Source organism: Pseudorhodoferax sp. Leaf274 (genome assembly GCF_001422445.1).
Taxonomy (GTDB): Bacteria; Pseudomonadota; Gammaproteobacteria; order Burkholderiales; family Burkholderiaceae_C; genus Pseudorhodoferax.
In genome coordinates this window covers 169,792-225,356 of record NZ_LMNA01000004.1, presented here as the reverse complement: position 1 = coordinate 225,356, position 55,565 = coordinate 169,792, and the positions used below count along the sequence as shown (strand labels likewise).

Here is a 55,565-nt window from a genome sequence, read left to right as displayed (position 1 = left end):
TGGCCTACGACAAGCTGGTGGTCTCGCCCGGCGTGGAGCTGCAGTTCGGCAGCATCGAGGGCCTGCAGGCCGCACATGCGTCCGGCCAGGTGCTGCAGGCCTGGAAGGCCGGCCCGGAGACCGTGGCGCTGCGGCGCCAGCTCGAGGCCATGCCCGACGGCGGCGTCTACGCCATCACCATCCCCGAGGCGCCTTACCGCTGCCCGCCCGGGCCGTACGAGCGGGCCAGCCAGGTGGCCTGGTACTTCAAGAACTTCAAGCCGCGCAGCAAGGTGCTGATCCTGGACGCGAACCCGGACGTCACCTCCAAGGGCCCGCTGTTCAAGAAGGTCTGGGCCGAGCAATACCCGGGGCTGGTCGAGTACCGGGGCCAGCACAAGACCGTGGCGGTCGACGGCAAGGCCGGCCTGGTCAAGTTCGAGGTGCACGAGGATGTCAAGGCCCAGGTCATCAACGCCCTGCCGTCCATGCGCGCGGGCGCCATCGCGGTGCAGGCCGGCCTCAACAACATGGCCAACAACCGCTGGTGCGGCGTGAACTACCAGAGCTTCGAATCGACCGCCGCGCGCGACGTGTTCGTGATCGGCGACTCCATCCAGATCGCGCCGGCCATGCCCAAGAGCGGCCACATGGCCAACAGCCATGGCAAGGTGGCTGCCGCGGCCATCGTCGCGCAGCTGTCCGGCTGGGACGTGAACCCCGCGCCCATGCTGACCAACACCTGCTACAGCTTCGTCGACGACCGCAACGTGGTCCACGTGGCCAGCGTGCATGCCTACGACCAGGCCGACAAGACCTTCAAGACCGTGGCCGGCTCCGGTGGCGTCAGCAGCGGCCCGACCGAGCTCGAAGGCGTCTACGCGATGAACTGGGCGCAGAACATCTGGGCCGACGTGCTGGGATGAGCGTTTGAACACGACGCAGGCCCCGCCGCTGTGGCGGCAGTTGCAGGCTGCCGCCGGCGCGCTGCAGGCCGTGCGCGCCGGCCAGAGTGCGACCACGGCCCTGGCGGCGGTCGCACAGCCCTTGCGGCCGGCCGCCCAGGCGTTGCTGTTCCATGGCTTGCGCCAGCTCGGGCGGGCCGAGGCCCTGCGCAGCCTGCTGGCCAAGCGCCCGCCGGCTCCGGCCGTGGATGCGCTGCTGTGCCTGGCGCTGGCGCTGGTGTGGGACGAGGCGAACGCGCCGTACACGCCGTTCACGCTCGTCGACCAGGCCGTGGAAGCGGCGCGGCGCGGCGGCGCGCGCGCGCAGTCCGGCTTTTTGAACGCCTGCCTGCGCCGTTTCCTGCGCGAGCGCGACGCGCTGGTCGCGGCCAGCGCGCGCGACCCGGTGGCGCAGTGGAACCACCCGCGCTGGTGGATCGCCCGGCTGCAGCGCGACTGGCCCGACGACTGGCAGGCGCTGCTGCAGGCCGCCGACCACGCCGCGCCGCTGACGCTGCGCGTGAACCGGCGCCGCAGCACGGTGGCCGCGCTGCGGGCGCGCTTCGAGGCGCAGGGCATCGCGGCCGGGCCCATCGGCCTGGACGGCCTGCTGCTGCCGCGCGCGCGGCCGGTGCCCGATCTGCCCGGCTACGCCGAAGGCGCCTGGTCGGTGCAGGACGCTGCGGCCCAACTGGCCGCGCCGCTGCTGCTGGACGGCCTGGCCCGGCCGGCGGGCCGCCCGCTGCGCCTGCTCGACGCCTGTGCCGCGCCCGGCGGCAAGACCGCCCACCTGCTGGAGTGCGCCGACGCCGAACTCACCGCGCTGGACGTGGACCCGGCCCGCTGCACCCGCATCCACGAGAACCTGGCGCGCCTGGGCCTGGCGGCGGACGTGCGCGCCGCGGACGCCGCCGATGTCGCCGCCTGGTGGGACGGGCGGCCCTTCGACGCCATCCTGCTGGACGCACCCTGCAGCGCATCGGGCATCGTGCGGCGCCACCCCGACGTGCGCTGGCTGCGCCGCGAGAGCGACATCGCCCAGCTCGTGGTCCAGCAGGACCGGTTGCTGCGGGCGCTCTGGCCGCTCGTGGCCCCGGGGGGCCGGCTGCTGTTCGCCACCTGTTCGGTGTTTCCGGCCGAAGGGCGCGAGCGCGTCGAAACGTTTCTTGCGCACCACAGTGAGGCGCGATTGCTGCCAGCGCCCGGCCATTTAATCCCCCGCAGCGCCGCGACCATGCCGGCCGTCCCGGACAATCGTCCGCGTGACAACGACGGTTTTTTTTACAGTTTGCTGGAGAAAGGCCCGCGCTAGCTTCTGGCTGGCGCTGCTGCTGCTGACCTGCGCCTGGGTGCAGGCCGATGCGCCGGCAGCGGGTTCGGCGGCGATCACCCAGCTCATGGTGCAGCGCGTGGATGGCGAGCTGGAACTGACCGCCGAGGTGCAGTTCGAGTTGTCCTCCCAGGTCGAGGACGCGCTGCACAAGGGCATTCCCATGTTCTTCGTGGCCGAGGCGGAGATCGTGCGCGAGCGCTGGTACTGGACCGACAAGACGGTGGCCAGCGCCACCCGCCACATGCGCCTGGCCTACCAGCCGCTCACGCGGCGCTGGCGCCTGAACGTGGGGCCCCGGCCCATCGAGACCTCGGGCCTGGGCGTCACGCTGGCACAGACCTTCGACTCGCTGCCCGAGGCGCTGGCCAGTGTGCAGCGCTTCGGCCGCTGGCAGGTCGCGCGCGCCGCCGACATTCCCACCGACACCCCGCACCTGCTGCGCTTTCGCTTCGGGCTGGATGTGTCGCAACTGCCGCGGCCATTCCAGATCGGCGCGGTCGGCCAGTCCGAATGGAGCATCGCGGCCAGCGCCAGCGTCAAGCTGCCGGCGGAAGGCGCCCGGTGAGCGCCGAGGCGTCGCAGGCCTCCGGCGGCCTGGACCCGCGCCGGGCCCGCGCCATGCGCTGGGCCGTGGGCATCGGCGCCGCCGTGATCCTGGGCCTGGGCCTGGTGCTGCTGTTCCTGCTGACCCAGGCCACCAACAACCGCGAGCTGTACGAACGCAACTACGCCCGCCTGTTCGTGCTCAACGTGGTGGTCGCCAGCGTGCTGGGCACCGTGATCTTCTGGGCCATGGTGCGGCTGGCCGTGCGCGTGCGGCGCGGGCGTTTCGGCAGCCGGCTGCTGGTCAAGCTGGCCGCCATCTTCGCCGTGGTCGGCCTGGTGCCGGGGCTGGTGATCTATGTCGTGTCCTACCAGTTCGTGTCGCGCTCCATCGAGAGCTGGTTCGACGTGAAGGTGGAGGGCGCGCTGGACGCTGGCGTGAACCTGGGCCGCACCACGCTGGAGGTGCTGGCCAACGACCTGGGCAACAAGACCCGCATCGCCAGCGGCCAGCTGGCCGAGGTGCCGGACGCCGCCGCCGGGCTGGCGCTGGAGCGCATCCGCGACCAGCTGGCGGCCAGCGACGTGGTGCTGTGGAGCGCCTCTGGCCAGTTGATCGCCAGTGCCGGCCAATCCAGTGTGCTGCTGACGCCCGAGCGCGTCACGGCCCAGCAGCTGCGCAGCGCGCGCAACCAGCGCGTGGTCGCAATGGTCGAAGGGCTGGACGACCCGGTGCCCGGCATCGCCGCGCAAGGCCGCGTCAAGGCCCTGGCGCTGGTGCCCAGTGCCAGCGTCGGGCTGCTGGCCGAGCCGCGCTTCCTGCAGGCCAGCCAGCGCCTGCCCCAGGTGCTGGTGGACAACGCGCTGGCCGTGCAGGAAGCCAACCGCGAATACCAGGAGCGCGCGCTGGCGCGCACCGGCCTGCAGCGCATGTACATCGGCACGCTGACGCTGAGCCTGTTCCTGGCCGTCTTCGGCGCCGTGCTGCTCGCGGTGCTGCTGGGCAACCAGCTGGCCCGCCCGCTGCTGCTGCTGGCCCATGGCGTGCGCCAGGTGGCCTCCGGCGACCTCACGCCCAAGGCCGTGCTGCAAAGCCGCGACGAGCTGGCCGGACTGACGCGCTCGTTCGCCGACATGACGCAGCAGTTGTCCGACGCACGCCAGGCCGCCGACCACAGCATGGAGCAGCTCGACCACGCCCGGGCCAACCTGCAGACCATCCTGGACAACCTGACCTCGGGCGTCATCGTGCTCGACGCGCATGGCCGCGTGCTGTCGTCCAACCCCGGCGCCACGCGCATCCTGCGCGCGCCGCTGGCCGCCTTCGAAGGCCAGCCGCTGGCCGCGGTGGGCGGCCTGGACGTCCTGGCGCACAGCGTGAAGACCCAGTTCGAGCGGCTCGACGAAGGACGCGACCACCATGGGCTGGACCACTGGCAGCAGCCCTTCGAACTGCATGCCGCGCAGTCGGCGTTCTCGCAGGATGCGGTGGTGTTGCTGGCGCGGGGCGCGCAGCTGCCCGACCAGACGCGGCTGCTCGTGTTCGACGACATCTCCGAGATCGTCTCGGCCCAGCGCGCCCAGGCCTGGGGCGAGGTGGCGCGCCGGCTGGCGCACGAGATCAAGAACCCGCTGACGCCGATCCAGCTCTCGGCCGAGCGGCTGCAGATGAAGCTCGAACCCAAGCTGGACGGCGAGGCCGAGCGCGCGCTGCTGGCCAAGTCCGTGCGCACCATCGTCGAGCAGGTCGACGCCATGAAGCGGCTGGTCAACGAGTTCCGCGACTATGCGCGGCTGCCCGCGGCCGAACTCAAGCCGCTGGACCTCAACGCGCTCGTGCACAACGTCATGCAGCTGTACCCGCAGGAGGGCGCGGCCGTTCCCGTGCTGCTGGACCTCGACGCGCGCTGCCCGCCCATCCGCGGCGATGCCGAGCAACTGCGCCAGGTCATCCACAACCTGCTGCAGAACGCGCAGGACGCCACCGAGGCCTGCGGTCGCACGGCCACGCTGGAAGACGGCGGCGCCGTGCGCCTGCGCACGCAGTGGCTCGAGCAGGCGCAGCGCGTACGCCTGTCCGTGCGCGACCAGGGCACCGGCTTTCCCGAAGCGATGCTCAAGCGCGCGTTCGAACCCTATGTCACGACCAAGCCGCGCGGCACCGGACTGGGGCTCGCGGTCGTCAAGAAGATCGCCGACGAACACCGTGCGCGCATCGACCTTGCAAACCGCGTGGTCGATGGTGCCGTGATCGGTGCGCAAGTGTCGTTATCATTCGCCGTCGATGGCGCGGCCTAGCTGCCCCTTGACGGCAAACGGCAACTGCGCTTCATCCCAAAAAATGGCAAACATACTGGTGGTCGACGACGAACTGGGGATTCGGGACCTGCTGTCCGAAATCCTCAACGACGAAGGCCACAACATCGAGCTGGCCGAGAACGCGGCCCAGGCCCGCGCCGCTCGCGCACGTGCACGCCCCGACCTGGTGCTGCTGGACATCTGGATGCCCGACACCGATGGTGTCTCGCTGCTCAAGGAGTGGTCCAGCGCCGGCACACTGACGATGCCGGTCATCATGATGAGTGGCCACGCCACCATCGATACCGCGGTCGAGGCCACCAAGATCGGCGCGCACTCCTTCCTGGAAAAGCCGATCACGCTGCAAAAGCTGCTCAAGGCCGTGGAGCAGGCGCTGGCCCGCAACGCCTTGCGCAAGCCGGCACTGGCGGGCGCCGTCCTCGGCGTGGCCGAGGCCAAGGTCGAGTCCGCCGATGCAGCACCCATGGCGGGCGCGCTGGGTGCTGCCCCCGTGGCGCCCGTGGTCGATACCGGCCCGCAGGCACGCCAGAGTTTCGAGCTCGACAAGCCGTTGCGCGAGGCGCGCGACGGCTTCGAGAAGGCCTACTTCGAGTTCCACCTCGCGCAAGAGGGGGGCTCGATGACGCGCGTCGCCGAAAAGACCGGCCTGGAGCGCACGCACCTGTACCGCAAGCTCAAACAACTGGGTGTCGATCTTTCTCGCGGCAAACGCGCCGCGATTTGATATATACTCGTGGGCTTCCCGGCCCGGTAGCTCAGTTGGTAGAGCAGCGGATTGAAAATCCGCGTGTCGTTGGTTCGATTCCGACCCAGGCCACCAGTTAAGTCAGCAAAAAGCCCACCCTGATCGGTGGGCTTTTTGCTTTGTGGCGGTGCGTGTCGCACTGCCAACGGCGGCCCACCCTGGGCACGACTGCGCCGGCTTGCGCACGCCGTCCGGTGGAGGTGAAAACACCGCAGTGATGCGGCATGGCCCCTCGCGCAGGCCCGCCAGCGTCACCCAAGCGCCCGGTGCACCCAGGCAGTCCGGTGTCGTGCAAACTCGCCTCGATGAGCTTTTCCCCAGCCGACATCGCGTACTTCATCGAAGTGGCCCGCCAGGGGCACGTGGGGCGCGCGGCCGAGGCCGTCGGTGTGACGCAGCCCGCTGTCTCGAAAGCGATCCGGCGCCTGGAGGCAACCGTCGGCGTGCACCTGCTGGAGCGCGGCGCGCACGGAGCGCGCCTCACCGCGGCCGGCCAGCTCTTCCTGGAGGCAGCCCGTCGCTTCGACACCGGCCACGCCGAGCTGGTGCGCTCTGCTGCCGACCTGCAGGCGCAGCACTCAGGGCTGCTGCGCGTCGGCCTGACGAACGCGGCCAGCGACGGCCCCGTCGTGCGGGTGCTCGCGGAGATGGTGCGGCACCGGCCGGGCTTGCGCCTGACGGTGGTCATCGGCAAGTCCGATGCGCTCAACGACGCGGTGGCGAAGGCCGAGCTGGACGTGGCCGTCGTGCCGTCCTATCCGGGCATCTCCTTCAGCTGCGACCAGCGCGCCCTGACCGACGAGGTGGTGCGCGTCGCGGCGCGTGCCGACCACCCGCTCGCACGGCATGCCGCGCTGACGCTGGCGCACCTGGCCGACTGCGCCTGGGTCATGCCGAGCCGCCAGAGCGCCGCGCGCCGCCTGGTCACGCAGGTCTTCGAGCAGGCCCGCGTGCCGGAGCCGCGCGTCACGCTGGAGGTCGACTACATGTCCGATGCCGCATTGGGGCTGATGGCCAGCACCGATCTGCTGGGCCTGGTGCCCGCTTCGGTGCTGCGCACCTGGCACGGCCGTGTCGAGGCGCTGGCCTTGCCGGCGCTCGAGTTCCGCCGCACCCTGGTGCTGCTGACCCGGCCGGGGGCCGCGTGGTCGCCGTTGATGGCCACGTTCCGCGATCAACTCGTCGGCGACCGCGTGCAGGCCTCCGCAACGGCCGCTCGCCAACCACCGCGCTGACCACCGCGCTCCACGACACCTTGCACGGCGTGTCCATTCCCAAGTGTTATCGGACTTTCCATCGTCGGGAATGAAGCCTGGCACCGGTCTGGCTAGATTGCAGCGACCTACTGCTTCAGCGAGACCCGACCGTGAATCCACCCAACATCGTCCTCATCGTCGCCGACAACCTCGGCTGGGGTGAACTGGGCTGCTACGGTGGCGGCGCGCTGCGTGGCGCCCCCACGCCGCGCATCGACGCCCTGGCGCGCCAGGGCCTGCTGCTGCAGAACTTCAACGTCGAGAGCGACTGCGTGCCGACCCGGTCCGCGCTGATGAGCGGGCGGCATCCCATCCGCACCGGCTGCCTGCAGTCCGTGCCGCCTGGACTGCCGCAGGGCCTCACGCGGTGGGAGGTCACGCTGGCCGAACTGCTGTCGGCGCAGGGCTATGCCACGGCGCACTTCGGCAAATGGCACCTGGGCGATATCGAGGGGCGCTACCCGTCGGACCGTGGCTTCGACGAGTGGTACGGCATCCCGCGCACCACGGACGAAAGCCAGTTCACCTCGACCATCGGCTTCGACCCCTCGGTTGCCGACATCCCGCACATCATGCGCGGCCGCCGCGGCGAGCCGTCGGAGACCGTGAAGGTCTACGACCTCGACAGCCGCCGCGGCATCGATGCCGATCTGGTCGCGCACGCGCAGGCCTTCATGCAGCGCCACCATGCGGCGCGCAAGCCCTTCTTCCTGTACCTGCCGCTGGTGCACCTGCACTTTCCGACGCTGCCGCATCCCGACTTCGCAGGGCGCACCGGCGCGGGCGACTTCGCCGATGCGATGGTCGAGATGGACCACCGGGTCGGCCAGGTCGTCGACGAGGTCGACCGGCTCGGCATCGCCGGCGACACGCTCTTCATCTTCTGCAGCGACAACGGCCCGGAGTTCCGCGCCCCGTACCGTGGCACCGCCGGCCCGTGGCGCGGCACCTACCACACGGCGATGGAGGGCTCTCTGCGCGTGCCCTTCATTGCGCGCTGGCCCGGCCGGATCGAAGCGGGCCGCACGAGCAACGAGCTGGTGCACGTGACCGACCTCTTCACCACGCTGGCGGCGCTCGCCGGTGCACCGCTGCCGGCCGACCGTCCCATCGACGGCGTGGACCAGCGCGACTTTCTCTTCGGACATCAGCAGAAGTCGGCACGCGAGGGCTTTCTTTTCTACATCAAGAACGACTTGCGCGCGGTGAAGTGGCGCGACTGGAAGCTGCACTTCTACTGGGAGCCGGAGGTGAACGAGGGCAAGGGCAAGCTCGAGTCGCCCTACCTCTTCAACCTCACGCGTGACCCCAAGGAAGAGACCGACGTGCTGGTCTTCAACACCTGGGTGCTCGGCCCCGTCCTGCGCATGGTGCAGGCCTTCAACCAGAGCTGCCAGCAGTTTCCGAACACGCCGCCGGGCAAGCCGGACTGAGCGCCAGCGTCCAACCATCCATCGTCGTCAGGAGTCTCGATGCCCACACCCTTCCTTCACCGTCGCGCACTGCTGGCCGCGGCCTCCGCGCTGTGCCTGCCGGCCGCCGTGCTCGCCGCTGGCGATCCCGGCGCCTGGCCCAACGCGAAGCCCATCACCTGGATCGTCGGCTTTCCGCCCGGCGGTACCGTCGACGTCCTCACGCGCGTCGCCGCGCGCAAGCTCGGCGAGAAGACCGGCCAACCGGTCGTGGTGGAGAACCGGCCCGGCGCCTCGGGCGCCATCGCGCTGCAGGCTGCGGCCAAGGCCGCGCCGGACGGCTACACCCTCGTCACCGTGCCCGGCCCCGTGCTCTACGCCACACAGCCGCCCGAAGTCGGCAACGAACTGGTGGCGGTCGGCATGCTGGCGCAGGGGCCGATGGTGCTGGTGAGCGGCCTGCCGAACGCGCCCGCGCAGATGTCCGACCTCATCCACGCGATCAAGAAGGACCCGGCCGCCTGGAGCTATGCGAGCTCCGGCAGCGGCACGTCGCAGCACCTGGCCGGCGAACTCTTCAACGTGCGTGCGGGAACCGCCATGGCGCATGTCCCGTACAAGGGCGGCGGCCAGGCGGTGGTCGACGTGGTCGCCGCGCACATCCCGCTCGGCATGCTCGGCGTGACGCCGGTGCTGCAGCAGATCAGGTCCGGCAAGCTCAAGGCCTACGCGGTCACGACCAGCTACCGCATCGAGAGCCTGCCCGACGTGCCCACGATGCAGGAGGCCGGGCTGAAGAACTACGAGGCCGCGCAGTGGTACGCCGTCGCGGCGCCGAGGGGCGTGCCGGCGGCGGCGGTCCAGCAGCTCAACGCGTGGGTCAACGAGATCGCCGCGTCCGCGGACCTTCAGCCCGCGCTCGTGGCCAGCGGCTCCGTCGCCGGCAAGGGCAGCGCCAGGGACGCGCAGCAGTTCATCGCGTCCGACAACCGCAAGTGGAAGGAGCTCGCGGAGTCCTCGAAGCTCGACATCCGCTGAGGCTCTCAATGCAACAGCAGCGGCACGCCATCGATCTCAGCCGCTGCTGAACCGCACTTAGGCCGCCGCCGGCGCCCCGGCACGCCGGCCATGGTCGGTGCGCACAGCGCCGCGCGCACGTGCATCAACGCGCCCACCGCTTCTCGAAGTCCCAGACCTCCTGGAACCCGATCAGCCGGCAGAAATCGGTGAAGTCGAACATCGGCAGCGCGGGGCTCTGGCTGATGCCCGTCTGCTTGAGCTGGCGCAGGGCCTGCTCCATCGCGGCGGCCGCCACCAGGCTGGTCATCGACGGGTAGATGGCGAACGCGTAGCCCAGCGCCTCGAGCCGCTCCGCCGGCACGATGGGCGTCTTGCCGCCGTCGGCCATGTTGGCCACCATGGGTTTGTCGAACGCGGCGCAGGCCTCGCGCATCTCGTCCTCGGACTGCGGGGCCTCGAAGAACAGCACGTCGGCGCCGGCCTTGTCGTAGGCCTCCAGCCGGCGCAGCGCGGCGTCCACGCCCTCGGCCGCCCGCGCGTCGGTGCGCGCGATGATGAGGAAGTTCTCCCGGTCCTCGCGCGTCGCGGCGGCCACGCGGATCTTCTCCACCATGTCCTCCACCGGCACGCAACGCTTGAACGGCGTGTGGCCGCACTTCTTGGGAAATTCCTGGTCCTCGATCTGGATCGCGGTAACACCCGCGCGCTCGTAGCCCTTCACCGTGTGCGCCACGTTCAGCAGGCCGCCGTAACCGGTGTCGGCATCGGCGATCACGGCGGCGTCGCTGGTCTGCACCAGCGTGGCCATGCGGTCCAGCATCTGGGTGTAGCCGGCGATGCCCGCGTCCGGCAGGCCCAGGCTGGAGGCGGTCAGCCAGTAGCCCGTGCCGTACACGATGGGGAAGCCGACCTTGTTGGCCACCGCGGTGGCGATCATGTCTTGCATGCCGGGGACGACGAAGAAGTCGCCCCGGTCCAGCATTTGACGGAGGATGGGGTTGGCCATGGTGCCCTGTTGCAGTCAGAAGTGGTGGGAGAAGTGGAGGGAGAAGTGGACGCGGTCAGTCCGCGGCGGCGTCGGCATACAGCCAGGGCTGGCGCAGGCGTTGCTGCACCTCGAACTCGGCAATGCGCGCGCCGGCGTCCTGCTGGATGCGTGCGATCTCGTCCAGCCCCTGCAGCAGCGATTGGCGGGACCGTTCGGGGATCGAGAACGCGACCGCGCCGCCATCGGGCAGCGTGACCGTGCAGGCCGTGAGGTCCACCGTCAGCACCTCGCCCGCCTCGGCGGCGGCCAGCACGCGCGCATGCTCGGCACCGGCAAGGCGGATCGGCAGCAGGCCGTTGTGCAGGCAGTTGGCGTGGAAGATCTCGCCGAAGCCGGGCGCGATGATGCAGCGCAGGCCCAGGTCGGCCAGTGCCCACGGCGCCTGTTCGCGGCTGGAGCCGCAGCCGAAGTTCGGCCCCGCCACCAGGATCGCGGCGCCGCGCCAGCGGGGCCGGTGCAGCACGAAGTCGGGCCGCTCGCGGCCTTGTTCGTCGAAACGCTTCTCGTAGAAGGCGTACGGGCCCAGGCCCGCCTTCTGCGTCAGCACCAGGAAGCGGCCGGGAAAGATGATGTCGGTGTCGATGTCGGCATCGGGCATCGGCGCGGCGACCGATTGCAGGCGGGTGAAGGGGGTCATCGGCAGGCGCTCCTCAGCAAGCTGGCAGCAGGCGCGGGTCGGCCAGGTGGCCGGCGATGGCGCTGGCCGCCGCCATGGCGGGGCTCATCAGGTGGGTGCGGGCGCCTACGCCCTGGCGGCCCTCGAAGTTGCGGTTGCTGGTGCTGGCGCAGCGCTCGCCGGGCAGCAGGCGGTCGTCGTTCATCGCCACGCACAGCGAGCAGGCGGGCGCGCGCCACTCGAAGCCGGCGGCCGTGAACAGCCGGTCCAGCCCCTCGGCCTCGGCCTGGCGCGCCACCTGGGCCGAGCCCGGCACCACGAGGGCCTTCACGTGTGCAGCCTTGCTGCGGCCCTGCAGCTGTGCGGCCGCGTCACGCAGGTCCTCGATGCGGCTGTTCGTGCACGAGCCGATGAACACATGGTCGATCGGCACGTCCTGCAGCGCCGTGCCTGCGGCCAGGCCCATGTACTCCAGCGCCCGCGCGATCTTGCGTGCCTGCGGCGCGCTGGCCGCCGCCGCCGGGTCGGGCACGCGGCCGTCGATCGGCAGCACCTGGTCAGGGCTGGTGCCCCAGGTCACCTGTGGCGCCAGCGTGGACGCGTCGATGTCGAGCGTCCGGTCGAACACCGCGTCCGCGTCGCTGTGCAGGGTGCGCCAGTGGTCCAGCGCGCGCTCCCACAGGTTGCCGCGCGGCGCCATGGGCCGGCCTTCCAGCCAGGCATAGGTGCAGTCGTCGGGGGCCACCAGGCCGCTGCGCGCGCCGGCCTCGATGGCCATGTTGCAGACCGTCATGCGCTCGGCCATCGACATGCGCGCGATGGTGTCGCCGCAGAACTCCAGCGTGTGGCCCACGGCGCCCGATGCGCCGAGCCGGCCGATGGCGGCCAGCACCACGTCCTTGGCCTTGACGCCGGGCGGCAGCAGGCCCTGCACCCGCACGCGCAGGTTGCGCGCGCGGCGCTGGCGCAGCGTCTGCGTGGCCAGCACGCATTCGACCTCGCTGGCGCCGATGCCGAAGGCCAGCGCGCCGAACGCGCCGTGGGTGGAGGTGTGCGAATCGCCACAGACCAGCGTGATGCCCGGCAGCGTGAAGCCCTGCTCGGGGCCGATCACATGCACGATGCCGTGGCGCCGGTCGCTGAGCGGGATGTAGCGCAGGCCCGTGTCCGTGGTGTTGCGCTCGAGCAGCGCCACCTGCGCGCGCGCCAGCGGGTCGGCAATGGGCCGGTCGCGGTGGCGCGTGGGCACGGCGTGGTCGGCCACGGCCAGCTGGGTCTCGGCGCGGTGCACGGGCAGGCCGCGCGCCCGCAGGCCTTCGAATCCCTGCGGGCTGCTGACCTCGTGCAGCATCTGGCGGTCGATGTAGAGCAGCGCGGTGGTGTCGCCGTTCTCGTCGCGCTCCTCGCTGACCACGTGCGCGGTCCAGAGCTTGTCGTAGAGGGTCTGGTTCATGGAAAGGAAGTGGCGGCTTCTGGGCATGGGGCCGCAGTGTGCAAGCCGCCCGCCGGCGCAGCCGCATGCGGTGCCGGCTCTGTTCGCCAGATGGGCACGCGCGCAGGCCGCGCTGCCGGCGTGACGCGCCGCCACCTAAATTGCGGCCATGCCTGCGGCGCGCCGCGCCGCTGTTGTCCACCGCCCCACCACTGCCAGGCCTGCCATGACGATCTCCCTCGACGACGACTACCAACGCGCGGGCTTCGGCGGCCGCCTGCCGTTCGGGCAGCGGCCCGCGCTGCTGGTCGTCGACGTGGTGCAGGCTTACGTGCAGCCCGACAGTCCGCTGTATGCCCAGGGCTTCGTCGATGCTCTGGCGCCCAACGTGCGGCTGATCGCAGCCGCGCGCGCCGCCGGCGTGCCGGTGGTCTTCACCAACGTGGTCTATGGCGCCGAGGGGCGCGACGGCGGCCTGTTCTACCGCAAGGTGCCGGCGCTGCGCTGCTTCCTCAAAGGCTCGTCGCTCGGGGCGTTCCCGGCCGGCGTCGAACCACGCGACGGCGAGGTGGTGGTCAGCAAGCAGTACGCCTCGTCGTTCTGCGGCACCTCGCTGGCGGCCACGCTCGTGGCCATGGGCATCGACACGCTGCTGGTCACCGGCTACTCCACCTCGGGCTGCGTGCGCGCCACAGCGCTCGACGCACTGCAGCACGGCTTCGCGCCTTTCGTGGTGCGCGAGGCCTGCGGCGAGCGCGATCCGCGCCCGCAGGAGGCCAACCTGTTCGACCTGCAGGCCAAGTACGCCGAGGTCATCGATGAAGCCCGCGCCATGGCGCTGCTGGCCGGCCAGCGCTGAGCAACACCTTACCCACCGAGGCCGCCCCATGGACTTCATCGCGCTCACGCTCGCCTTGTTTCCGGAGATCCCGGCGCAGGACGCCCCGCCGCCGCCCGACCAGGCCGCCATGGCGGTGCCGCAGGTGGCCGACCCGGCCGTGCTGGATGCCGTGCCGTCGGCCTGGTGGGGCTTTGCGGATTGCTCGCGCTGAAGCGCGCCGCTTTTCCCCCAACGCAGACGCGCCATGCCCTTCCTCCGCCGCTCCTTCCTTAGCCGTTTCAACCCTCTCGCGTGGGCGGTGCTCGCTGCGCTGCCGGTCCCCGCGCTGGCCGACCCCGCAGCCGCGCCGGCGGCCCGCTACGTGGCGATGGGCAGTTCCTTCGCCGCCGGCCCCGGCCTGCTGCCGCATGCGGCCGATGCGCCGGCGCGCTGCGGCCGGTCGACGCGCAACTATGCGCAGCAGCTGGCTGCCCTGCGTGGCCTGCCGCTGGCCGACGTGAGTTGCAGTGCGGCCACCACGCGGGCCGTCCTCCAACCGTGGAACGAGCTGCCGGCGCAGATCGATGCGCTCGGCCCGGCCACGCGCCTGGTCACCGTCACCATCGGCGGCAACGACGTGGGCTACGTCGGCCATCTGCTGCACGCCTCATGCAGCGCACTGGCGGCGCAGGGGCGCGTGCCCGCCGGCCGGTGCCGGCCCGTCGAGGCGTCGACGGACGCCGACTTCGCCGCGCTCGACGGTGCCATGCGCGCGATCGCCGCCGCGGTCCGTGCGCGGGCTCCGCAGGCGCAGCTCGTGTTCATCGACTACCTGACGCTGCTGCCGCCGGCGCACACCTGCGCGGCCACGCCGCTGTCGGCGGCCGAAGCCGAGCGGGCGCGCACCGTCGCCGCGCGGCTGCTGGCGCTCACGGCCGATGTGGCGCAGGGCACCGGCGCGTTGCTGCTGGGCGCCGCCAGCCTGTCCGTCGGCCACGATGCCTGCGCCGCGGAGCCCTGGGTGCAGGGTTATCCGGCGGCCGACAAGGGTGCGCCGTACCACCCCAACCTGGCGGGCATGTCGGCGCTGGCCCAGGCGCTGGACCGGCTGTTGCCGCGCTGAACGGCGCGGCCCTGGCCGGCGCCGGCTCAGCGCGCGGCGCAGTGCAGCTCGTCCAGCAAGGCGTTGAAGCGCGCGCTGTCGTCGAGGAAAGGCGCGTGGCCGGATGCGGCGAACTCGACCACCCTGGCCTGCGGCACCACGGCGCGCAGCTGCTGCGCCACCGGCGCGGGCACGATCGGGTCGCGCCCGCCCAGCGCCAGGGTCAGCGGCAGCTTGACCAGCAGCGGCAGCAGGTCGCCGTTGTGGCCTGCGCCGCGCGTGGCAGTGCCGCGGTCCAGGTAGGGGCCGACGCGCAGCGACGCCGCGGTGAGCTGTGCCTGCAGCCGCGCGTCCACGCCGGGCCCGAACACGGCGGCGGCCGAGCGCTCGGCCGCAGCGATGTTCTGTGCCAGATCGCTGCTGGCCGGCGGGCGCGGTGGCGCGCCGGGGGCGAGCGGCGGCGGTGGCAGCAGGCCGGCCGGCGAACCCACGAGGACCAGCCCGGCCAGCGGCACGTCGGCATGGTGGCGCAGGAAGTCCATCGCCACGTTGCCGCCGAAGGACCAGGCCACCACCAGCGGCCTGACGAGCCCGCTGGCCTGGATCACGGCCGCCATGTCGTCGGCCCAGGGGCGGCTGGTGTCATAGGCGCTGGCCTGCCAGGGCTGCCCTGAATTCCCGTGGCCGCGCAGGTCATAGGCGACCAGGTGGCAGCGCTGCGCCAGGTCCGAGCTGAACTGCGCCGACCAGCTCAGGTAGCTCTGCCTGTAGCCGTGCAGGAACAGCACGGCAGGCCGGCCCGGCTGGCCCTTCTGCACCGTGTTCAGCGGCACACCCCCCGCGCCTTGCACCTCGCTGAAGCGCGCGCCATCGAACGGGGATGGCCCGACCGGCGCGGACGCGGTCTGCGCCAGCAGCGCGGGCGGCAACAGGGCGAGGCTGGCGGCGAGCAGCAGGGGTTTCATGGAACTGTCCTGGAGTGGTGGAGGTGCAGCCGCGTGCCGCGTCACTTCGTGCGTGGCGCGGCGGGCTTCTGGTCGTGGGCGTAGCGCTCCAGGCTGGACAGGCTCGGGCCTTCCACCTTCTCGGGCGCCACCAGGTACTTGGGGTAGCGCTCCTTCACGCGCGCGACCACGTCCTGCGGATGGAAGTCCATGGTCTCGCGCGCCGCCATGGTGCCGGTGTAGATGATGTGGCCCGGGGCCTGGTCCATCAGCATCCAGGGCAGCCAGGGCGTGACCCGGTTCCACACGCCGTGGTAGGGGATGTTGCCGCGTGTCGCGTCTTCCAGGTCGCTGCGGCGGATGATGTAGCGGAACATCTCGGACACGCGCGTCATCGGCCCGGGCGACTCGCGCGGCCACTGCGCCGGCTGCATGCCGCTGGGGTAGTAGAGGTGGATGTCCGACTCCAGGCCCACGGTGTCGGCGTCCAGCATGCTCCAGTTGCGCAGGTAGGGCCGGGGCGCGCGGGTTTCCTTGTTCAGCCCGCCGTAGCTCGGCGGCTGCGGGAAGTGGTCGGCAATGATGTAGTTGTAGGGGTCGTTGGCCACATCGACCACCTTCACGCGCTCGCCGGTGTAGGGGTTGTCCCATTCGTCCATGAGCTTGCCGGTCTCCAGGCTGCGGTAGAACACCAGCTCGCGGCACAGCCGCTGGTAGTTGCCGTCGGCCATGCGCACCACGCGGATGGTGCTGAACACCTCGAAGCGCATCAGCGGGCGCACCTTTTCGCCGTCGCGCACGCCGGCCACCACGCCGGAGACGGCGCCGTAGACGAACTTGGCCGGGTCGGCGTTGGCCTCCAGGCGCGCGGAGACCTCGCGGTTCCAGACCGGGTCGTTGAAGGCCAATGGCCGGCGCGCCGGCGTGGCGGCTGTGGTGGCGGTCGTGCTGGCGCAGCCGGCACCGGCGCCGGCCAGTGCCGCGGTGGCGGCCATGCGCAGCGCGCCGCGGCGGTTCAAGTCTTTGGATTGCATGTCGGGTTCCAGGGATGCGAGAGAAGGAAGGAAAGAGGTTCAGACCACCGCGCAGACGGTCTTGAGTTCGAGGAAGTTCTCCACCGCCGCCTGGCCGCTTTCGCGCCCCCAGCCGGACTGCTGCACGCCGCCGATCGGCAGGCTGGCGTCGAACATCAGGTGGCAGTTGATCCACACCGTGCCCGACTTGAGCAGTGCGGCCGCGCGGTGCGCGGTGGACAGGTCGCTGGTCCAGACGCTGGCGGCCAGGCCGTAGATGGAGTCGTTGGCCAGCGCGAGCGCTTCCTCCAGCGAATCGACCGGCGTGGCCACGACCACCGGGCCGAAGATCTCCTCGCGCACGCAGGCCATGTCGGGCCGCACCTGCACCAGCACGGTGGGCTCGATGAAGGTGCCGTGCGGGCCCAGCGGCCCCTCGGGGTTGCCGCCGGCCAGTGCCTCCGCGCCATCGGCCAGCGCCTGCTGCACGTAGCGGTGCACGCGCTGTGCCTGCTTGGGGCTCACCAACGGACCGATCTTGGTGGCCGGGTCCAGCCCGTGGCCCAGCTTCAGGCCACGCGCGATCTCGGCCACGCCGTGCACCACACGGTCGAACACCTCGCGGTGCACGTACAGACGCGAGCCGGCCACGCAGACCTGGCCGCTGTTGAAGAATATGGCGTTGGCCGCGCCCTCGATGGCAGCGTCGATGTCGGCGTCGGGCATCACGACCACGGGGGACTTGCCGCCCAGCTCCAGCGTCACCTTCTTGAGGTTGCCGCCAGCGGCCGCCAGCACGGCGCGGCCGACGGCGGTGGAGCCGGTGAACGAGATCTTGTCGACATCCGGATGCGCGGCCAGCGCGGCGCCTACCACGTCACCGCGGCCGGTCACGATGTTCAATACGCCTGGCGGCAGGCCGGCCTCGCACAGCAGTTCGCCCAGGCGCAGGGCGGTCAGCGATGTGTCCTCGGCGGGCTTGAGCACCACGCAGCAGCCAGCCGCCAGCGCGGGCGCCAGCTTCATCGCGGTGAGCACCAGCGGGGAGTTCCAAGGCACGATGGCTGCCACCACGCCGACCGGCTGCTTCATGGTGTAGGCAAAGAGCTGCTTGCCCGCAGGCTGGTAGTTGATGGACGTGGGCAGCGTCTGACCTTCGATGCGCTGGGCCTGGCCCGCGAAGAAGCGGAACTGCTCGGCCGCGCCCGGGATCTCGGCATAGCGGCCCACCCAGTACGGCTTGCCCTGGTCCAGCGTCTCCAGTTCGGCCAGCTCGTCGATGTGCTGCTCAATCAACTCGGCCGCGCGCCACAGCACCTTGGCGCGCGCGCTGGGCGTGAGGCCAGCCCAGGCTCCGCTGCCGAAAGCGGCGCGTGCGACGGCCACGGCGCGGTCGGCATCGGTGGCGTCACCGTCGGGAAAGCGGCCCAGCACCTCGCCGGTGGCCGGGTTCACGGCCTGCATCCATTGGCCGGAGGCCGAAGGCACCCAGCGGTCGCCCAGCAGCATGGGATGGTCGCCGCGGGCGAGGAACGCCTGCGCGGCCGGTTGGCTGGGCGCCAGGGCGGAAATGTCGAGGGGCACGGGAAAGACTCCTGTAGCGTTCAGGCCTTGGGCGCAATGTGTTCGTGGTGGTGTTCGGCGTACCAGGTCGCGATCTCCTCGCGCGTGGTGAACCACACCCCGGGCAGCGTCTTGGCGAACGCCAGGAACTCGCGCAGCGCGCTGATGCGGTAGGCCCGCCCGCTCACGTGCGGGTGCAGGCCCACGTTCATGATGCGGCCGGTCCTGGCGCCCTCGTCGTGCAGCACGCGCAGCTCTTCGATCAGCACGTCGCGGTACTCGGCCGTGGTGTGCCCGCGCCGCGTCAGCAGCGTGAAGTCGTTGATCTCGTTGGAGTAGGGCGTGGAGACGATGGGGCCCGCCGGCGTCTGCACCAGGTAGGGCTGGTCGTCGTTCATGAGGTCGCAATAGAACTTCAGGCCCTTGGCGGCCAGGATGTCCGCCGTGTTCAGCGTGCCGCGCAGCGAGGACGACAGCCAGCCCTGCGCCTTGCGCCCGCAGACCTCCTCGTACACCTGCAGCGTGCGCTCGATCACGGCGCGCTCGGCCGCCGCATCGCCGGCGAACTTGGTCAGCAGTTCGCCCTGCTCGTAGTTGTGCGCGATCACCTCGCAGCCGCGCGCAAGCGCCGCATCGACCATGGCGCGCCGGCGCAGCCCGGTCACCGCGTTCATGGTCACGGCAGGCTTCACGCCCATCTCGTCGAACAGGTCGTACAGCCGCCACACGCCCACGCGTTGGCCGTACTCGCGCCAGCTGTAGTTCGGGAAGTCGGGCACGTTGCCGGGCAGCGTGTCGGGCAGGATGGCCGGGCCGCCGGCGTAGTAGGGCTGGTCGGTGTCCTTGATCAGGTCCCAGGTCTCCAGGTTGATCGTGAGGAACAGCGCGACGCGCTTGCCGCCGGGCCAGCGCAGCGGCTGGCGTTCGGGCAGGGGGACGTAGTCATAGTGCATGGGAACTCCTGGAGGTGGGGGCGCGCCGGTGCTCAGGGCTGCGCGCGGCACGCAGCGCCGGTGGGCAACTGGTCGAGAAAGGCTTGCGCATCGGCCGCGCTCTTCGCGGCCTGGTCGACGATCAGCAGGTGGCCGGCATCGGGGTAGACCACGCGCCTGGCGCTGCAGGCGTTCTTGACGGCTGCCACGAAGGCATCGGCGGTGGCCGGGTCCAGTGCCTTGTTGCCGCCGCCCCAGAGCACCAGCGTGGGGGCGCGCACATGGGCCAGGATGCGCACCGGGTCGCCGCGCTCGTACAGCCTGCGCCCGGCCTGCGCTTCTTCCAGGCGGCCGACCATGTTCGTGAACGCCAGCTTGCGCTCCACCATGGCCGGCGTGATCAAGGCCTGGTCGACCAGCACGTGCCGCAGGTTGACCTCGATGTCGGAGGCCAGGATCACCGGGTCCGAGAAGATGTTGGCGGCGGACGGCGCGGCCGGCGTTGGCGGAGCGGCCGGGGCCGGCGCCTGCGGGCCCGGCAGGGATCCGGTGGCGATCTGCGTGGGGCGCCTGCCGTACTCGATGCCGGCCGAGTTGGCCAGGATCAGCGCCGTCACGCGCTCGGTGCGCGTGGCCGCGTAGCGGAAGGCCAGCATCCCGCCATAGGAGGTGCCGGCCAGCGCGAAGCGCCCGGCGCCCACCTGGTCCATGAAGCCGTCGATCAGCGACAGCATGCGGTCCGGCGAGTAGTTGCCGCTCTTGAGCGGGCCGGTGAGCCCGAACGAGGGCAGGTCCAGCCGCAGCACGCGGTAGCGCCTGGAGAGCACGGCCGCCCAGCCGTCCCAGTCGGCCAGGTCGCCCAGCGTGCCATGCACCAGCAGCACAGCCGGGCCGCTGCCCTCGTCCTTGTAGTGCAGGTTGACGCCGTCCACGTCGATGAAGCGCGACTGCGCGTCGGCGAAGCGGGCGATGACGGATTCGCGGCTCAGCGTGCGGGTGGTCTCGGCAGCCTGGCCCGGCAGGCTGGCGCCGGCCAGCGCCAGGCACAGGGCGGCCGTTCGGATGCAGTGGCTCAGGCGCATGTGGGCTCCTGTTCGTCCAGCGGCGTCGTCGCCGCATCGAAGTCGAACTCCATGAAGTCGTCGCGTGGCACCGGTGCGTCCGGGGCGGCGGTCACCAGGTGGTTGTGGATGCGCAGGCCGTGGGCGTCGGCACGCGTGGCCGTGTTGCTGGCGCGCGCATGGCGCAGCTTCTCGTAGCGCGCCAGGGCGTCCACCACGTCGGGACCGTGCACCAGCGCGCGCGCCATCAGCACGCCGTCTTCGATGGCCATGGCCGCGCCCTGGCCCAGGAAGGGCAGCATCGGATGCGCCGCGTCGCCCACCAGGCTGACGCGGCCCTGCTGCCAGCGCGGCAGCGCCGCACGGCCGAACAGGCCCCACTTGAACGCGCCGGCGCGGCACAGGCCTTCGATCATGTCGTCGGCCTCGGCGTGCCAGCCGGCAAAGTGCGCGCGCAATTCGTCCGCGTCGGCCGGCAGCGACCAACCCTCCTCGGCCCACCCGTCCACCGCCGCGAAGGCCACGACGTTGACGGCGCTCTGGCCCCGCACGCGGTAGCGCAGCATGGTGCGGCGCGGGCCGAGGAACACGGCCGTGTCCGGCGACAGGTCGGGGTTGCGCAGCGAGTCGGTCGGCACCACGCCGCGCCAGGCCACGTAGCCCGTGAACTGCGGCGCACCGTCGTCGTACAGCGCGGCGCGCACGGCCGAGCGCACACCGTCGGCGCCGACTAGGCAGGCACCCGTGAAGTGGCCGGCAGTTGTTTGCACCGTCACGCTGCCTGCGTCCTGCTGCAGGCCCTGCACGCGGGCGCCGAGCTGCAGCGCGTCGGGGTCCAGGCGCTGCAGTGCATCGACCAGCACCGTGTGCAGGTCCGCGCGCAGCAGCTGCAGGTAGGGGCTGCCCCAGCGCTGCTCCATCTCGCGGCCCATCGCATAGCCGGTCAGCTCCTCGCCGGTGCGGTAGTGCTTCATGGCGGCGCGCTGCGGCCAGTTGGCGGCGGCGCGCAGGGCCTCGCCCACGCCCAGGCTGTCCAGGGCGCGCGTGGCGTTGGGCGCGAGCGAGACCGCCGCCCCCACTTCGCGCAGTTCTGCGGCCTGCTCCAGCACGCGCACCGCAACGCCCGCGCGCAGCAGGCCGATGGCGGTGCACAGGCCGGCGATGCCGGCGCCGGCGATGAGCACCGGTTCCTTGGGGATGCTGCTCATGCCTGCGCCGTCTCGTCGATCACGCCGTCGTAGCGCTGCTTGCTGTCCTGCTGCTTCAGCTCGTGCGCGTCCTTGCGCACCAGGTGGTACAGCCGCTCGAAGAGCTGCTGGCGCCGCAGTTCGCGCGCGTCCAGCGCGGCCTGGTCCAGCACCAGCTGCTCGATGTCCTGCGCCAGGTCGATGCCGCGCCGGGCCGCCACGCGTTCGATGGCGTCGACGCGGTCGCGCAGCACGCTGAGCTCCTGCGCCAGCACGATGACCATGGACACCGCGTCGTCCATGCCGGCCGTGGCGTAGAAGCGGGGCCGCTTGCCGCGGGCGAAGCGTGCGGGGGCCGGCGTCTTCGGGGTGCTCATGCCTGCACCGCCTTGCGTGCCACCAGCACTTCCCACCCGCCGCCGGGGGCGAATTCGCCCGCCGTGAACTCGCGTTCGGCGACCGAGCTGGTCGCGTCCTGCGTGTAGCCTGCCGCACCCGCGGCGGTCGACTCGAGGATGGCCATGGGCGCCGTGGCAAAGGCCACGCTGTCGGCCGGAAAGCCCGCGTCGATGGCCAGCTGCACCTGGTCGATCTCGCGCATCGCGCCCCAGAAGGGCTCGTTGTTGTACCAGGTCTCGTTGTCCAGGATGAACTGTGTGAAGGGGCTCATGAGGTCGAAGGGGGGCAGGTCGGCATGGATCGCGTAGCCGCCCGGCGACAGCAGCCGGTGGCATTCGCGCACGATGCGCGGCATGGCCTTGCCGCTGGTCTCGTGCAGCAGGATGTGGCTGACGATGAGGTCGAAGTGGCCGTCCGCGAAGTCGGTCTGTTCGGCGTTCATCTGCGCGAAGTTGACCTCCACGCCCAGCGCCGCGGCGCGCGCGTGGGCGTAGCGGATGCAGGGCCCGCCCACGTCGATGCCCCAGACCTCGGCATCGGGGAACAGCGTCTTGTAGGGCAGCGTGGAGTGGCCCACCGTGCAGCCCATGTCCAGGATGCGGCGCGGCTTGAAGCCCGGCAGCTGGCGCTGCACGTAGTTGCAGACCGAGCGGCCCATGTCGTCGTTGAGCGGCCCGGCGAAGCCCATGCCGTACAGGTAGGCGCCGCGGTCGTACAGCGCGGCCACGCTCACGTCGCCGGGCGCCACCTCGCTGGCGTAGCCGCCGGGCATGCAGTGGATGTCCAGCGCCGTCACATAGCGCGGCGGCACGAAGTCCGGGTCCATGCGCAGTTCGGCGCGCGTCGTGGCCGACCAGTGGCGCGCGCCCTCGATCAGCGCGGGCAGCTGGCGCTCGACCGGGTCGATCACCGCGTTCCACATCAGTTCCTGCGCGATGCGGTTCAAGGCGGCGTAGTGCTGGAAGTAGGGGTCGGGCTCCATCACCTGGCGGATCTCGCGGCGGTCCGTGGGGGCGCGGCCGTGCTCCGCCTCGAAGGCCCGGGCGGCGCGCTGGGTGAACACCGGCGCGAGCCCCGGCAGCAGGCCCTGTTGCACGAACTGCTTCAGGCTCTTGGCGAACTCCTGGCGCGCGGCCTCGTCGTGGTTGGATACGGGCAGCATCGGATGCGATGCCTGCTGGAAGGTGTTGAGCACTCGTACTCCTGGTTCTGGTCGAAATGACTTTAGGGGGGCGGGCCCGCGGCGGCGGTGGTGGATTGCGGTGCTGGTCGCCTGCCGAACAGCGCGCCCCTCAGCCGGGGCCCACGTCCTCCAGCACGCGCATGGCGGCGGCCTCGGCCGACTCGCAGGCGGCCTCCAGGCCCGCGTGCAGCTTGGCGCAGTGCTCGCCCGCGAAGTACAGCGCGCCCACGGGCCTGGCCAGCAGCGCCTCGTAGCGGCCGATGTCGCCCGGCGCGAAGCTGGCCACGTGGCCGCGCGCGAAGGGTTGCGTGGTCCAGTTGTGCACGTGCGTGACGCGCACCGCGCCGGCCGTGGCGGGGCGCAGCCGGGCCAGCTCGCGCAGCACGAACTCGCCCACGGCGGCATGCGGCAGCCGGTCCAGCGCATCGGTGGCCTCGCCGTTGATGAACGCGACGAACTGGTGGTGGACGCTGCCCTCGGCACGCAGCGGCAGCACGCGCTCGATCGGGCCGTCGGACCACAGTTCGGGCGCCATGCCGTCGCGCTCCCAGAACGGCGCGTTCGCCTCCATGAACACCTGCAGCAGCTGCCCGTAGCGGATGGCGCGCCAGGCCTGGCGTTGCTGCGCCGGCACCTGCACGCCGCCCGTGCCCTCCACCCGCACCCCGCGCAGCACCGACAGCGGAATGGTGCTGATGCAGGCGCGCGCGCGGTGCGTGCTGCCGTCCTGGCAATGCACCGCCACGCCGTGCGGCCCGGTCTCGATCCGGTGCACGATGCGCCGCAGCTGCACCGGGCGCTGCAGCGAGGCGGCCATCGCGTCGGTCAGCGCGCTGGTGCCGCCGCGGACCTTGCTGGTGCGGCCCGCCTTGGCCTCCCAGCGGTAGTAGTTGGTCTTGCGCAGCGTGTCCAGCGCGTTGGCCTCGTCCAGGTTGCGCGCGGTGACGTTGACGTTGAACAGGCGCAGGGCTTCGTCGGACGCGCCCTGCTGCTGCAGGTACGTGCGCAGCGACATGTTGTCCAGCGCTGCGAATTCGGGCTTGAGCCAGTCCGTCAGCTCCACCAGCGGCGACCGGGCGCCGATGTAGCGGCCGTACAGCTGCAGCGGCAGCAGCGCGCGCTCGTTCGGCGCCAGCCGGTTCAGCGGCGAGGTGGCCCAGGGCCGGTTGGCGGCGGGCTGGCCGTAGACGCTCAGGGCCGCGGCGCTGCCGCCCATGAGGGAGGGGCCGCCGGTGCCGGGTTCGTACAGCTCCACGCCCAGTTCGGCCGCGTTGCCGCGCACCCGGCCATAGCCGAAACCCACCTCGGCCGCGCCGAATTCGGGGCGGCCCGGCACGTCCGCGCCGGTCCAGCAGCGCCCGCCCACGCGTGCGCTGGCTTCCAGCACCGTCACCTGCAGGCCCGCGCCCTGCAGCATGCGGGCCGCGTGCAGGCCGGCGATGCCGGCGCCCAGCACCAGCACGTCGGCCGGGGCCGGTGTCGCCAGCGCGGCGGCGGAGCGCCCGGCAAGGGCTGCGGCGCCCAGTGCCAGCGCGGCCCGCCGCGTCCATCCATGTTCTGCCATCACTGCTCCCTTGCCCGCGTGGGGCGGCTGCCATCCATGGCGCCGAGCAGCGCCAGTCCGGCCGCAGTGAACCACCGCGCGGCGGTGCACGCATGTCGGCCTGGCGCCGTGTTCGCGCAGCGGTCAGGTGGTGGCGGGGGTCCTCGCGGTGCGAACACCGGCGCCGGCGCAGTGGCCCGCGATCGCGGCCGCGGTTAGCGTGCGGTCCAGTTGCAGGCCGGTGCCGGCCTGCGTTCCCCAACCCCGCACCGTGCCGCCCGCCGGGCACCGAGCCGATGAATGCACTTGCCCAATGCGAGCTGGAGCTCGCCTCGTCCGTCCCCTGCGGCGGCGACCTGGTCCCGCAGCTGCGCGCTGCCGTGGGCGCCGATGGCGTGGTCACCGATGCCGCGCAACTGGCGGTGCTGGCGCACGACGTCTACCGCCAGGGCGGCCGTCCGCAGGCCGCCGTGCGCCCGCGCAGCGTCGCCGCGCTGCAGCAGGCGGTGCGCGCCTGCGCTGCCGCCGGCGTGGCGATGGTGCCGCGCGGCGGTGGCGCGTCCTACACCGACGGCTACCTGCTGCAGGCCGGTGGCCATGTGCTGTTCGACCTGGGCGGGCTGGACAGCATCGAGGTCGACGTCCCGAACGCGGTGGTCACCGTCGGCGCCGGCGTCACCTGGGCCGCGCTGCGCACGCGGCTGGCCGAGCACGGCCTGCGCACGCCGTTCTGGGGCCCGTTCTCCGGCCTGGTGGCCAGCATCGGCGGCAGCGTGAGCCAGAACGCGCTGAGCCATGGCAGCGCCAGCCACGGCATCTCGGCGCAGTCGGTGCTGTCGGTCGACGTGGTGCTGGCCTCGGGCGAGCTGCTGCGCACCGGCATCAGCACGGCCACGCGCCACTACGGCCCCGACCTCACCGGCCTGTTCACGGGCGACTGCGGCGCGCTGGGCATGAAGGCGGCCATCCGGCTGCCGCTGGTCGCGGCGCGCAGCCAGTTCGAGGCGCTGTCGTTCGCGTTCCCGGATTTCGCCAGCTTCCACGCCTGCCTGCGCCTGGCGGCGCTGGAGGGCCTGGAGGACGAGAGCTTCGGCCTGGACAGGGCGCTGTCGCAGGGCCAGATCGGCAAGCAGGAGGGCCTGGGCTCCAGGCTGCGCATCGCGGCCAAGGTGTTCGGCGCGGCGCCGAGCGCGCTGGCCGGCGTGCGCCAGCTGCTGCGCATGCTGGCGGCCGGCGACAGGGTGCTGGCCAGCGGTGCCTACATGGCGCACTTCATCGTCGAGGGCGCGAGCGCGGCCGAGGCCCGTGCCAAGGCGCAGCGGCTGCGCACGCTGGCACTGGCGCGCGGCCAGGAGATCGCCAACAGCGTGCCCGGCTTCGTGCGGGCGATGCCGTTCGCGCCGCTGACCAACATCCTCGGGCCGAACGGCGAACGCTGGGTGCCGGTGCATGGCATCCTGCCGCACGCCAGCGTGCCGGCCTTCCATGCCGCGCTGCTGGCCCTGCAGGCGCAACGCCGCGCCGAGATGGAGCGCCTGGGCGTGTGGCTCGGCACGATGTTTGCAACCGTGTCCTCCACCGGGTTGCTGTACGAGATCGCGTTGTACTGGCCCGAAGCGCCGGCCACGTACCACGAGGCCGTGCTCGGTGCAGAGCACCTGCGGCAGGTTTCGGCGCACCTGCCGAACGCGCCGGCTTCGGCCCTGGCCGCCGACCTCAAGCAGGCGCTGGTCGGTCTGTTCGCAGCCCATGGCGCAGCCCATTTCCAGATCGGCCGCGCCTACCCCTTCGCCGAACGGCTGGACCCGCAGGCCCTCGTGTTGCTGCGCGCGCTCAAGGCCCAGCTCGATCCGCACCATCTCATGAACCCGGGCGCCTTGGGCCTGCAGGCGTGAGGCCTGTCTTTCCGCTTGCGCACCACTTCCGAGCACCACACCGAGACCTCCCATGCAGCAACCCTCTTTGGCCACCAGCCGTCCCGCCGAGCGCACAACCGAGGTGCATGCGGTGCACGACGGCATCGGTGAATTCCGCCGGGCAGGCGCCTGGCGCGTGGTGCTCGCCGCCTGGCTGGGCGTGGCCCTGGGGCTGACCGCGCTGCCGTTCTACACGCTGGGCATCTTCGCCAAGCCGCTGGCGGCCGAGTTCGGCTGGTCGCGCTCCGTGATCCAGAGCGGCTTCACGTTCTCGATGCTGGGCGTGATGTGCAGTGCCTGGGCGGCGGGCTGGCTGATCGACCGCTTCGGCGTGCGCCCGGTCGCGCTGGCCAGCCAGGCCGGCCTGGCGCTGGGCTTCCTGGGCCTGGCCGCGCAGACCGGCTCGACCACGCTGTGGCAGGCCAACTGGTTCCTCTTCGCGGTGCTGGGCGTGGCCACCACGCCGCTGGCCTGGTCGCGCGGCATCGCCTCCTGGTTCGTGCAGCGCCGTGGCCTGGCGCTGGGCGTGGCGCTCAGTGGCACCGGGGTGACGGCGCTGGTCGCGCCGCCGCTGCTCAACGGCGTGGTCGCTGCCCACGGCTGGCGCATGGGCTACGTGGCGATGGCGCTGTCCATCTTGCTGGTGGCGATGCCGGCGGTCTGGCTGCTGTTCCGCGAAAAGCCGGGTGCAGCGGCCCGGCCGGGCGCGTCGCCCCAGGGCGAAGGCCTGACGCTGGCCGAGGCCCTGCGCACGCGCCACTTCTGGCTGCTGCTGCTCGGTTTCTGGGCCATCTGCCTGGCGGTGGCCGGGCTCATTCCCAACCTGGTGCCGCTGCTGACCGATGGCGGCATGCCCGTGGCCGAGGCCGTGGGCTATGCCAGCCTGCTGGGCCTGAACGTGATGCTGGGCCGCCTGCTGGCCGGCTGGCTGCTGGACCGCTTCTGGGGCCCGGCCGTGGCGCTGGCGTTGCTGATGCCGCCGACCGTGGCCTGCGTGTTGCTGGCCTACGGGCAGTACCCGGGCCTGGCAGTGGCGCTGATCGGCCTGGCCGGCGGTGCCGAGTTCGACCTCATCGCCTACCTGTGCCTGCGTTACTTCGGCACGCGCAACTACGGGCAGATCTACGCCTGGCAGTGGACCGGCTTCTCGCTGGCTTCCGGCATCGGCCCGATGGCGTTCGGGCTCGTCTATGATTTCAAGGGCAGCTACCACGATGCGCTGCTGGCCTCGGCCATGCTGCTCGTGATCGGCCCCTTGCTGCTGCTGGGCCTGGGGCGTTACCCCAGTGCCTTCAAGGCATCGCACTGAACGCTCCGGCGTCCGGACACCGCAGGGGCCGCGGTGCCGCCGAACGAACGACGGACCCATGGCAGACCGCGACGAGATCAAGTCACTCAAGAAGGCGCTGCGCGCCATCACCTTCCTGAACCAGCACGGCGACAGCACCGTGTCGCAGGTGGCGCAAGGCATCGCGGTGCCGCGCGCCACGGCCTACCGGCTGCTGCACACGCTGGCCGGCGAAGGCTATGTGGACAAGCTGCCGGGCAGCGACATCTACCGCCTCACCAGCCTGGTGCGCGGGCTGGCGGCGGGCTTTCGCGACGAAGACCTGCTCATCGAGATCGCCCGGCCGCTGCTGGCCGAAGCCCAGCGCGAGCTGGGCTGGTCGATCGCGCTGAGCACCCCGCGCGGCACCGAGATGGTGGTGCGGCTCAACACCGACCACGACTCGCCGCTGGCGCTGATCCGTTACGGCGTGGGCGCCTCGCTGCCCATCCTGCTGTCCACCTGCGGCTACTGCTACCTGGCCCATTGCGGCCCGGCGGAGCGCGAGTCCATCGTCAACGAGGGCCTGGCATCGGCCAACCCGGACAACCCCGTGCGCTTCGACCGCGAGCAGGTGCGCGACCTGGTGGCGCGCGTGCACGACGACGGGTTCTGCCACCTGGAGTTCGACCACTACCGCGAGGGCAACCTGGGCGTGCCGCTGCTGCTGGCGGGCCGGCCCGTGGGCGGCATCGTGATGCGCTACATCAAGTCCACCATGCGCAACACCGACCGGCTGCGCGCTTCGTACGCGCCACGGCTGCAGCGCCTGGCGCACGAGATCGCCGCGCGGCACCCGGCGCAGATCGCCTACGAGCAGCGCGCCGCCGGGGAGCCGGTGCCCGCGGCGTTCTGAGCCCGCGGCGCGGCGCGCCACGGCCGCTGCGAACGCGGCGTTCGCAACCGCTCAATGCATCGCGAGTTCGGCGGTGCGTGCGGGCACGGGCTGCACCATGTAGGCCGGCGGCGCCAGCGCGTCGTCGGACAGCCGTTGCGCCGCGTCCTTCAGGTCGTCGGCGTAGCGGCGCACCGCTTCGGCCATCGGCAGTGCCGAGGCGAAGAACACCAGCGACAGCGCGCCCACCACCTCGCCATGGTCGAACAGCGGCACCGCGATCGACGAGGTCTTGCCGGGCACCTGCGCGTGCGGGTTGCGTTCCCAGGTGGCGTAGCCGTTGTCGCGGATGTTCTGCACCAGCTTCTCGGACTTGAACATGTCCAGCAGCGGCGAGCGCCGCTCGTACGCCTCCAGGCCCTCCAGCAGCGCGATGCGCTTGTGCGAGGGCGCATGCGCCAGGAAGGCGTGGCCCGACGCGGACTCCAGCAGCGGCAGGCAGAAGCCCGGCGCGTAGTTCCAGAAGGTCAGCGAGCTCAGCGAGTGCGTGGAATCGCGCACCACCATGCTGCGGCCCACGTGCGTGGTCAGCGAGATGGGCCAGGAATGCTTGCGCGTGAGCTCCACCATGCGCGGGCGCAACGCGTCGACCAGGCTGCCCTGGTCGGCATAGCCCTGGGCCAGCGACTGCACCAGCGCGGTGACGCGGTAGCGCTTGCAGCTGGCCTCGCAGACCACCAGGCCTTCGTGCATCAGCGTCTGGATGATGCGGAACGTCGTCGGGTAGGGCAGGTCCACGGCCTTGGAGATCTCCATCACGGTGAGCCAGTCGCCACGGTTGATGGCCTGCAGGACGGCGATGCTGCGGCTGACGGAACGGATGGGAACGCTTCTTTCCATGGTGGGCACCTCGAGAAACAAACAAAACACTTGCTGAAATCTGCCGTGGCATCGGTTTGGGGCGGGCCGCGGATCGTGCGGATGGTCGAGCAAGCGGTATGCCGAAAGCCTGCGGAAAACCCTGCGCCCGCGGGACTGCCCGCATTGCGGGCAGGCGCTGCGTGTGAGCGGCCACGCCCCTGGCCGGTGGCCGTGTTCACCAGTCGAGGTCGCGCGCAAATGCTTTTGCGGCAGACCGGGCGCGCTGCGAAAAATGGCCGCAACCGCCATCCAGACCCGTGTGCAGCGCGAGCGCCACCGGACCCGGGAGGCCCTTGATCAGCAAACGGGCGTCGCTACCACCATGCACCAGACATCCATCCCGCACCGACCGAACTCCACACCGCTGAAGCAGGGGGCCGCATGAACTTCACGCAGGAAAAGCAGGGCGCCTCGCGCTTCACCGGGATCGGCATCGTCGTGCTGATCCACCTGCTGATCGGCTGGGCCCTGGCCAGCGGCCTGGCGCGCAAGGCCGTCGAGGCCGTGGCCGGCCCCATCGACGTGAAGGTGGTGGAGGAGCAGGTCAAGCCGCCGCCGCCGCCCGAGCGCATCGTGCCGCCGCCACCCGACATGAAGGCCCCGCCGCCGCCATTCGTGCCGCCGCCCGAAGTGCAGGTCGCCGCGCCGCCGCCGCCCAATGCCATCCAGGCACCGGTGAGCGAGACGCCGCCCGCCGTGCGCGAGGTGGTGGCCGCCGCGCCCCCGGCACCGACGCCTGCGCCGGCACCGGCCCCGGTGCCCCCGCCACCCGTACCTGCACCGGCCAGGATCACCGCCGCCATGGTCTGCACGAAGATGGGCACGCCCGCCGTGCCCGACATCGAATGGACCGGCGACGCCACCTTCCGCGTGCTGGCCACGGTGAAGTCCGGCCGCGTCAGCGCCGTCGAGGTCAGGAGCGCGCAGATGCGTGGCGCCAGCGACCGCAAGGCCCAGCGCGAGCTCATCGCGGCCATCACGCAGACGCTGCAGCGCACCTACGAGTGCCCGGGCGAGCACGTGTTCGAACAGGAGTTCAAGTTCCGCATCGAATAAACGCAGCCCCACCCGTTCCCATCGATCCCCCACCGCCACCGGTCCCTCCATCCCCACCTGCGCAGGAGTTGATTCCATGACCTCTCGTCTCCCCGGCCTGTTGGCCGCCATCGCCCTCGTTGCCGCCTTCGCGGCCTCCCCGTTGTCGGCCCATGCCCAGGCGGCCGACACCACCGCAGCGCCCGCCGCCGCGGTGCAGGCCGCCGAGGCGCCCGCCGATGCAGCCGCGCCTGCCGCCGCCGCGCCTGCCGACAACCCCTACGGCCTGAAGGCCATGATCAGCCACGGCGATGCCGTCTCCAAGGGCGTGCTTGCGCTGCTGCTGATCATGTCCATGGGCAGCTGGTACATCCTCATGACCAAGCTGTGGGACACGCGCAAGCTGGCCGCCGAGGCCGACCGCGTGCGCGGCAGCTTCTTCAAGAACCCCACGCTGGCCGATGGCGTGAAGGGGCTGCAGGACGGCAGCGCATTCCGCTTCGTCGCGCAGTCCGCCATCGAGGCCTCCGAGCACCACGAGGGCACGCTGACCGAGCACATCGACCGCAGCAGCTGGGTCACGATGCAGGTCGACCGCGCCGTGGGCCAGGTCAACCGCCGCGTGCAGGGCGGCCTGGGCTTCCTGGCCACCGTGGGCTCCACCTCGCCCTTCATCGGCCTGTTCGGCACGGTGTGGGGCATCCTGCAGGCGCTGACCGCCATCGGCGTGGCCGGCCAGGCGTCCATCGACAAGGTCGCCGGCCCGGTGGGCGAGGCGCTGATCATGACGGCCATCGGCCTGGGCGTGGCGGTGCCGGCGGTGCTGGGCTACAACTGGCTGGTCAACCGCAACAAGTCCGTGATGGACGAGGTGCGCACCTTCGCAGCCGACCTGCACGGCGTGCTGATGGGCGCGGCCATCCGCGCGCCCAAGGCCTGAGCGGCCGCGTTCTGGAGCACCCACCATGGGCATGAACGTCGGTTCCTCCGCTGAAGACGATGTGGTCTCCACCATCAACACCACGCCCCTGGTGGACGTGATGCTGGTGCTGCTGATCATCTTCCTCATCACCATCCCCGTGGCCACGCAGACGATGACGGTGTCCTTGCCCAAGGAGACCAACGTCGTGCGCCAGACCAAGCCCGAGAACATCGAGCTGTCGGTCACCCAGGGCGGCGAGGTGTACTGGAACACCACGCTGGTGCCCGACACCGAGGCGCTGGTGGCGCGGCTCAAGACCGAGTCGGTCAAGAACCCGCAGCCCGAGGTGCACATCCGCGGCGACAGCAAGGCGCGCTACGAATCGGTCGGCCGCGTGATGGTGGCCAGCCAGCGCGCCGGCATCGCCAAGATCAGTTTCGTCACCGAGCCTCCGGCGCGCGGTGGCTGAGCCAGGGAGCACGACATGGGAATGAACGTAGGCAGCGCATCCGGGAGCAGCGAGCCCGAGGTGATGCTCGATGTCAACACGACGCCGCTGATCGACGTGATGCTGGTGCTGCTGGTGATGCTGATCATCACCATCCCGATCCAGCTGCACTCGGTGAACCTGGACATGCCTTCCGGCAAGCCGCCACCGCCCACCAAGGAGCCGGTGGTGCACGAGCTGTTCATCGACTTCGACGGCGTCATGAGCTGGGACCGGGTGGCACTGCCCAACCACGCCGCCGTCGAGGCCAAGCTGGCCGAAGTGGCCGCGCAGGGCGACCAGGACGAGGTGCACATCAAGCCCAACAAGCTGGTCGAGTACAGCCACGTGGCCTCCGTCATGGCGGCCGCCCAGCGGCTGGGCGTCAAGAAGATGGGCATGGTCGGCAACGAACAGTTCATCGACTAGGAGAACGCACATGAAGCGCAAGACCCTTGCCGCGCTGGCCATCGGTGCCGCGGCCCTCGTCCTGGGCAATGCACCACAGGGCGGCCCCGGACTGTCGGCGGCCGTCGCACAGGCGGTGTCGCTGAGGCCCGCCGTCGGCAAACCGCTGCAGGAGGCCGCCGCCCTGATCAAGGCCGGCAAGCATCGCGAGGCGCTGGCCAAGCTGCGCGAGGCCGACGCCGTGGCTGGCCGCACGGCAGCCGAGAACAACGTGATCGAGGGCACGCGCTTCTCGGCCGCGATGGGCGCCGGAGATGCCGACGCGATGGCGCGCGCCTTCGAGGTGCTCAGGCCGACCCTTTCCGGTGCACAGCAGCTGCAGTACGCCGAGGCCGTGGCCGGCACCTACCTGCGCGCCAACCAGCCGGCCAAGGCGCTGGAATGGGCCAACCAGTACTTCGCGGCCGGCGGCACCAGCGCCGCCATGAAGACCGTGCAGCAGCAGGCGCAGTTCAAGTCCGGCGACATGGCCGCGGTGCTGAAGGACGCGCTGGCCGCCGTGCAGGCCGACGAGAAGGCCGGCCGCGTGCCCGCGCAGGACAGGCTCAACCTGCTGCTCTACGCCGCGCAGAAGCAGAAGGACGCGGCCAGCGAGGCCTTCGCCATCGAACGCCTGCTGATCCACCACCCGCGCCCCGAGCTGTGGACCCAGGTGCTGGCCGAGCTGCCGCGGCGCAAGGGCTTCTCGCCGCGCCTGGGCCTGGACGTCTACCGCCTGAAGATGGCCACCGGCAACCTGCGCGGCGCGCCCGACTACATGGAGATGGCCCAGCTTGCCGCGCAGGCCGGCTACCCCGAAGAGGGCCGCATGGTGGTCGAGAAGGGCCTGGCCGCCAACGTGCTCGGCCAGGGCAACGAAGGCCCGCGCCACAAGCGCCTGCTGGACCTGATGGTGCAGCGCGTGGCCGAGGCCAGGGCTGGCCAGGCGGCAGCGGTGCAGGCCGCACGCGACGCCAAGGACGGCGATGCGCTGGTGGCGCTCGGCCTGGTGCAGGTGCTGCGCGGCGCCAGCGCCGACGGCCTGCAGCTGGTGCAGGCGGGCATGTCCAAGGGCCAGTTCAAGCGGCCCGACGACACGCGGCTGCTGCAGGGCCTGGCCTGGTTCACGGCCGGCGACCTGGACAAGGCCAACGCGGCCTGGCGCAGCGTGCGCGGCACCGATGGCGCGGCCGACCTGGCGCGCCTGTGGACCGTCCACGCGCGCAGCGTGAAGAAGTAAGCGCGCCGGGCGGGCGCGTACGCCCGTCCGCCTGCACATTCGTTTCCCCCCATCGTCCGCGAGCGGACGCCTTGCTGGAGCTTTCTCAATGGCCTATCGCCTGGGTGTGGACGTCGGTGGCACGTTCACCGACCTCTTGTTGTTCAACGATGCAAACGGCCAATGCTGGCGCCACAAGACGCCGTCGACGCCGCACGATTCCTCCGAGGGGATCATCACCGGCGTGAAGGCCGTCTGCGAGAAGGCCAACATCGCCGCCAGCCAGATCGACGTGTTCCTGCACGGCACCACGGTGGCCACCAACGCGGTGCTCGAAGGCAAGGGCGCACGCGTGGGCCTGGTGGTGACCGAGGGCTACCGGCAGATGATGCAGGTGGCGCGCTCGCTCGTGCCCGGCGGCCTGGCCGCCTGGATCGTCTGGCCCAAGCCCGAGCCGCTGGCCAGGCTGGAAGACACGGTGGAGGTCAAGGGCCGGCTGGACGCCAGCGGCCGCGAGCTGCGCCCCCTGGACGATGCCGACATCCGCGCCCAGCTGCAGGCCTTGAGGTCGCGCGGGATCGAGGCGCTGACCATCTCGCTCATGAACGCCTATGTGAACGGCGCGCACGAGCGCCGCGTGGCCGAGCTGGCGGCCGAGCTCATGCCGGACGTGCCGGTCTCGCTCTCGCACGTCGTGCTGCCCGAGATGCAGGAGTACGAGCGCACGCTGACCACCGTGGCCAATGCCTCGGTGCGCCCCATCGTGAGCCGCTACGTGCGCAACCTGCGCACGCGGTTGCGCGAACTGGGCATGCAGGGCCGCCTCTCGCTGCTGCGTTCGGACGGCGGGCTGATGTCGTCCGAGGCCTCGGAGGAAAAGCCCGTGTCGCTGCTGATGTCGGGCCCTGCCGGCGGCGTGACCGGCGCGCTGTGGGTGGCGAAGAACGCAGGCCTCAAGAACATCCTCACGCTGGACGTGGGCGGCACCTCGACCGACGTGGCGCTGATCGAGAACGGCGAGCCGCGCCTGGTGCGCACCACCGACGTGGGCCACCTCACGGTGCGCGTGTCGGCACTGGACGTGAAGACGGTGGGCGCAGGCGGCGGCTCCATCGCCAAGATCCCTGAGCTCACCAAGGCATTGCGCGTGGGCCCCGAATCGGCCGGCGCCGTGCCCGGCCCCGTGGCCTACAGCCGCGGCGGCACGGTGGCCACCGTGACCGATGCCAACGTGGTGCTGGGCTACCTGCCCGAGAACCTTTTGGGCGGCGCGTTCAAGCTCGACCGCGAAGGCGCGCGTGCGGCCGTGCAGAAGATCGCCGACGACCTGGGCGTGGACCTCTACGACGCGGCGCGCGGCATCATCGACATCGTCAACGAGAACATGTTCGGCGCGCTGCGCATGATTTCGGTGCAGCAGGGCTACGACCCGCGCGACTTCGCGCTGATGGGCTTCGGCGGTGCCGGCCCGCTGCATGTGAACGCCGTGGCCAGGCTCATGAACGCGTGGCCGGCGGTCTCGCCGGTGTCGCCGGGCGTGCTGTGCGCGCTGGGCGACGCCACCACGCGCATGCGCACCGAGACGGCGCGCTCGTTCTCGCAGCTGGTCTCGCGCAGCAGCGATGCGCAGGTGCTCGAGGTGCTGCAGACCATGCGCGACCAGGTGCAGCAATCCCTGCTGGACGAGGGCGTTCCGCTGGCGGACATCGAACTGCGCTTCGAGGCCGACATGCGCTATGCCGGCCAGGCCTTCGAGGTGCCGCTGCCGGTGGCGCTGGACGACTTCGTCGCGGGCACCGGCCTGGCCGGTCTGAACGCTACCTTCCACGACGCACACCAGCGCCTGTTCACGTTCAGCATGGACACCGAGACCGAACTCGTGAACCTGCGCGCCGTGGCGCTGGGCAAGTCGCTGGACCTGCCCGCGCTGGAACTGCCGCGCGGCGACGGCAACCCCATCGCGGCCAAGCTGCGCGACCACCAGATGTGGGCCACGGGCGGCTTCGTGCCGGGCGTGATCTACGAGCGCGCCAAGCTGCGCGCCGGCGACGTGATCCCCGGCCCGGCCGTGGTCTGCGAGATGGACTCGACCACCGTCATCCTGGCCGCGCACGTCGGCACCGTGGACACCTTCGGCAACATCCTGATCAACCCGGCCCAGCCCGCCTGAACACCGGGGGAGAGAACACACCATGCCCGCACGCATCATCGAGACCGCCACCACGCCCCTGGGCAGCGCAACGGTCGATCCCATCACGCTCGACATCCTGGAGAACGCGCTGCGCAATGCGCGCGTGGAGATGGACGCCACCCTGTTCCGCACCGCGCTGTCGCCCGGCATCCGCGAGCAGGGCGACGCCTTTCCGCTGATCGCCGACCGCCATGGCCGCATGGTCGTGGGCCAGTTCGGCTCGTTCATCGACGGCTTCCTGCGCAACTACGACGGCGACATCGAGGACGGCGATGTCATCTTCCTGAACGACCCCTACTCGTGCGAAGGCGCGATCAGCCACCTGAACGACCAGCTGGTGATCCTGCCGGTGTTTCGCAAGGGCCGGTTGATGGCCTGGGCCGCGATGTTCGGCCACATGACCGACGTGGGCGGCAAGGTGCCCGGCTCGCTGCCCACCGATGCCACCAGCATCTTCGAGGAAGGCTTCCGCCTGCCGCCGGTCAAGCTCTACCGCAAGGGCGTGCTGCAGGAAGACATCGTGCGCATCAACGTCAACCAGTCGCGCATGCCCGAATGGTGCAAGGCCGACCTGCACGCGCTGGTGGCCTCGTGCCGCGTGGCGGCGCGTCGCGTGGACGAGATGTGCGAGCGCTTCGGCGACGAGGTGTTCGATGCGGCCACGGCCGAACTGCTGGCGCGCAACCACCGTGCCATGAAGCACCTGATCGGCACGCAGATCGGCGAGACGCCGGTGTCGTTCGAGGACTACCTGTGCGACGACGGCCGCGGCTTCGGCCCGTTCAAGATCAAGTGCACGATGTGGCGCGAGGGCGAGCGCGTGGTCCTGGACTTCGCCGGCACCGACCCGCAGTCCAGCTCGTCGATCAACTACCTGCTCAACGAGAACATGTTCAAGATGTTCTTCGGCATCTACATGATCATGGTGTTCGACCCGCAGATCCTGTTCAACGACGGCTTCTACGACCTCGTGGACGTGCGCATCCCCGAGGGCTCGCTGCTCAAGCCCAAGTTCCCGGCCGCGCTGAGCTGCCGCACCCATGCGCTGGGCCGCATCTTCGACGTGCTGGGCGCGCTGCTGGGCCAGAAGACGCCGGAGTTCCTGTGCGCGGCCGGCTTCTCGTCCAGCCCGCACTTGATGTTCTCGGGCCACCGCGCGCGCGAGGACGGCCAGGGCCAGGGCGACTGGTTCCAGCTGTTCCAGATCGGCTTCGGCGGCATCCCGGGCCGCCCGTTCGGCGACGGCGCCGACGGCCACTCGCTGTGGCCCGGCTTCACCAACGTGCCCAACGAGTTCCTGGAGCGCTACTTCCCGATGGTGATCGAGCGCTACGAGACCGTGCCCGATTCGGGCGGCGCCGGCAAGTTCCGCGGCGGCAACGGCATCCTCATGACCTACCGCTTCACCGAAGCCGGCCACATCTCGATCCACGACGACCGCTGGTTCATCCCGCCGTGGGGCGTGAACGGCGGCCAGCCGGCCCAGCGCTCGTGGAAGACGCTGGAGCGCGTGGACGGCAGCCAGCAGTCGCTGCCGGCCAAGTGCGACGCCATCGCGGTGCAGGCCGGCGACCAGCTGCACTTCGTGACCTGGGGCGCGGGCGGCTGGGGCGACCCGCTGGAGCGCGATGCCGAACTCGTGGCGCTGGAGGTGCGGCGCGGCCTGGTCACGGCCCAGGGCGCGCGCAGCTACGGCGTGTGCATCGGCGCCGAAGGCACGGTGGACGCCGCCGCCACCGCCGCGCTGCGTGCTGACCTGCGCGCCAGCCGCGCACCGCTGGCCGTGTTCGACCGCGGCCGCGAGATCGCCGTGCTGCGCGAGCGCTGCCTGGAGGAGACCGGCCTGCCGGCACCGCGCCAGCCCGTGTGGCCGGGACGCGCGAGCGCAGCGGCATGACGGCCGACCGCAGCGCCGGCACCGGCGTCCCGGACGCGGTGCTGCGGACCACGCGCCGCGGGTTCATCGCACTGGCCGGCGCCGGGCTGGTGCTGGGGCTGCCGCCGGCGGAGGCCGCCGCCGTGGGTGCGGATGCGGGCGAGGGCCTGGCCCAGCCCTTCGTGCGCATCGCACCCAGCGGCGAGGTCACCGTCCTCGTCAAGCACCTGGAGATGGGCCAGGGCATCGCCAACGGCCTGGCCACGATCCTCGCCGAGGAGCTGGACGCCGACTGGAGCCGCGTGCGCACCGAGCCCGCGCCGTTCGACCCGCCGCGCTACAAGCACACGCTGTTCGGCTGGCAGACCACGGGCGGCTCGACCTCGGTGTCCAACAGCTGGCAGCAGCTGCGCGAGGCCGGCGCCGTGGCGCGCGCCATGCTGCTGCAGGCGGCCGCCGAGCGCTGGGGCGTGCCGGTGCAGGCGCTGACCGCGCACCGTGGGCGCGTGCTGCACGGCGCCAGCGGGCGGGCGGCCGGCTATGGCGAACTGGCCGACGCGGCTGCGCGCCTGCCGGTGCCGGCCGGCGTGCCGCTCAAGCCGCGCGCGGCCTACGCGCTGGTCGGCCGCGAACGGCCGCGCACCGGTGCCGCGGAACTGGCGCGCGGCGCCGTGCCCTACGGCATCGACGTGCAGCGCCCCGGGCAGCTGGTGGCCGTGCTGCTGCGCCCGCCGCGCTTCGGCGCCAGCGTGCGCAGCGTGGACGCCAGCGCCGCCCTGGCCGCGCCCGGCGTGCGCGCCGTGCACAGGCTGCCGCAGGGCGTGGCGGTGGTGGCCGACGGCACCTGGCAGGCGCTGCAGGCGCGCGATCGGCTGCAGGTGGCGTGGGACGATGCGCAGGCCGAGCAGCGCTCCACCGCCGAACTGCAGGCCGAGTTCCGGCGCCTGGCCACGGCCGGTGCGCCCGGCGTGGACGCCCTGGTGCGCGGCGACGCCGCCCAGGCCCTGGCGGCTGCCGCCACCGTGCTGTCGGCCGATTTCGAGCTGCCCTACCTGGCGCACCAGCCGATGGAGCCCATGGCCGCCGTGGGCCAGTGGCAGGACGGCCGCTGCGACATCTGGGCCGGCTGCCAGAACCCCAGCGCCGACCACGCCGCCCTGGTGCGCATCCTGGGCCTGCCGCCCGCCAGCGTGGTGCTGCACCTGCTGCCCTCGGGCGGCAGCTTCGGCCGGCGCGCAACCTTCTCGGCCGACTGGATCGGCGAGCTGGCAGCGCTGCTGCGCGCGCAACAGGCCCGGGGCGACACGCGCCCCGTCAAGCTGATGTGGACGCGCACCGACGAAATCCAGAGCGGCTACTACCGCCCGATGAACCTGCACCGCCTGCGCGCCGGCCTCGACGCCCAGGGCCGGCTGGTGGCGGTGGAGCAGACCATCGTGGCGCAGTCCTTCTCGCCCAGCATGGCGCGGCCGGGCTCGCCGATGCGGCCCGATCCCTTCGTCACCGAAGGCCACCTGGCCGAGCGCTACACGGTGCCGCACGTGCGCCTGCGCTGGGTGCGGCCCGACGTGGGCGTGTCCGTGCACACCTACCGCGCGCTGGGCTACAACCACACCACCTTCAGCAAGGAAGTGCTGATGGACGAGCTGGCCGCCGCGGCCGGCCAGGACGCGCTGGCCTTCCGGCTGGCGCACCTGGACGGGCAGCCGCGCCTGGCCGCTGCGCTGCGTCTGGCCGCCGCGCATGCAGGCTGGGGCCGGCCCTTGCCCGCCGGCCGCGCCCTGGGCCTGGCGGTGCAGGAGGCCTACCGCACGGTGGTGGCCCAGGTCGCGCAGGTGCGCATCGAGGGCACCCGGATCGTGGTGGAGCGCGTGGTCTGCGCGGTGGATTGCGGGCTGGTCATCAACCCCGGCACGCTGCGCGCCCAGATGGAGGGCGGCATCGCGTTCGGCCTCAGTGCCGTGCTGCACAGCGAGGTGACGCTGGACGCCGGCCGCGTGCAGCAGGGCAACTTCCACGATGCGCCGGTGCTGCGCCTGCCCGAGATGCCGCAGGTGGAGGTGCTCAGCATCGCCAGCGACGCCGCGCCCACCGGCATCGGCGAGCCGGGAAGCGTGCCCATCCTCGCGGCCGTGGCCAACGCCGTGGCGCGGCTGACCGGCAAGCCGGTGCGCAGCCTGCCGATCCGGCTGGCTGCCTGATCTCCCGCCGCGCCATACCGCCTCCTGCTCCGGGAGGGGGTGGCGCGCGCCCATTTCCTTCGGAACTATCGACGATGACCATTCCCGCCTTCGAGATCGGCAGCCAGCAAGGCCTGGCCAGCCTGCGCCCCGTGATGCGGCCGCAATCCCGGCCTGGCCGCGGCCAGGCCCTGGTGCGCATGCGCGCCGCCTGCCTGAACCACCGCGACCTGCTGGTGCTGCACGGCCGCTACGGCCCGCTGCGCGCGGCCGGGCGGGTGCCGCTGTCCGACGGCGTGGGCGAGGTGCTCGCGCTCGGCGAAGGCTGCACCGGCCCGGCCGTCGGCACGCGCGTCGTCTGCCCGCACTTCGTGGGTTGGCTGGACGGCGACTTCGATCCCGCCGTGTTCGGCGCCGACCTGGGCACCTCGCTGGACGGCTGGCTGGCCGGCCAGGTGGAAGTGCCGGCCGCTGCGCTGGTGCCCGTGCCCGATGCGCTGTCCGACGCGCAGGCCGCGCCCCTGTGCGCGGCCGGCCTCACGGCCTGGCATGCGCTGGTGGAGTTCGGCCGCGTGCGGGCCGGCGACCTGGTGCTCACGCTGGGCACGGGCGGCGTGTCCATGTTCGCGCTGCAGCTGGCCAGGCTGCACGGCGCGCGCGTGGCCATCACCTCCTCCAGCGATGCCAAGCTGGCGCAGGCCCGCGCGCTGGGTGCCGAGATCACGGTGAACTACACCACCCACCCCGACTGGGCCGCCGCGCTGCTGCGCGCCAGCGGCGGCCAGGGCGCCGACATCGTGCTGGAGACGGGCGGCCTGGCCACGCTGGGCGCCTCGCTCGACGCGGCGGCGCCGAACGCGCGCATCGCCCTCATCGGCGCGCTGGGCGGCTACGGCGCCACGCAGCTGCCGAACGTCACCACGCTGGTGCTCAAGAACATCGTGCTCAAGGGCATCGCGTCGGGCAGCCGCGCGATGCTGCAGCGGCTCGTGCGCGCGGCGGCCACGGGCGGGCTCGTGCCCGTGATCGACCGCAGCTTCGCGTTCGACGAGGCGCCCGCGGCCTATGCCCACCTGCAGTCCGCAGCGCACCTGGGCAAGGTGTTGGTCCGCGGCATCTGAGCCGCTGGATCCGGGGCGGCTCCCGGGGTGCGGCGGCGCGGCGATTCACAGGCCGAACAGCCGCCATCCCCGGCCGGCGCGGCGCTGGCGCAGCGCGGATCATCCGGGCCGATGGCGGCGGCCCGCTCACGGTGAACTGGCCGGCCACGCATGTCGAGGCGCCCTGCGTCCTCATCCTTGAACTGAGAGCAATCGAATGGAAATCAGCGAACTGGCCGTGCTGCGATGGGTGCACATCGTCTGCATGGTGTACTGGCTCGGCGGCGAGTGGGGCATCTTCAACACCTCCGTCAACATCGTGAACCGCAGGCTGCCGATGGAAGAGCGGCGCCGCCACATGGAGACGGCCTACCGCATCGACATCCTGGCGCGCTCGGGCATCATCCTGCTGCTGCCGCTGGGCATGCACATGGGGCACTTCTGGGGCACGCAGCCCTTCGGCGGCGGCTGGCTCGTGGCCATGTGGGTGCTGGCCGCGCTGTGGCTGGGCCTGTGCCTGTCGGCCTTCTTTTGCCGCGAGAGCGACCTGGGCATCCGCCTGACCAAGATCGACGAGCGCGTGCGGTTCGTGCTGATCCCGCTGCTGGTGGTCTGCGCCGTCGGCTCGCTGCTGGGCCATGGCCCGTTCATGGCCGAGCCGGGCCAGCGCTGGTTCTCCGCCAAGATCCTGATGTACTCGGGCACGCTGGTGATCGGCCTGTACCTGCGCTTCGTGATGCGCGAGTGGACCATGATGTTCCGCGAGCTGGCCAAGGGCCCGAACCCCAAGGTGGAGGCCACGCTCGAGCGCTCGCTGCGCCTGAGCCGCTTCACGGCCTACTGCTACTGGGCGATCATCCTGAGCATCGCGTTCCTGGGGGCGGTCAAGCCGTTCTGAGGGGGCGACGGCCCGGCCGACCAGGCGCAGCGCTCGCTGCGCCTTTTTCGTTGTGCGGCCTGTTCAGAACACGACGACCTGGCGCACCGCCTCGCCACGGTGCAACCGGTCGAAGCCTTCGTTGATCTGCTCCAGCGGCAGCGTGCCGCTCAGCAACCGGTCCACCGGCAGGCGGCCCTGCAGGTACAGCGCGATGTAGCGCGGCACGTCGCGCGAGGGCACGCAGGTGCCGATGTAGCTGCCCTTGAGCGTGCGCTCCTCGGCCACCAGGTTGACCACCGGCAGCGCGAACCGGGCGGCGGGGCCGGGCAGGCCGGCCGTGACGGTGTTGCCGCCGCGGCGCGTGACCTGGTAGGCCAGTTCCAGCGCACGGATGGCGCCGGCGAACTCGAAGGCATGCTCCACGCCGCCGCCGCTCATCGCGCGCACCAGGGCCTCGGCGTCCGGCTGCGCCGCGTTGACGGTGTGCGTGGCGCCCAGCGCGCGCGCCTGCTCCAGCTTGGCGTCCGACAGGTCGACCGCGATGATCTGCCGCGCGCCGGCCGCGTGCGCGCCCAGGATGGCGGCCAGGCCCACGCCGCCCAGGCCGACCACGGCCACACTCTCGCCGGCGCGCACCTGCGCCGTGTTGACGACGGCGCCCACGCCGGTCAGCACCGCGCAGCCGAACAGCGCGGCATGTTCCAGCGGCACGCGCGGGTCGATCTTGACGAGGGAGTTGCGGTCGACGGTGGCGTACTCGGCGAACACCGAGCAGCCCAGGTGGTGGTGCAGCGGCTGGCCGTCCAGCGCCAGCCGGCGGCCACCGCCGAGCAGTGTGCCGGCGCCGTTGGCCGCCGCGCCGGGCTCGCACAGCGCGGGCCGGCCTTCGGCGCAGGGCGCGCAGTGCCCGCAGCTCGGCACGAACACCACGACCACGTGGTCGCCCGGTGCCAGATCGTGCACGCCTTCGCCCACCTGCTGCACCACGCCGGCGGCCTCGTGGCCCAGCGCCATCGGCAGGGGCCGCGGCCGGTCGCCGTTGACGACCGACAGGTCGGAATGGCACAGGCCGGCGGCCGCGATGCGGACCAGCACCTCGCCGCGCTGCGGGCCGGCGAGTTCGACCGTCTCGATGCGCAGCGGGCGGCTGTCGGCGTAGGGGGGCTGCGCGCCCATGGCGCGCAGCACGGCGGCTTTGGTCTTCATCGCGTGTCTTTCATGGAGGGCTGGAAAAGGAGTGGCACGCGCGGGCGCACCGCGCCGCGCGCACGGCGCAGCGACGCAGGGCCTGCGGCATGGCGCCGCGGTGCGGGCGGGGGGTCAGGCCAGCGTGGCGGCCGCGTCGGCCACGGCAGCGCGGATGCGCCCATAGCTGCCGCAACGGCACAGGTTGCCGGCCATCGCCGCGTCGATCTCGACGCCGCTCGGCAGGTGCCCTTGCGGCAAGCCCTTGAGGAAGGCCGTGGCGGTCATGATCTGGCCGGCCTGGCAGTAGCCGCACTGGGCCACGTCGTGCCGCACCCAGGCGGCATGGATGGCCGAGCCCACCGGGTCCTGGCCGCCGGTGACGGCCTCCACGGTCGTGAGCTCGTGGCCCGCCACGGTGGCCAGCGAGGTCACGCAGCCGCGCGTCGGCTGGCCGTCCAGGTGCACGGTGCAGGCACCGCACAGGCCGGCACCACAGCCGAACTTGGTTCCGGTCAGGCCCAGCTTGTCGCGCAGGACCCAGAGGATGGGCGTGGCCGGGTCGGCGTCGACCTGCTTCTCCTGCCCGTTGACATGCAAGCGCACCATGGCGTGTTCCTCGGCGTCAGCGCGGTGCGAAGCTGCGGTAGCGGCCCAGCGCCAGCATGGAGCAGGCGCTCACGACCAGGGCGATGCCCGAGGCCGTGAGCATCTGGGCGTACGAGCCGGTGCGGTCGAAGCTCCAGCCGAACACGGCCGGCCCGAGGCCGGCGCCCAGCGCGAAGCAGCAGTACAGCAGCGAATAGACCTGGGTGTAGGCCCGCATGCCGAAGTAGCGCGCCACCAGGAAGGCCAGCAGGTCGTATTCCACGCCCACCGCGAAGCCGATGAGGCCGATGGACAGCAGCGCGCCGGCGTAGCTGAGCTGCCCCGAGGCGAGGATCCAGCAGGCGATGCCGGGGATGCTCATGATCACCATCGCCACGCCCGGTGCCCAGAAGCGGTCGATCAGCCAGCCACCCACGAGCCGCCCGGTCAGCGCCGACAGGCCGATCATGGCGGTCAGCGCCAGGATGTCCGAGCGCACGAAGCCGCTGGTCTTGAGGATGTTCTCCATGTTGGGGATCGGGCCGCCCAGGGCGAAGGAGATCGGCACGAAGGCCAGGGCCAGCAGCCAGAAGCGCCAGTCGCGCAGCGTCTGCGCGAGCGTCAGGCCGGCCGGCAGCACGCCCGACGTGCCGCACTGCTGCGGATCGCCGTCGACGTTGCGGAACAGCCACCAGGCCACCGGCAGGGCGACCAGCAGCGGCAGCAGGCCCAGGCCCACATAGGCGCCGCGCCAGCCGAAGCTGGCGATCAGCCAGGCCGTGTAGGGCTTGGCGACCACGCCGAACAGCCCGGTGCCCGTGAGCGTGAGTCCCAGCGCCAGGCCCTTGCGCTGCTCGAACCAGGCGTTGACGCCGCGCGTCCAGGTGATGGGCAGCGTGCCCGCGCCCAGCACCGCGATGCCGACCCAGGTCAGGTAGTACAGCGTGAGCGAACCGTTGCCCAGCGCGAACGCCATGAACGACAGCGCGAACAGCAGCGTGGAACCCAGCGCCACCGTGCGCGTGCCCAGCCGCCCGGCCAGGAAGCCAGCCAGCGGCGCGGCCACCAGCGTGCTCAGTGTCATCACCGTGATGCCGAAGAACACCTGGCCGATGCCCCAGCCGAATTCGCGCGCCAGCTCGGGCGCCAGCACGCCGATGGTGTAGAACGGCAGCGGCGACAAGCCCAGCCCGACGCCCAGAAAGGCGGCCAGCACGATCGGCCATCCGCGCCGGAATTCGCCATATCCCACAGTCTTGTTCATGTTGCTTCCCATGCAGCTCGGCGCCCGAATGCCGGGCCGATGGCGCATGTTCGTGCGGCGCCGCGCGGATCGCGAAGGCGGGTGCGGCGGCTATCCGGCTTGCGAACAGCGGCGCTGCGCGCAGCGCATTGCACGGGCTGCGTCGCCTAGGCTGCGAACCCGTTGTTGTCTGGAGTCGTGATGTCGGTGATCGCAGAAGAAGTGGGGGGCGCGCTGCGCCAGTTGAAGGCCACGCTGTCGGCCATCGTGGGCGAGGCGCATGTGCGCGACGACGACGCCACGCGCACGCTGCACAGCCAGGACATCTGGGGTGCGGGGCCTGCGCGCGTGGCGCTGGTCGTGGCGCCCGGATCGGTGGCCGACATCGCCGCCACGGTGCGCGCCGTGCGGCAGGCCGGCCACGTGCTGGCGCCACGCGGCGCCGGCATGGGCTACACCGGTGCCTACCTGGTGGATTCGGCGCGCGCCGTGTCGCTGGACCTGTCGCGCATGGACCGCATCCTGGAGGTGCGCAGCGAGGACATGTGCGTGACGGTGGAACCCGGCTGCACCTGGGCCGCCTTGCGCGCCGTGCTCGCGCCGCTGGGCCTGCGCACGCCGTTCTGGGGGCCGATGTCCGGCCTGCGCTCCACCGTGGGCGGCGCCGTCTCGCAGCATGCGGCCATGCTCGGCGCGGGGCAGCATGGCATCTCGGCCGACAGCGTGGTCGCGCTCACCGTGGTGCTGGGCGACGGGCAGGTGCTGCGCACCGGCGCGCGCGGGCAGGGCGGCGACGCGCCGTTTTTCCGCCACTACGGCCCCGACCTGACCGGGCTGTTCTGCGGCGACGGCGGCGCGCTGGGCATCAAGGCTGCCATCACGCTGCGGCTGATGCCGCTGCCGGCCCACGAGGACCACGCCTCCTTCGCGTTCCAGGCCGGGCGCGACCTGCTGGCCGCCATGGCGGCGATGGCGCGCGCCGGCATCGCCTGCGAGATGTGCGCGTTCGACCCCGGCCTCACGCGCGTGCGCATGCAGCGTTCGTCGCTGTCGGGCGACGTGAAGACGCTGGGCGCGGTGGTGGGCCAGCAGAAGTCGCTGGTCAAGGGGCTGCTGGCCGCCGGCAGGATCGCGCTGGCCGGGCGCGACTTCGTGGGCGAGGAGAACTACTCGCTGCACATGGTCGCGGAAGGCCGCAGCGCGGCCGGCGTGCAGGCCGACATCGCCCTGGCCCGGCGCATCGCCGCCGAGCACCGCGGCGAGGAGATCGCCAACACCATCGCCAAGGTGATCCGCGCGCAGCCCTTCCCGCCGCTCAACAGCGTGATGGGCCCGGGCGGCGAGCGCTGGGCGCCCGTGCACGGCGTGGCCGCGCTGTCGGCCGCCGGCGATGTGTTCGAGGCCCTGCAGCAGGTGTTCGCCGACATGGCGGACGCCTTCGCGCGGGCGGGCGTGAAGACCGGCTACCTGTTCACCTCGGTGTCGACGAATGCGCTGCTGGTCGAGCCGGTGTTCTACTGGCCCGGCGAACGGCTGGCCGTGCATGCGGCCGCGATGCAGCCCGAGCACCTGGCGCGCCTGCCGGCCCTGCCCGACGACCCGGCCGCCACGGCCGTGGTGGTGGAGGCGCGCCGGCGCGTGGTGGCGGTGTTCGAGCGCTTCGGCTGCGGGCACTTCCAGATCGGGCGCAGCTATCCGTACCGGCAGAGCCGCGATGCCGCGTCGTGGGCGGTGCTGGAGGCGGTGAAGGCGGCGGTGGATCCGCAGGGGGTGGTGAACCCCGGGGTGCTGGGCCTGGGCAGCGCCGGTTGATTGCGGCCGGTGCCGGCACCCCAGGGTGCCGGCGGCCACGGCCTCGGCGCTGCTGCGCGCCTGGTTCAGTCGCGCTGCAAGTCCAGGTGCTGCAGCAGCGGCCCGAAGCCATCCACCGCATCCCGGATGCCGTTGGTGCGCAGCGCATGCCAGTAGGTCGCGGTGTTGATCGCGATCACCGGCTTGCCCAGGAAGGCCTCGGCGTACGGCGCCAGCCGCGCCATCGACAGGTTGGTGCCGACCTGCACGATGGCGTCGATGTCGTCGCCGTCGAGCTCCTTCAGCGCCTGGGCCAGCTGCGTCTCGCCCACGCGCGAGATGTCGGTCCAGCTCCTGCAGCGCAGCGGGATGTCGCGCACCTGCTCGATGCCGTAGTCGCTGAAGAAGTGCTTCACGTGCGCGTTGGCCACCGGGTAGTAGGGCGAGATCACGGCCACGCGGCGGATGCCGCCATAGGCCTTGATCGCTTCCACGCAGCTGATCGGGCCGACGCTGAACTCCTTGCCGCTGATCTCGCGCAGGTGCTTGAGCTGGCGGTGGCAGGCCTCGGCGCCGCCCACGAAGGACACGGCCGAGACGCCCATGACCATGTAGTCGGGCTCGGCCGTCATCGCGGTGCGCACGGCCGCATCGACCGCGCCCTGCAGGATGTCGATGCCGGCCATGAAGGACTCGTCGGACAGCGCCTTGGCGTTCTCGATGTAGATGTCGCGGTACTGGTTGGTCACGCCGGCCGGGCGCATGGCCGCGAACTCGGGCTCGACCACGGTATTGGTCGAAGGGCCGAACACGGCGAACACCTTGCGCCAGCCGCAGGTGTCGCGGCCTTGGGGTCTGGGTACCGTGCTCATACGTAGGCCGGATCTTTCATGGGACCGACGGAGCGCGACCGCGTGGCCTGCAGCAGCACGGGCGGCTCGCTGCCCGGGAAGTCCGGGCCCCAGTTCACGGGCGTGCCGTGCATCTGCACGCTGGCGTTGTCGGTGTACCAGTCGACCAGCCGGCCGTCGCAGCGCAGCAGCCAGGTCGTGCCTTCCTCGCCCGCCACGAAATCGCCATGGCGCACGCCGGCCGGGCGGAAGAAGTAGGTGCCCGGGTACATGGTGCCGAAGTTGTATTCGAAGCTGCCCTCCAGCGTGAAGGCTTCCTCGTAGCAGGGGTGGTGGGCGAGCGGGTGCTCCTTCCAGTTGGCCTTGGCGTGGATCAGCCGCGTGTAGAAGCCCGTCACCTTGTCGTGGTGCAGCAGCTTGATGAACAGCCCGGGCACGGGCGTGCCGCCACGCGAGAAGTCCATGGGGCTGCCGTGCGTGGGGTGGGTCACGTCGTACCAGTCCATCTGGCTGGCCCGCTTGATGACGAGTTCGTGCGCGGCATGGCGGTGCGCGCCGTGCGCATCGCCGGGCGTGAAGGCCCAGTCGGCGTACTCGCGGAACAGCAGGATGCGCGTGCCGGCCTTGGCGCGCACGGCGGGCATCAGCACGCCCTGCGGGGCCATCAGGTAGTCGTCCTTGCGCAGCACCTCGTCGCCCACGCCGATCTCGCCCGCCAGCACATACCACTCGGTCTGCGCCGCGTGCAGGCCGGCGGGGCGGCTCCAGTCGCTCGTGAACTCCACGAGCAGCGAGGCCTCGCCTTTTTCCTCGCAGTAGTTGAGGTTGCGCTGGCGCGCCTCGCCGCTGCCGTGCGGCAGCTCGGCGATGTGCCAGATCAGGTCTTTCTCGTCGATCAACTCTACATGCGGTCGCATTGCGTTCGTCCTGGAACAAGGGTTGGGGATAGGCCATGATGCCGACCGGCCCGGCATTCGCCACCCGCCGGTCGGCGTGTGTCCGCCTGTTGAATGAAGCGGCGTTGTTCAGGGCTTGAGCCGCATGGCGGGCAGCGTCAGCTCGACCGTCGGGCCGAGCGCCGAGGCGCTCTTGCCGAAGGCGAAGGTGTAGCGGCCGGCCGGCACGGTCCAGCCCCCTGCGCTGTAGTCCGCCAGCAGGCGCGGATCGACGCGCAGGCTCACTTGCTGCTGCTGGCCCGGTTCGAGCGTGAGCTTGCGAAAGCCCACCAGCCGCTGCAGTTGCTGGCCGTTGCGCGCCACCAGGTAGGCCTGCGGCACATCGGCGCCGGCCCGCGCGCCATCGTTGCGCACGGACACGCCCAGTTCCACGGCGTCGCCCTGGCGGGCCCACGGCTGGCTGTGGCTGAAGGCGGTGTAGCCCAGGCCGTGGCCAAACGCGAACAGCGGCGCCTGCCCGGTCCTGGCGAACCAGCGGTAGCCGGCGTCCGAGCCCTCCGGATACGGCACCTGGACCGGCGTGCGTGGCGGCAGGCCCAGGCCCGGCAGCGCGCCGCGCGGGGTCTGCGCCAGGTCGTGCGGAAAGCTCATCGGCAGCCGGCCCGATGGGTTCACCTGGCCGACCAGCACGTCGGCCACGGCCTGGCCGCCTTCCTGGCCCGGGTACCAGGCCTGCACCACGGCGCGCACGTCCGCGAGCCAGGGCATGGTGATGGGGTTGCCGGTCTGCAGCACGACCACGGTGTTCGGGTTGGCCGCGGCCAGCTGGGCGATCAGCGCGTCCTGCCCCTGCGGCAGCGCCAGCGAGCCGGAATCCTGGCCCTCGCCCTCCCATTTGTTGGCGAACACCAGCACCAGGTCGGCCTTGGCCGCGTGGGCTGCCCCCACCTCGGGCGAGTAGCCGCTCTGGAAGCTGATCTGGGCCTTGGGCAGGGCGGCGCGCAGCGCGGCCAGCGGCGAGGAGGGCAGGAACACCTGGCGCGTGAACATGCCCATGATGTCGTCGGCACGGCCGCCGACCACGCGCGGCGCGCCGTTGCTCGGCGTCACCTGGCTGGAGCCGCCGCCCGCCAGCACGCCGAAGTCGGCGCTGCCGCCCACCACCAGCACGCGCTTGCCCTCCAGCGCCGAGGCGGCGAGCGGCAGCGCGCCGTCGTTCTTGAGCAGCACGATGCCGGCCCGCGCCGCCTCCAGCGCCACCCTGGCGTTGGCGGCGTAGTCGATGGGTTGCGGCGCGTACGCCGTGTCGATGCCCACCGCATACAGGCTGCGCAGGATGCGCCGCACCGCGTCGGACACGCGGTCCGGCGCCACCTTGCCCGCGTCGATGAGCTGCTGCAGCGGCGCGCCGAACCAGGCCTGCCGGTCGAGCTGGCTGCCGGCCTGCTGGTCCAGGCCGGCGTTGATGAAGCCGGCGTCGGTCACGGCGCCCCAGTCGGACATGACCCATCCCTTGTAGCCCCAGTCGCGCTTGAGCACGGTGTTGAGCAGGTGGTCGTTGCCGCAGGCCTTGTGGCCGTTGACCAGGTTGTAGGCGCACATCACCGAAGCGGGCTGGCCGATCTCGATGCCGAGCTGGAAGGCAAGCAGCTCGCCCTCGCGCAGCGCGGCCTCGTCCATCACCGCATCGGCGTACAGGCGCAGCGTCTCCTGCGCGTTGAGCGCGAAGTGCTTGATGGTCGAGGCCACGCCCTCGCCTTGCGTGCCGCGGATGGCGTGGCCGGCCAGCACGCCGGCCAGCCAGGGGTCCTCGCCCAGGTACTCGAAATTGCGGCCGTTGCGCGGGTCCAGCGTCAGGTTCACGCCGCCGCCCAGCAGGATGTTGAAGCCCTTGGCCCGTGCCTCCTGCGCCACGGTGGCGCCCAGCCGCTGCGCCAGGTCGGGGTCGAACGCGGAGGCCAGCGCCAGGCCCGAGGGCATGGCCGTGGCCACGTCGCCGGGGCGGCCCTGGTTCGGGTTGGTCACGCCCAGGCCCGCATCGGTGGCCCACTGCGCCGGCACGCCGAGCCGGGGAACGCCGGCCACATAGCCCGCCATGGCCGGCGTGTCCGGCGGGATCTCGACCTGCGTGGGCAGCGCCGCCACCGGCATCACGCCCAGCAGCAGGCGCATGCGTTCGGCATGCGTCATCTGCGCCTCGGTGCGCGCTGCCTTGGTGTCGGCGTCTTCGGCGGCATGGGCCACGCTGGCGCCGGCGAGCGCGGCCAGCAGCAGCGTGAGGCCGGACATGCGGAAAGGACGGGGCATCGGTGATCGTTCCTGCAGAAAGGAGGGAGGGCTCGGTGCGTGTCGAGGAATTGCCTGACCCGGGCGCGCAACGTGCCGGCCGGTCAGCACCGGCCGGAACTTGCAGGCCGGTTCATGGCGAGGCAGCCGCCAGCGCCGCGGACAGGAAACCCTTGGGCAGGCCGGCCAGCGGCGTCATGCCGTACAGCGGCTCCTCGGGCAGGGCCCGCTGCAGCAGCGCGCGCACGGCGAACAGGGCCTCGATGTCGATGCCGGTGCGCAGGCCCATGGCCTCCAGCATGAAGACCAGGTCCTCGGTGACGATGCTGCCGCTGGCGCCAGGCGTGAGCGGGCAGCCGCCCAGGCCGGCCAGCGAAGCATCCAGCGTGGTGAGGCCCACGTCCAGCGCCGCCACCACGTTGGCCAGGCCCTGGCCCCGCGTGTTGTGCAGGTGGATGCCGGTCAGCTGGTCGCGCCCGACGGCGGCCCAGACCGAGCGGATCAGCCGGCGCACCTGGGCCGGATTGGCGTAGCCGCTGGTGTCGGCAAGGCCGACCTCGTCGCAGCCCGCCTCCATCAACGCCACGGCCAGGTGCAGCACCCGCTCCTGCGGCACCGCGCCTTCCAGCGTGCAGCCGAAGGCCGTCGCCAGGCTGCCCTCGAAGTGCGGGCGCTGCGTTGGCGGCAGGCTGCGGATCAAGGCGGCGATCTGGCGCACCTCGTCCAGCATCTGCACGTGGGTGCGGCGCAGGTTGCGCAGGCTGTGCGTCTCGCTGACCGACAGCGGGATGGTGATCTTGTGCGCGCCAGCCGCGACCGCCGCCTGCGCGCCCTTGAGGTTGGGCACCAGCACCGCGACGTTCAGGCCGGCAATGGCCCGGGCATGCGCCACCAGCTCGGCCGTGTCGGCCAGCTGCGGCAGCACGTGTGCCGGCACGAAGGATCCGACCTCGATCTCGGCCACGCCGGCCGCCGCGGCGGCCGTGATCCAGGCCTTCTTGGCCGCGGTGGGCATGGTGGCCTTGACGTTCTGCAGCCCGCCGCGCGGGCCGACTTCGCTCACGAGCACGTCGCGCCGCACACCGTGGGTCATGCCGCCACCTGCTGCGCCGCGAAGGCGTCGACGATCGCCCCGGGCGGCGCCTGCCAGGCTTCGCCGCACGCAGCGATGTGGCGCAGCACGGTCTCCAGGTGCTGGATGCGGTGCGGTTGGCCCATCACCCAGGGGTGCAGCGACAGCGTGAGCAGCCGCCCGCCCTGCGCCCGCGCCTCGGCCAGCAGCAGCTCGAACGCGTCGATCACCTGCTCGGCCCACGAGGCCTCGGCGTGCAGGTTGTCCATGACCACGAAGCGGTCCTCGATCTCGGTGGCCAGCGGCAGGTTCCACAGGTCGCCCTGCGCGGTGTGGAAGCGGTAGGGCAACTCGTCGTTGACCCAGTCCGCGCAGTAGTCGATGCCCTCGGCCTTCAGCAGCTCGGGCGTGTTCGGGCCCTGCAGCTTGCCGGGGCTGAGCCAGCCGCGCACGGCCTGGCCGCTGAGTTCGCGCAGCGTGGCCAGCGACCGCTGCACGAGCGCGCGCTCGTCCGCGATGGCGATGCCGCCGGCGTGCGGCGTGTCCATCGACCAGGAGTGGCCCAGCACCTCGTCGCCACGTTCGCGGATCGCGCGCATCAGCGCCGGGTAGCGCAGCGCCAGCTCGGCGTTGATGGCAAAGCTGGGGCGCATGCCGTGGGCGTCGAAGGCGCGCAGGAAGCGGTGGATGCCCACGCGGTTGCCGTAGTCGCGCAGCGTGAAATGCCGCAGGTCGGGGTGCGGCATGGTCATCGAGCCCGGCAGCCTGATCCTGGCCTGCGGGTTCATCGGAAAGTGCTGCAGGCTCACGTTGATCCACACCGCCAACGGCTTGCCGCCGGGCCATCGCACGGGTGGCCGGTCGGTCAGCATGGACCAGGCGTAGCGGTCGTGGTCCATGCCGTAGCGGCGCATGGGGTAGTCGAGATGGATGGGGTCCAGGGCCATGGTCAGGCGCCTCCGTTCTGGCGCGCGATGTCGGCCAGCGCGGCGTCGTGGTGGTGCGCGAGGAAGTGCTCGGCGATCTCGCGGCCGGTGGTCACCCACACGTCGGGGTGGCCGGTGATGTAAGCCAGCGCATCCTCGAAGGCCTTGAGCCGGTGCGGGCAGCTCACCTGGTAGTTGTGCGTGGGGATGCACATCACCGTGCCGGACTCGGCGCCCTCGGCGTACAGGCGGTCGAAGCTGTCCTTGATCATCTGCCCGTAGCGGCGCGGCTCGACCTTGTTCACCACGTAGGCGATGGTGTCGTTCAATTCCAGCGAGTAGGGCACCGAGACGAAGCGCTGGCCCCCGCGCACGCGCAGCGGCGTGGGCTGGTCGTCGTGGAACAGGTCGCAGGTGTAGGTGCCGCCGAGCTCGGCGAACAGGTCCAGCGTGTGCTCGCTGTGCGACAGGGCCGGCGCGAGGTAGCCCGCGGGCGTGCGGCCGGTGTGCTCGGCGATGGTCTCGATGGATTCGCGGATCATCGCGCGCTCCTGCGCCTCGGACATGCCGTAGGTGTAGCGCGTGTTGTAGATGCCGTGGCTGAAGAACTCCCAGTCGCGCTCGCGGCACATGCGGACGATCTCCGGGTGGTGCGTGCACAGCGCGGTGGAAAGCGAGATCGAGCCGCGCACGCCGTACTTGTCGAGCAGCTGCATCTGGCGCATGTGGCCCACGCGGTTGCCGTAGTCGCGGATCGAGTAGCCGGGCACCGCGGGCGAGGGATGCGGCCAGGCCGCGCGCGCCGGGTTGGCGGGCGGCGCCAGTTCGTAGAACTCGATGTTGGGCGCCACCCAGAAGGCCACGCGCGCGCCACCGGGCCAGCCGATCTTCGGCCGGCCGTGGTAGGGCCAGTGGTCGTAGTGGCCGGTGTCGGCTTTCATGCGGACTCCTGCGCCCGTTCGTCGAGCCAGCCCAGCGTCTCGGCGACGTCGACGACGTCGGCGTACTTGAGCATCAGGTCGGTCAGGTTGGCGAAGTGGTAGGACTCGTGCTTGTCGGCCACGCACTGCTCGGGCACGATGGTGCGGTATCCGCGCGAGAGCGAATCCACCGCCGCGGCGCGCACGCAGCCCGAGGTCGATCCGCCGGTGATGACCACCGTGTCGACCTGGTGCCAGACCAGCAGCGACTGGAGCGGCGTCTCGAAGAACGGCGAGGGCATGCGCTTGCTGTAGACCAGGTCGCGCCCGTGGGCGCCGGTCTGGATCTCGCAACGCGCGTCGAAGGCTGCCCGGCGCGAGCCGTGCTTGATGTTCTGCAGCGAGTCGGGCGTGTCGGTGCGCGTGCCCCAGACGCCGGCATCCTCGCCTGACTCGGCGTAGGCCACATGCGTCCAGACCACCGGCCACCCGAGCGCTCGGAAGCGCCTGGCCAGTGCGTTCACATGCTCGATCTGGCGCGGGTCGGTCTCATACGCTGTCTTGAACTCGTCGACGCGCGTGTAGGCGCACTGAAAGTCGATGTTCACCAGCACCGCCTTGCGGCCGTAGCCGAAGCGGGCGCGCTGCGGGTTGGCCTTGATGTCGGCCCAGATCTGGCGGGCTGTCTTGTCGGATGTTTCCATGCGTGGCTCCAGGGGAAAGTGCCTTGCCGGTCGGCAGGCCTGCGCCCTTTGCCCACCATAGGTCGGCGGCGCGGCGCCGGCCACGGCGATCGGCCGGCTGATCGGCCTGCGGACAGAGGGCCTGCGCGGCCCTACTTGAGCGTGCGCATGTAGTCGATGAGCGCCTGGCGTTCGGCCGCGTCGGGCATGCCCATGAACGCCATCGTCGTGCCGGGCACCACGGCCGTCGGCCGGGCGAGCCAGGCGTGCAGCTGCGCCTCGTCCCAGACGAACTTCTTGGACTTCATGGCGGCGGAGTAGCCGTAGTTGGGCAGCCCGCCTGCCGGGCGGCCGATCAGGTCCTGCAGGTGCGGCCCCATCTTGGCGGGGCCGCCGGCCTTGGCCTCGTGGCAGGCCGCGCAGCGCATGAACAGGCGCTTGCCCATGTCCACGCTCGCGGCCGCTGGTGCGCCCTGCGACCAGGCCGCGCCTGCGAGCAGCCACGCCGCCGGCGCTGTCCAGAGCATCCGCCCCCAATTGATCTGCATGTCCGGTCCCTTTCGTTGATGTGGCGGGCGCCACGGTCTGCGGGAGATGCTAGGTGGGGGGTGTGCGCGGTGCACGGCGGAATGCGGCCGTGTTCGCCCTGCGGCAGTGGGCGGGCCGGCGTATCCACCAGATGGACGCCGGCGCGGGCTGATGCGATGGCGGCGCCGGCCCACGGTGAGGATGCGCGCTCCCTCGTTCTGCCTCAGGCATCCATTCATCATGATCACCCACCACACCGAGGTGTTGGTCGCCGGCCTGGGGCCGGTTGGCGCCACGGCCGCGCTGTCATTGGCCCGCCGCGGCATTGCGGTCACGGCCATCGAACCCCTGGCCAGCTCCGCGACCGACCTGCGTGCATCCACCTACCACGCGCCGACGCTGGAAATCCTGGACGACCTGGGTGCCGCCGGCACGCTGTTCGGCCAGGGGCTGAAGGCGCCGGTCTACCAGTACCGCGACCGCCAGAGCGGCGACGTGTTCGAGTTCGACCTGACCGAGATCGCCGACCGCACCCGCTTTCCCTACCGCATCCAGTGCGAGCAGCACCGGGTGACGGCCAGCATCGTCGAGCAGGTGCAGGGCGAGCCCAGTGCCACGGTGCTGCAGGGCCAGCGCGTTCTGTTCGTCGAGCAGGACGAGGAGGGCGTGACGGCCTATGTCGAGAGCGCCAACGCGGTCGAGCGCTGGCGCGCGCGCCATCTGCTGGCCACCGACGGCGCCAGCAGCGTGGTGCGCAAGGTGCTGGGGCTGCAGTTCCCCGGCTTCACCTACGACGACCGCTTCGTCTGCTTCTCGACCGAGCACCCGATCGAGGAGGCCTTCGACAACCTGAGCCACGTCAATTA

The 55,565-nt window shown here is 71.5% G+C and carries 50 protein-coding genes and 1 tRNA gene (2 of these 51 only partly in view); 27 read left to right on the top strand and 24 right to left on the bottom strand.

The genetic code is table 11. The annotated features are described in order from the left end of the window. The 9 genes from ASF44_RS09270 to ASF44_RS09230 all read left to right on the top strand — a co-directional run. On the top strand, positions 1-905 hold the 3' portion of the coding sequence (locus ASF44_RS09270; protein WP_056898930.1) for an NAD(P)/FAD-dependent oxidoreductase. 373 nt of this gene lie to the left of the window's left edge; the window shows 905 of its 1,278 coding nt (coding positions 374-1,278); its start codon lies off the left edge, out of view; the stop codon is at positions 903-905. Between the two features lie 4 nt (positions 906-909). Further along, positions 910-2,235 carry a 16S rRNA (cytosine(967)-C(5))-methyltransferase RsmB gene (gene rsmB / locus ASF44_RS09265; protein WP_056898929.1) on the top strand — a complete coding sequence of 442 codons (1,326 nt, stop codon included), beginning with the start codon at positions 910-912 and terminating at the stop codon, positions 2,233-2,235. Next, a complete protein-coding gene (locus tag ASF44_RS09260) occupies positions 2,186-2,821 on the top strand; it encodes a DUF4390 domain-containing protein (protein ID WP_082524629.1) in 636 nt (211 codons plus the stop codon). Before rsmB ends, ASF44_RS09260 begins: the two co-directional genes overlap by 50 nt. Further along, entirely contained in the window at positions 2,767-5,097 is a 2,331-nt protein-coding gene (locus ASF44_RS09255) for an ATP-binding protein (protein WP_082524628.1), read from the top strand. Before ASF44_RS09260 ends, ASF44_RS09255 begins: the two co-directional genes overlap by 55 nt. Positions 5,098-5,140: 43 nt before the next feature. Then, the gene (locus tag ASF44_RS09250) at positions 5,141-5,842 is read left to right on the top strand and encodes a response regulator (protein WP_056898927.1); all 702 of its coding nucleotides are present in this window, start codon (positions 5,141-5,143) and stop codon (positions 5,840-5,842) included. A gap of 20 nt (positions 5,843-5,862) precedes the next feature. Beyond that, a tRNA-Phe gene (locus ASF44_RS09245) sits at positions 5,863-5,938 on the top strand. 230 nt (positions 5,939-6,168) lie between these two features. After that, positions 6,169-7,098 (top strand): LysR family transcriptional regulator, encoded by a 930-nt coding sequence (locus ASF44_RS09240; RefSeq protein WP_056898926.1) that lies wholly within the window; start codon positions 6,169-6,171, stop codon positions 7,096-7,098. Between the two features lie 131 nt (positions 7,099-7,229). Continuing rightward, positions 7,230-8,552, top strand: a complete 1,323-nt coding sequence (locus ASF44_RS09235) for an arylsulfatase (RefSeq protein WP_056898925.1) — start codon at positions 7,230-7,232, stop codon at positions 8,550-8,552. 39 nt (positions 8,553-8,591) lie between these two features. Beyond that, positions 8,592-9,569, top strand: a complete 978-nt coding sequence (locus ASF44_RS09230; protein ID WP_056898924.1) for a tripartite tricarboxylate transporter substrate binding protein — start codon at positions 8,592-8,594, stop codon at positions 9,567-9,569. A gap of 124 nt (positions 9,570-9,693) precedes the next feature. On the opposite strand, the gene ASF44_RS09225 is transcribed toward ASF44_RS09230, so the two are convergent. From ASF44_RS09225 to leuC, 3 genes are read right to left on the bottom strand one after another with little or no spacing between them, the layout of a single operon-like run. Further along, positions 9,694-10,557 carry an oxaloacetate decarboxylase gene (locus tag ASF44_RS09225; protein WP_056898923.1) on the bottom strand — a complete coding sequence of 288 codons (864 nt, stop codon included), beginning with the start codon at positions 10,555-10,557 and terminating at the stop codon, positions 9,694-9,696. A gap of 55 nt (positions 10,558-10,612) precedes the next feature. Beyond that, positions 10,613-11,236 (bottom strand): 3-isopropylmalate dehydratase small subunit, encoded by a 624-nt coding sequence (gene leuD, locus ASF44_RS09220; RefSeq protein ID WP_056898922.1) that lies wholly within the window; start codon positions 11,234-11,236, stop codon positions 10,613-10,615. Between the two features lie 13 nt (positions 11,237-11,249). Then, on the bottom strand, positions 11,250-12,668 hold the full coding sequence (gene leuC / locus ASF44_RS09215) for a 3-isopropylmalate dehydratase large subunit (protein WP_056898921.1): 1,419 nt from the start codon (positions 12,666-12,668) through the stop codon (positions 11,250-11,252). A 205-nt stretch (positions 12,669-12,873) separates the two neighbouring features. On the opposite strand from leuC, the gene ASF44_RS09210 reads away from it, so the two are divergent. Genes ASF44_RS09210 through ASF44_RS09205 form a run of 3 tightly spaced genes read left to right on the top strand, consistent with a single transcriptional unit; the run spans position 12,874 to position 14,590 of the window. Next, positions 12,874-13,506 (top strand): isochorismatase family protein, encoded by a 633-nt coding sequence (locus ASF44_RS09210; protein WP_056898920.1) that lies wholly within the window; start codon positions 12,874-12,876, stop codon positions 13,504-13,506. A gap of 28 nt (positions 13,507-13,534) precedes the next feature. Then, positions 13,535-13,699 (top strand): hypothetical protein, encoded by a 165-nt coding sequence (locus ASF44_RS31615; protein ID WP_156374414.1) that lies wholly within the window; start codon positions 13,535-13,537, stop codon positions 13,697-13,699. Between the two features lie 33 nt (positions 13,700-13,732). Then, positions 13,733-14,590 (top strand): SGNH/GDSL hydrolase family protein, encoded by an 858-nt coding sequence (locus tag ASF44_RS09205; protein ID WP_082524626.1) that lies wholly within the window; start codon positions 13,733-13,735, stop codon positions 14,588-14,590. Positions 14,591-14,616: 26 nt separating this feature from the next. Here the strand turns inward: ASF44_RS09205 and ASF44_RS09200 are convergent, their stop codons facing one another. The 9 genes from ASF44_RS09200 to ASF44_RS09160 all read right to left on the bottom strand — a co-directional run bounded on the left by ASF44_RS09200 (position 14,617) and on the right by ASF44_RS09160 (position 24,415). Next, complete coding sequence (locus ASF44_RS09200; RefSeq protein ID WP_056898918.1) at positions 14,617-15,534, bottom strand: alpha/beta fold hydrolase; 918 nt, start codon at positions 15,532-15,534, stop codon at positions 14,617-14,619. A gap of 41 nt (positions 15,535-15,575) precedes the next feature. Continuing rightward, positions 15,576-16,547 (bottom strand): DUF1838 family protein, encoded by a 972-nt coding sequence (locus ASF44_RS09195; RefSeq protein ID WP_056898917.1) that lies wholly within the window; start codon positions 16,545-16,547, stop codon positions 15,576-15,578. A gap of 39 nt (positions 16,548-16,586) precedes the next feature. Beyond that, entirely contained in the window at positions 16,587-18,110 is a 1,524-nt protein-coding gene (locus ASF44_RS09190) for an aldehyde dehydrogenase (protein ID WP_056898916.1), read from the bottom strand. A 20-nt stretch (positions 18,111-18,130) separates the two neighbouring features. Next, positions 18,131-19,042: a hypothetical protein gene (locus ASF44_RS09185; RefSeq protein WP_056898915.1), complete on the bottom strand. Its 912-nt coding sequence runs from the start codon at positions 19,040-19,042 to the stop codon at positions 18,131-18,133. 32 nt (positions 19,043-19,074) lie between these two features. Next, positions 19,075-20,103 carry an alpha/beta fold hydrolase gene (locus ASF44_RS09180; RefSeq protein ID WP_056898914.1) on the bottom strand — a complete coding sequence of 343 codons (1,029 nt, stop codon included), beginning with the start codon at positions 20,101-20,103 and terminating at the stop codon, positions 19,075-19,077. Next, positions 20,094-21,290: an FAD-dependent monooxygenase gene (locus ASF44_RS09175; RefSeq protein ID WP_056898913.1), complete on the bottom strand. Its 1,197-nt coding sequence runs from the start codon at positions 21,288-21,290 to the stop codon at positions 20,094-20,096. Before ASF44_RS09175 ends, ASF44_RS09180 begins: the two co-directional genes overlap by 10 nt. Beyond that, complete coding sequence (locus ASF44_RS09170; protein ID WP_056898912.1) at positions 21,287-21,646, bottom strand: hypothetical protein; 360 nt, start codon at positions 21,644-21,646, stop codon at positions 21,287-21,289. The genes ASF44_RS09175 and ASF44_RS09170 overlap by 4 nt, the downstream gene beginning before the upstream one ends. Then, positions 21,643-22,830 carry a class I SAM-dependent methyltransferase gene (locus ASF44_RS09165; RefSeq protein ID WP_200930584.1) on the bottom strand — a complete coding sequence of 396 codons (1,188 nt, stop codon included), beginning with the start codon at positions 22,828-22,830 and terminating at the stop codon, positions 21,643-21,645. Before ASF44_RS09165 ends, ASF44_RS09170 begins: the two co-directional genes overlap by 4 nt. Positions 22,831-22,960: 130 nt before the next feature. Further along, positions 22,961-24,415, bottom strand: coding sequence for an NAD(P)/FAD-dependent oxidoreductase (locus tag ASF44_RS09160; protein WP_056898910.1), 1,455 nt, complete (start codon positions 24,413-24,415; stop codon positions 22,961-22,963). A gap of 275 nt (positions 24,416-24,690) precedes the next feature. Between ASF44_RS09160 and ASF44_RS09155 the strand changes: the two genes are divergently transcribed. The 3 genes from ASF44_RS09155 to ASF44_RS09145 are packed head-to-tail and all read left to right on the top strand — an operon-like array spanning position 24,691 to position 28,493. Further along, entirely contained in the window at positions 24,691-26,289 is a 1,599-nt protein-coding gene (locus ASF44_RS09155) for an FAD-binding oxidoreductase (RefSeq protein WP_056898909.1), read from the top strand. A 52-nt stretch (positions 26,290-26,341) separates the two neighbouring features. Beyond that, positions 26,342-27,619 carry an MFS transporter gene (locus ASF44_RS09150; RefSeq protein ID WP_082524625.1) on the top strand — a complete coding sequence of 426 codons (1,278 nt, stop codon included), beginning with the start codon at positions 26,342-26,344 and terminating at the stop codon, positions 27,617-27,619. A gap of 58 nt (positions 27,620-27,677) precedes the next feature. Then, the gene (locus ASF44_RS09145) at positions 27,678-28,493 is read left to right on the top strand and encodes a helix-turn-helix domain-containing protein (RefSeq protein ID WP_056898907.1); all 816 of its coding nucleotides are present in this window, start codon (positions 27,678-27,680) and stop codon (positions 28,491-28,493) included. Positions 28,494-28,544: 51 nt separating this feature from the next. On the opposite strand, the gene ASF44_RS09140 is transcribed toward ASF44_RS09145, so the two are convergent. Next, positions 28,545-29,372, bottom strand: a complete 828-nt coding sequence (locus ASF44_RS09140; protein ID WP_156374413.1) for a helix-turn-helix domain-containing protein — start codon at positions 29,370-29,372, stop codon at positions 28,545-28,547. 402 nt (positions 29,373-29,774) lie between these two features. Here ASF44_RS09140 and ASF44_RS09135 point away from each other — a divergent pair, with 402 nt between their 5' ends. The 10 genes from ASF44_RS09135 (at position 29,775) to ASF44_RS09090 (ending at position 41,748) form a co-directional block, all read left to right on the top strand. Then, positions 29,775-30,449 (top strand): hypothetical protein, encoded by a 675-nt coding sequence (locus tag ASF44_RS09135; protein WP_056898905.1) that lies wholly within the window; start codon positions 29,775-29,777, stop codon positions 30,447-30,449. 76 nt (positions 30,450-30,525) lie between these two features. Next, positions 30,526-31,368, top strand: a complete 843-nt coding sequence (locus tag ASF44_RS09130) for a MotA/TolQ/ExbB proton channel family protein (RefSeq protein WP_056898904.1) — start codon at positions 30,526-30,528, stop codon at positions 31,366-31,368. 25 nt (positions 31,369-31,393) lie between these two features. Next, complete coding sequence (locus tag ASF44_RS09125) at positions 31,394-31,819, top strand: biopolymer transporter ExbD (protein ID WP_056898903.1); 426 nt, start codon at positions 31,394-31,396, stop codon at positions 31,817-31,819. 15 nt (positions 31,820-31,834) lie between these two features. Continuing rightward, positions 31,835-32,266, top strand: coding sequence for a biopolymer transporter ExbD (locus ASF44_RS09120; RefSeq protein WP_200930583.1), 432 nt, complete (start codon positions 31,835-31,837; stop codon positions 32,264-32,266). 10 nt (positions 32,267-32,276) lie between these two features. Beyond that, positions 32,277-33,524 (top strand): hypothetical protein, encoded by a 1,248-nt coding sequence (locus ASF44_RS09115; RefSeq protein ID WP_056898901.1) that lies wholly within the window; start codon positions 32,277-32,279, stop codon positions 33,522-33,524. A gap of 88 nt (positions 33,525-33,612) precedes the next feature. Then, positions 33,613-35,673 (top strand): hydantoinase/oxoprolinase family protein, encoded by a 2,061-nt coding sequence (locus ASF44_RS09110; RefSeq protein ID WP_056898900.1) that lies wholly within the window; start codon positions 33,613-33,615, stop codon positions 35,671-35,673. A 22-nt stretch (positions 35,674-35,695) separates the two neighbouring features. Beyond that, positions 35,696-37,591, top strand: coding sequence for a hydantoinase B/oxoprolinase family protein (locus tag ASF44_RS09105; protein ID WP_056898899.1), 1,896 nt, complete (start codon positions 35,696-35,698; stop codon positions 37,589-37,591). Then, a complete protein-coding gene (locus ASF44_RS09100) occupies positions 37,588-39,771 on the top strand; it encodes a molybdopterin cofactor-binding domain-containing protein (protein WP_082524631.1) in 2,184 nt (727 codons plus the stop codon). Before ASF44_RS09105 ends, ASF44_RS09100 begins: the two co-directional genes overlap by 4 nt. 74 nt (positions 39,772-39,845) lie before the next feature. After that, positions 39,846-40,871, top strand: coding sequence for an NAD(P)-dependent alcohol dehydrogenase (locus ASF44_RS09095; RefSeq protein WP_200930582.1), 1,026 nt, complete (start codon positions 39,846-39,848; stop codon positions 40,869-40,871). Positions 40,872-41,067: 196 nt separating this feature from the next. After that, on the top strand, positions 41,068-41,748 hold the full coding sequence (locus tag ASF44_RS09090) for a hypothetical protein (RefSeq protein WP_056898897.1): 681 nt from the start codon (positions 41,068-41,070) through the stop codon (positions 41,746-41,748). A gap of 63 nt (positions 41,749-41,811) precedes the next feature. Here ASF44_RS09090 and ASF44_RS09085 read toward each other — a convergent pair whose 3' ends face one another. The 3 genes from ASF44_RS09085 to ASF44_RS09075 form a co-directional block, all read right to left on the bottom strand. Further along, positions 41,812-42,936, bottom strand: a complete 1,125-nt coding sequence (locus tag ASF44_RS09085) for a zinc-dependent alcohol dehydrogenase family protein (protein WP_056898896.1) — start codon at positions 42,934-42,936, stop codon at positions 41,812-41,814. 114 nt (positions 42,937-43,050) lie between these two features. Further along, positions 43,051-43,524 (bottom strand): (2Fe-2S)-binding protein, encoded by a 474-nt coding sequence (locus tag ASF44_RS09080; RefSeq protein ID WP_056898895.1) that lies wholly within the window; start codon positions 43,522-43,524, stop codon positions 43,051-43,053. Between the two features lie 16 nt (positions 43,525-43,540). Beyond that, positions 43,541-44,767: an MFS transporter gene (locus ASF44_RS09075; RefSeq protein ID WP_162243796.1), complete on the bottom strand. Its 1,227-nt coding sequence runs from the start codon at positions 44,765-44,767 to the stop codon at positions 43,541-43,543. Between the two features lie 180 nt (positions 44,768-44,947). Here ASF44_RS09075 and ASF44_RS09070 point away from each other — a divergent pair, with 180 nt between their 5' ends. Further along, entirely contained in the window at positions 44,948-46,558 is a 1,611-nt protein-coding gene (locus tag ASF44_RS09070; RefSeq protein ID WP_056898893.1) for an FAD-binding oxidoreductase, read from the top strand. 65 nt (positions 46,559-46,623) lie between these two features. On the opposite strand, the gene ASF44_RS09065 is transcribed toward ASF44_RS09070, so the two are convergent. The 8 genes from ASF44_RS09065 to ASF44_RS32315 form a co-directional block, all read right to left on the bottom strand. Next, positions 46,624-47,409 (bottom strand): arylmalonate decarboxylase, encoded by a 786-nt coding sequence (locus tag ASF44_RS09065; RefSeq protein ID WP_056898892.1) that lies wholly within the window; start codon positions 47,407-47,409, stop codon positions 46,624-46,626. Further along, a complete protein-coding gene (locus ASF44_RS09060) occupies positions 47,406-48,305 on the bottom strand; it encodes a DUF4437 domain-containing protein (RefSeq protein WP_056898891.1) in 900 nt (299 codons plus the stop codon). Before ASF44_RS09060 ends, ASF44_RS09065 begins: the two co-directional genes overlap by 4 nt. 108 nt (positions 48,306-48,413) lie before the next feature. Then, positions 48,414-50,591: a glycoside hydrolase family 3 C-terminal domain-containing protein gene (locus ASF44_RS09055; protein WP_056898890.1), complete on the bottom strand. Its 2,178-nt coding sequence runs from the start codon at positions 50,589-50,591 to the stop codon at positions 48,414-48,416. Positions 50,592-50,703: 112 nt separating this feature from the next. Next, positions 50,704-51,663 (bottom strand): hydroxymethylglutaryl-CoA lyase, encoded by a 960-nt coding sequence (locus ASF44_RS09050; protein ID WP_056898889.1) that lies wholly within the window; start codon positions 51,661-51,663, stop codon positions 50,704-50,706. Then, entirely contained in the window at positions 51,660-52,589 is a 930-nt protein-coding gene (locus ASF44_RS09045) for a polysaccharide deacetylase family protein (protein ID WP_056898888.1), read from the bottom strand. The genes ASF44_RS09050 and ASF44_RS09045 overlap by 4 nt, the downstream gene beginning before the upstream one ends. 2 nt (positions 52,590-52,591) lie before the next feature. Beyond that, entirely contained in the window at positions 52,592-53,509 is a 918-nt protein-coding gene (locus tag ASF44_RS09040) for a polysaccharide deacetylase family protein (RefSeq protein WP_056898887.1), read from the bottom strand. Next, positions 53,506-54,192 carry an isochorismatase family protein gene (locus ASF44_RS09035; protein ID WP_056898886.1) on the bottom strand — a complete coding sequence of 229 codons (687 nt, stop codon included), beginning with the start codon at positions 54,190-54,192 and terminating at the stop codon, positions 53,506-53,508. Before ASF44_RS09035 ends, ASF44_RS09040 begins: the two co-directional genes overlap by 4 nt. 131 nt (positions 54,193-54,323) lie before the next feature. Then, positions 54,324-54,719 (bottom strand): cytochrome c family protein, encoded by a 396-nt coding sequence (locus ASF44_RS32315; RefSeq protein ID WP_162243795.1) that lies wholly within the window; start codon positions 54,717-54,719, stop codon positions 54,324-54,326. Positions 54,720-54,939: 220 nt separating this feature from the next. On the opposite strand from ASF44_RS32315, the gene ASF44_RS09025 reads away from it, so the two are divergent. Then, on the top strand, positions 54,940-55,565 hold the 5' portion of the coding sequence (locus ASF44_RS09025) for an NAD(P)/FAD-dependent oxidoreductase (protein ID WP_056898884.1). It continues 580 nt past the right edge of the window; the window shows 626 of its 1,206 coding nt (coding positions 1-626); it begins with the start codon at positions 54,940-54,942; the stop codon falls past the right edge of the window.

Excerpts from the sequence above, each read along its gene's own strand:
- ASF44_RS09105 (WP_056898899.1), top strand. The coding sequence starts at position 35,696 with ATGCCCGCACGCATCATCGAGACCGCCACCACGCCCCTGGGCAGCGCA.
- ASF44_RS09085 (WP_056898896.1), bottom strand. The coding sequence starts at position 42,936 with ATGAAGACCAAAGCCGCCGTGCTGCGCGCCATGGGCGCGCAGCCCCCC.
- ASF44_RS09185 (WP_056898915.1), bottom strand. The coding sequence starts at position 19,042 with ATGCACTATGACTACGTCCCCCTGCCCGAACGCCAGCCGCTGCGCTGG.
- ASF44_RS09165 (WP_200930584.1), bottom strand. The coding sequence starts at position 22,830 with ATGCTGCCCGTATCCAACCACGACGAGGCCGCGCGCCAGGAGTTCGCC.
- ASF44_RS09250 (WP_056898927.1), top strand. The coding sequence starts at position 5,141 with ATGGCAAACATACTGGTGGTCGACGACGAACTGGGGATTCGGGACCTG.
- ASF44_RS09160 (WP_056898910.1), bottom strand. The coding sequence starts at position 24,415 with ATGGCAGAACATGGATGGACGCGGCGGGCCGCGCTGGCACTGGGCGCC.
- ASF44_RS09225 (WP_056898923.1), bottom strand. The coding sequence starts at position 10,557 with ATGGCCAACCCCATCCTCCGTCAAATGCTGGACCGGGGCGACTTCTTC.
- ASF44_RS09125 (WP_056898903.1), top strand. The coding sequence starts at position 31,394 with ATGGGCATGAACGTCGGTTCCTCCGCTGAAGACGATGTGGTCTCCACC.
- ASF44_RS09080 (WP_056898895.1), bottom strand. The coding sequence starts at position 43,524 with ATGGTGCGCTTGCATGTCAACGGGCAGGAGAAGCAGGTCGACGCCGAC.
- leuC (WP_056898921.1), bottom strand. The coding sequence starts at position 12,668 with ATGAACCAGACCCTCTACGACAAGCTCTGGACCGCGCACGTGGTCAGC.
- ASF44_RS09040 (WP_056898887.1), bottom strand. The coding sequence starts at position 53,509 with ATGAAAGCCGACACCGGCCACTACGACCACTGGCCCTACCACGGCCGG.
- ASF44_RS09205 (WP_082524626.1), top strand. The coding sequence starts at position 13,733 with ATGCCCTTCCTCCGCCGCTCCTTCCTTAGCCGTTTCAACCCTCTCGCG.
- ASF44_RS09120 (WP_200930583.1), top strand. The coding sequence starts at position 31,835 with ATGGGAATGAACGTAGGCAGCGCATCCGGGAGCAGCGAGCCCGAGGTG.
- leuD (WP_056898922.1), bottom strand. The coding sequence starts at position 11,236 with ATGACCCCCTTCACCCGCCTGCAATCGGTCGCCGCGCCGATGCCCGAT.
- ASF44_RS32315 (WP_162243795.1), bottom strand. The coding sequence starts at position 54,719 with ATGCAGATCAATTGGGGGCGGATGCTCTGGACAGCGCCGGCGGCGTGG.
- ASF44_RS09035 (WP_056898886.1), bottom strand. The coding sequence starts at position 54,192 with ATGGAAACATCCGACAAGACAGCCCGCCAGATCTGGGCCGACATCAAG.
- ASF44_RS09115 (WP_056898901.1), top strand. The coding sequence starts at position 32,277 with ATGAAGCGCAAGACCCTTGCCGCGCTGGCCATCGGTGCCGCGGCCCTC.
- ASF44_RS09170 (WP_056898912.1), bottom strand. The coding sequence starts at position 21,646 with ATGAGCACCCCGAAGACGCCGGCCCCCGCACGCTTCGCCCGCGGCAAG.
- ASF44_RS09060 (WP_056898891.1), bottom strand. The coding sequence starts at position 48,305 with ATGCGACCGCATGTAGAGTTGATCGACGAGAAAGACCTGATCTGGCAC.
- ASF44_RS09045 (WP_056898888.1), bottom strand. The coding sequence starts at position 52,589 with ATGGCCCTGGACCCCATCCATCTCGACTACCCCATGCGCCGCTACGGC.
- ASF44_RS09140 (WP_156374413.1), bottom strand. The coding sequence starts at position 29,372 with ATGGAAAGAAGCGTTCCCATCCGTTCCGTCAGCCGCAGCATCGCCGTC.
- ASF44_RS09145 (WP_056898907.1), top strand. The coding sequence starts at position 27,678 with ATGGCAGACCGCGACGAGATCAAGTCACTCAAGAAGGCGCTGCGCGCC.
- ASF44_RS09200 (WP_056898918.1), bottom strand. The coding sequence starts at position 15,534 with ATGAAACCCCTGCTGCTCGCCGCCAGCCTCGCCCTGTTGCCGCCCGCG.
- ASF44_RS09230 (WP_056898924.1), top strand. The coding sequence starts at position 8,592 with ATGCCCACACCCTTCCTTCACCGTCGCGCACTGCTGGCCGCGGCCTCC.
- ASF44_RS09065 (WP_056898892.1), bottom strand. The coding sequence starts at position 47,409 with ATGAGCACGGTACCCAGACCCCAAGGCCGCGACACCTGCGGCTGGCGC.
- ASF44_RS09135 (WP_056898905.1), top strand. The coding sequence starts at position 29,775 with ATGAACTTCACGCAGGAAAAGCAGGGCGCCTCGCGCTTCACCGGGATC.
- ASF44_RS09195 (WP_056898917.1), bottom strand. The coding sequence starts at position 16,547 with ATGCAATCCAAAGACTTGAACCGCCGCGGCGCGCTGCGCATGGCCGCC.
- ASF44_RS09150 (WP_082524625.1), top strand. The coding sequence starts at position 26,342 with ATGCAGCAACCCTCTTTGGCCACCAGCCGTCCCGCCGAGCGCACAACC.
- ASF44_RS09070 (WP_056898893.1), top strand. The coding sequence starts at position 44,948 with ATGTCGGTGATCGCAGAAGAAGTGGGGGGCGCGCTGCGCCAGTTGAAG.
- ASF44_RS09100 (WP_082524631.1), top strand. The coding sequence starts at position 37,588 with ATGACGGCCGACCGCAGCGCCGGCACCGGCGTCCCGGACGCGGTGCTG.
- ASF44_RS09075 (WP_162243796.1), bottom strand. The coding sequence starts at position 44,767 with ATGAACAAGACTGTGGGATATGGCGAATTCCGGCGCGGATGGCCGATC.
- ASF44_RS09090 (WP_056898897.1), top strand. The coding sequence starts at position 41,068 with ATGGAAATCAGCGAACTGGCCGTGCTGCGATGGGTGCACATCGTCTGC.
- ASF44_RS09180 (WP_056898914.1), bottom strand. The coding sequence starts at position 20,103 with ATGCGCCTGAGCCACTGCATCCGAACGGCCGCCCTGTGCCTGGCGCTG.
- ASF44_RS09155 (WP_056898909.1), top strand. The coding sequence starts at position 24,691 with ATGAATGCACTTGCCCAATGCGAGCTGGAGCTCGCCTCGTCCGTCCCC.
- ASF44_RS09055 (WP_056898890.1), bottom strand. The coding sequence starts at position 50,591 with ATGCCCCGTCCTTTCCGCATGTCCGGCCTCACGCTGCTGCTGGCCGCG.
- ASF44_RS09255 (WP_082524628.1), top strand. The coding sequence starts at position 2,767 with ATGGAGCATCGCGGCCAGCGCCAGCGTCAAGCTGCCGGCGGAAGGCGC.
- ASF44_RS31615 (WP_156374414.1), top strand. The coding sequence starts at position 13,535 with ATGGACTTCATCGCGCTCACGCTCGCCTTGTTTCCGGAGATCCCGGCG.
- ASF44_RS09110 (WP_056898900.1), top strand. The coding sequence starts at position 33,613 with ATGGCCTATCGCCTGGGTGTGGACGTCGGTGGCACGTTCACCGACCTC.
- ASF44_RS09050 (WP_056898889.1), bottom strand. The coding sequence starts at position 51,663 with ATGACCCACGGTGTGCGGCGCGACGTGCTCGTGAGCGAAGTCGGCCCG.
- ASF44_RS09175 (WP_056898913.1), bottom strand. The coding sequence starts at position 21,290 with ATGAGCAGCATCCCCAAGGAACCGGTGCTCATCGCCGGCGCCGGCATC.
- ASF44_RS09095 (WP_200930582.1), top strand. The coding sequence starts at position 39,846 with ATGACCATTCCCGCCTTCGAGATCGGCAGCCAGCAAGGCCTGGCCAGC.
- ASF44_RS09240 (WP_056898926.1), top strand. The coding sequence starts at position 6,169 with ATGAGCTTTTCCCCAGCCGACATCGCGTACTTCATCGAAGTGGCCCGC.
- ASF44_RS09130 (WP_056898904.1), top strand. The coding sequence starts at position 30,526 with ATGACCTCTCGTCTCCCCGGCCTGTTGGCCGCCATCGCCCTCGTTGCC.
- ASF44_RS09210 (WP_056898920.1), top strand. The coding sequence starts at position 12,874 with ATGACGATCTCCCTCGACGACGACTACCAACGCGCGGGCTTCGGCGGC.